Genomic DNA, 54,400 nt, shown 5'->3' on the forward strand with positions numbered 1-54,400 from the left:
GCAAGGACAGCAGCAGGATCTCGTCCAGCGGATAGATCACCTTGGTGAGTTGCCGCGGGTCCGGCAAATCCGCAAAATGATCCAGAAAAACAATACTCTCCAGTACCGCCTCGCCGGACACAGCCATTCCCGCAATCTCCCAATCGAATCAATTGGGAACCCACAGATTCAGTACTTGCACCAAATGTCACGCGCCAACTCACCCGATTGCCCTGGCGTTCGGCCAGAGCATGCTTGACCTTCCAGTAGCTGGAATCCCCACCTTTCCGCCAGTGAAGCGAAAGCGAAGGAATCGCGTGATGGAAACCACGATCGAGACCCATGGGCAGACAGTCCTGAATATTCCGGGAATGCACTGCGGCGGCTGCGCCCGGACGATCGAGAAGGCCTTGGGGCAGGTGGCCGGTGTAGCCGCCGCCAGGGCGGATGCGGGGCCAGGGATTGCAGAAGTGGTGGGGTCAGCTTGCTCGGCCGATCTTGTCGCGGCTGTCGCGGCGGCTGGCTACGAGGCCAGCGTCGCAGTGAGCGCGCCGGAAGTGGTCGACCGGCAGGCGGTAACATCGAAATGCTGCTGCAGCTGATACCGCCAATACGGAACTCACCGCGCCGAAAGCTGAAAAGGAAGCCTCCCGATGGTAACGACGCCGATCAACGCCACGACGAAGCATGCCGTCCTCTACCGGATGGTCATGGAAAAGCACGTCTGCCCCTACGGGCTGAAGTCGAAGGACCTGCTCGAGCGCGAAGGCTTCGCGGTCGACGACAATTGGTTGACGTCCCGCAAGGAGACCGACGCCTTCAAGGAGGAGCATGGCGTCGAGACGACGCCGCAGACCTTCATCGCCGGCGAGCGCGTCGGCGGCTACACGGAGCTGCGCGAACATTTCGGCAAGGCCGTCAAATCGGACGACGAGACCACCTACCAGCCGGTGATCGCCATCTTTTCGGTCGCCTTCCTCATGGCGCTGGCCGTCTCCTTCGCTGCCTATGAGACGATCTTCACCCTCCGGGCGATCGAATGGTTCTTTGCCATCTCCATGTGCCTGCTCGGCATCCAGAAGCTGCAGGACATCGAGAGCTTCTCGACCATGTTCCTGAACTACGACCTGCTCGCCAAGAGATGGGTGCGCTACGGCAAGATCTATCCGTTCGGCGAGACACTGGCCGGGCTCCTGATGATCGCAGGCGCCCTCACCTGGCTGTCGGCGCCGATCGCGCTGATCATCGGGACGATCGGCGCAGTGTCGGTCTTCAATGCCGTCTACGTTCAGAAGCGCGAGCTCAAATGCGCCTGCGTCGGTGGCGGCTCGAATGTGCCGCTCGGCTTCGTCTCGCTGACCGAGAACCTCGTCATGATCGGCATGGGTCTCTGGATGCCCCTGCGCATGATGGTGTGGGGCGGCTGAGGATCGTCGTTTCGACGCTCTGGGGGAGCGGGAGCGCGGCGCCCGAATCGTGTCGGCCTGCGACTTCCGCCCCGACCCCCAGCCATTCGTTCGGCGCTGATACCGTGGGGTATCGGACAAGCCGACCTGCAAAAGGAGAGAGCAATGATGATGGACCAACACTCCGGCTACATGGGCTGGATGCCCCTCGGCATGGGACTATGGGGTATCCTCGTCCTGGTCATCCTTGTCCTGGTGATTGCGGCACTGGTGAAATACCTGCGCCGCTGATCGTGGCGGGTTCAGAAGATACCGTTGGCCTTCTGGACCTCGCGGACATATGCGACGATGTCCGCAACCTGTCGCCGACTGACTCCCTCGACCGGCGGCATGTTTCCGAAACGCCAGTGATGGGCACGCACGCCTTGTGTCGCGGCGATCAGGAATGCCTGGTCACCGTGGTGGTTCGGCTCGTAGATCCGGTGGATCAGCGGCGGCCCCTGTTCGGCACCCCCGGCGTTGTCGCCGTGGCAGGCAGCGCAGTTCGCAGCGAACAGATCCTGTCCCCGTTCCGCCTGGAAGGAGAGCTTGGGCATGTCCACGGCGACGATGTGCTCGGTGGGAGCTGGTCCGGTGGACGTGGCGCGCCACAGAAGGAACGCGCCGATCGCGAGCACGCCGGCCGATACCGAGATGGTGGTCTTCGACAGCCTCATCGGCATCTCCTCAGGTCACTTCGAACCAGGTCATCATTCCGCCGCGGCGTGCTCCAGCATGTGGCAGTGAAGCAGCCATCTCACCGGATTGTCGGCCATGAAGACGATCTCGCTCGTCTCGTCGGGCATCATCAGGTCGGCCTCCCGGAGAAAGTCGGAACCGCGGATGGCCCCGGCTGGTCAGACGAGAGAATCACGCAAGTCATGATGACACGATCGGGCTTCGCACGCATCGCGGACGAAAATCTTGGTCAAGACAGCGATTCGGAACGTCTTCTCTTGGCCGCGACGCAAGCCGCCGAACAGCCGAAGAGCTGCAAAAAATGGGTTTTCGACCACGATGATTGGACCGGTAGCCCGCGCGGAGCGACCGAGCCCCCTTCGGAACGCGGGAACTCAGGTGAAGCGCCGGCCCCCGGTAAAACACGAGCAAAAGCATTAATTGGGGAAAATTCGCAAACTATGTGTCGCGAGACAAAATGGTACGCCCAAGGGGAATCGAACCCCTGTTTGCGCCGTGAGAGGGCGCCGTCCTAACCGCTAGACGATGGGCGCTTACCGGTGGCCGAGGATATAACTGGCCGATTTGCCCGACGCAAGGGGGGCGCCGGGCAATTTCTGCGGACTATTGCGGCAGCGCGTAACGGGCCGTGACGCTGCCGTCGGCGAGCGAAATCAGGTACAGCGACACTTGCGATCCGGTGCGCACGCGCAGCAGCGCCTGTTCGCCGTCGAGGGAGCTTTCCAGCACTTCGCTGCCCGCCGGCAGGGCGATCGTCGCCTCGATTCCGGCAAGCGGCGCGTCCGTGCCGGCGGCGCGGTAGACAACCGCGGCCAGCACCGCCATAAGCCCGATCGTCATGATCCCGATCGAGACCACCAGCAGACGCACCATCTTGCGCCGGAGCCGTTCGGTCGCCGGATCGAGCGGCTGTTCGATCTCGTCTTGGTCGTCGATGGTCATGAAACGTCCGGCAGGTCTGGCGGCCGCATCGCCCCGAAGGATGCATGAGATGACGGTACACGGCGCCGTGGTTCGAAGGATCCAGAGGCCCGCCGCCCACGGGGGCGCCGCACTCTGATGGTCACCTCCGCTCCTACAGGGCCGGAAGCGGCCGGCACAAGCCGCTTTCTGGTCGAGGCCGACCGGGCCGGAACCCGCCTCGATGCCTTCGTGGCCGCCGCCAGCGACGGCGCGCTGTCGCGCAGCCGCGCCCAGGCGCTGATTCTGGAAGGCCAGGTCACGATCGACGGTGTCGCCGCCACCATCGGCAAGCGCAAGCTGGTGGCGGGCGAGATCGTCGCCGTGGACATCCCGCCTCCCGCCGATCCCGACCCCCTGCCCGAGGCGATCCCCCTGACCATCGTCTTCGAGGACGAGCATCTCGTCGTCATCGACAAGCCGGCCGGCCTCGTCGTCCATCCCGGCCCCGGCAACTGGACCGGCACGCTGGTCAACGCGCTGATCCACCATTGCGGCGACAGCCTCTCCGGCGTCGGCGGCGTCAAGCGGCCGGGCATCGTCCACCGCCTCGACAAGGATACCAGCGGCCTGCTCGTCGTGGCCAAGTCCGACGCCGCGCATCAGGGCCTGGCCGACCAGTTCGCCGCCCATGGCCGCGACGGGCGCCTGTCGCGGGCCTATCTGGCGCTGGTCTGGGACACGCTCTTGCGCCCGCGCGGCACGATCGACGCGGCCCTCGGCCGCTCCACCACCGACCGCGTCAAGCGCGCCGTGGTGCCAGCCGACCGTGCCGATGCCCGCCACGCCGTGACCCGCTACGCCCTGATCAAGGCCTCGCCGCTGGAAGACGGCATCGCATCGCTGGTCGAATGCGTGCTGGAGACCGGCCGCACCCATCAGATCCGCGTCCATATGGCCCATATCGGCCATCCCCTCGTCGGCGACGATGTCTATGGCGCCGGCTTCCGCAGCAAGTCGCGGCGGCTGGAGGACGAGGCACGGCAGGTCGTCGAGCGCTTCGACCGACAGGCCCTCCACGCATTCCGGCTGGGCTTCGTCCACCCCGTCACCGGCAAGGATCTGGCGTTCCAGGCGGATTTGCCCGCCGACATGGTGGAACTGTGCGCCGCTTTCGGGATTTCACTGGGGTAACACCGGCAGCCGAGGCCATGGGCCAGCGATCGCGAACACATTGTTCAGCGGCCGCTGCCCATGATTTTGCCGTGCATTCGGCTCAGGGTATCCCCATATTCCGATGGTGCGGGCAGGCACAGGCGGCCCGCATACCGACCGGCTTCCACGAGAAGCGGTCGTCTGCAACGATGGAGGGCGCAATCTATGGCCCAAGCCAATTTACCGAGCATTTCCTCGGGCGAAGGCGGTCTTAGCCGCTATCTGGAAGAGATTCGGCGGTTCCCCATGCTGGAGCCGCAGGAAGAATACATGCTGGCCAAGCGCTACGCGGAGCATGACGACCGCGACGCCGCCCACCGGCTCGTCACCAGCCATCTGCGGCTCGTCGCCAAGATCGCCATGGGCTATCGCGGCTATGGCCTGCCGATCGGCGAAGTCGTGTCAGAAGGCAATGTCGGCCTGATGCAGGCGGTCAAGCGTTTCGACCCCGAGCGCGGCTTCCGCCTGGCGACCTACGCCATGTGGTGGATCAAGGCCTCGATCCAGGAATATATCCTGCGCTCGTGGAGCCTCGTGAAGATGGGCACCACGGCCAACCAGAAGCGGCTGTTCTTCAACCTTCGCAAGATGAAGAGCCGCATCCAGGCGCTGGACGAGGGTGATCTGCGTCCCGATCAGGTCTCGCAGATCGCCACGCATCTGGGCGTGTCGGACGAGGAGGTCGTGTCCATGAACCGGCGCCTGTCCGGCGACGCCTCGCTGAACGCGCCCCTGCGCGCCACCGAGGGCGAATCGGGCGAGTGGCAGGACTGGCTCGTCGACGACAGCGAGACGCAGGAAGATCTGCTGGCCCGCAATGACGAGCTCGACCAGCGGCGCGGCATGCTGCAGCAGGCCATGGCCGTGCTCAACGACCGCGAGCGCCGGATCTTCGAGGCCCGGCGCCTCGCCGAGGATCCGCTGACGCTGGAAACCCTGTCCGGCGAGTTCGAGATCAGCCGCGAGCGCGTGCGCCAGATCGAGGTGCGGGCCTTCGAGAAGGTCCAGAAGGCGGTGCGCGAATCCGCCGACGCGACCAACCGCGCCCTGCGCACGGTCGAGCAGCCGGCCGCCTGATCGGTCCCATCCGAAATGACGAAGGGCCGGTCCGCAATCCGCGGGCCGGCCCTTTTTCGTTTCGAGGTAGTTCTCTTGTCAGGCGGTCGCCAGCGCTCCCCGTCCCCGCCGGACAGTCAGGCGCGCGGACCGGCCTGCATTGCCGATCAGGTCTTGGCCTTCCACGCCTCGATCGCTTCCTTGAACACCCGGTCGCCCGGCACGCCCTTCTCGATCGACATCAGCGCGCGGCGGCCTGAGGCGTAGGCGATCGGAATGTCGATCCACTGTTCGTTCTGCAGCAGCGCCATGTTGTTCTGCATCGCCTGGTCGAGATTGTTCAGCGCGATGATGAAGAAGCCGTCGGAGATCTTGCCCGCCACGCCGATCAGCGGCTCGCCGCGGGCCTGCTCGGAGGGCTTCAGGGCCAGCCGCTGGACATTGGCGACACTGCCGCCGCTGAAATTCTCCGGCGTCGTGAACAGGAGCTCGATGACGTGGCTGGCCGGCAGCGTCGGGTCCGCATTGCGCCGGATGGTCATGGTCATCTTCAGATTCTCGTCCGGAATCTGGGCTTCCGCCCGGATTGCCGGCTCGGGCGGCTGGCCCTCGGCCGGCGATTCGTTGACCACCGACCAGACGACGTCGCCGCTCTCCTGCGTGCCCGGGACCGTCTCGGTCCGCTCCTGGTAGAAGACCGCGTCCTGGGCGACCTCGACGCCGGTCTCGGCCGGATCGACCGCGGCGCCCTCCGTCTCGCCTGCGGCGGCCTCATTGGTTGGCGCCGCCTCTTCGGGCTGCACGACCCCTGCCGGGGGCGTCTCGCCCTCTGCCGGCGCGCCGACGACTTCCGGGTTCTCGCCGATCTCGCTGGTGATCGTCGGATTGGTCGTCAAGTCCGGCGTCTCGACCGGCGAGGCGGCGGCGATGTTCGTGCCCTCGTCGAAGGCGTTGGGCGCAACCTCGGCCGGGCCCTCGTCGACTTCCGTGCCGTCCGGCAGCAGCCGCTGGGTGAACTGGCGGGTCGAGGCGGTCTCGGGCGTGGCGACGCCCGGCGGCGTCGGGCTCTCGGCCGGAGACGGCGTCTCGGCGCCCTCGTCCACGGCAGCGACCTCGGGGGCGGTCTCGGCGGCCGGTGCCGGTGTCGGCGCCGTCTCGCCCTCGTTGGTGGCGATCGTGTCGATCCCCGCCGGGTCGACCAGCATCGCCTGGATTTCCTCGCGATACATCCAGCCGGCGGTGCCCAGCCCGCCCAGGACCAGCACGGCGACGACGGCGCCCGTCACGCCGCGGCCGGCCGAACCGCCAGCCTTCCGGCGCTGGCGCGACGTGTAGCGGGGGCCCGTCAGGTCGGGCTCGGGAATCAGGTCGTCGTCGGAGCGGATGCCGGCCGGCAGCCGGTCCTCGTCGTCGACATCGTCGTCGGCGCCGGCCACGTTCGGGGTCCCGCGGCCGGCGCTTCCCGACGGCACGATGAACGGCGCACCAACGGCGGCCGGGCGGGCGCTGTTTTCCGGCTCTTCGGCCGAGACCGGGAAATAGGGCGGCGGCTCACTGGGACCGGCATCCTTGGCCAGTCCCGGCCGCACGGCAGCGCCGGCCTCCGGACCTTGCGGCTTGCGGGCGGGCGGCGCCGGGGGGGCGGGCGCCTCCTGCTCCCAGGCCGAATGCGTGTCGCCATCGCTGCGGCTGCCGTCGAGCGATGGCTCGACCCGGCTGTCGCGCGATTGCGGCGCATGCGGACGCTCGGCCGGCGGCACCGCCGGGGCCTGTCCGTGCGGCTGCGTCGCGCGCGGCTCCGGCTCGATGTCCTGCGACGGCACGACAGGCGCCGACGGCGTGACTGGCGCGTCGACCGCAGCCATGTCATTGCCGTCCGCATCGCCTTCCTGGGCGAGATAGTGCTGCTCGGTGCGCGAGATCGCGTCCTCGAGCGCCGACTGGCGTGCAGCGACCACCTCCTCGGCGAGAGGAGGATTGGCCGCCTGGATCTGCCGCTGGATCGCCGCGCGGGCTTTCTCGTAGACCTTCGCTCGCATCTGCGGCGTTGCGCGTGGCAGGCCATCGATGGTCTTGCGAAGTACGCCGCTCAAATCCGCCATGGATCGCAGTCACTCACTCGTCTTGATTTCTGGTGCGCCGGCGTCGGGACTCTAGTCCTGAAACGGATCGCGAACAAGTATTGTATCGTCTCGCTCCGGCGAGGTTGACAGAAGCGTGACGGGCGCCTCCACCAGCTCCTCTATGTGCCTGACATATTTGATCGCCTGCGCAGGAAGATCGGTCCAGCGCCGCGCGCCGGCGGTGGTGTCGCGCCAGCCTTCCAAAGTCTCGAAGATCGGCTCGACGCGTTGTTGCTCGGCAAGACTTGCCGGCAGGTAGTCTATCGTCTTGCCGTCCAGCTTGTAGGCGACGACGATCTTGATCTCGTCGAGTCCATCGAGCACGTCGAGCTTGGTCAGGGCGAGGCCATGGATGCCGTTCAGCGCGACGGCCTGGCGCACCAGCACGGCGTCGAACCAGCCGCAACGGCGCTTGCGCCCGGTCACGGTGCCGAATTCGCGGCCCTTCTCGCCGAGGAACTGGCCGATCTCGTTGTCCTGCTCGCTGGGGAACGGCCCCTCGCCCACCCGCGTCGTGTAGGCCTTGGTGATGCCCAGCACGAAGCCGAGGCTCGACGGGCCGAGGCCCGAGCCGGCCGCGGCCTGGCCGGCCACCGTGTTGGACGAGGTCACGAAGGGATAGGTGCCGTGGTCGATGTCCAGCAGCGTGCCCTGCGCGCCCTCGAACAGGATCCGGTCGCCGGCCTTGCGCCGTTCGTCGAGGAGGCGCCAGACGCGGTCGATATAGGGGGTGATCTCGTCGGCGACCGAGGTCAGCTCGGACAGGATCGCCGCCGGGTCGATCTCGCTCTGGCCGAGGCCGCGGCGCAGGGCGTTGTGATGCGCCAGCAGCCGCTCGATCCGGCCCGGCAGGCTCTCGGGATGGGCGAGATCCATCACCCGGATGGCGCGGCGGCCGACCTTGTCCTCATAGGCCGGGCCGATGCCGCGGCCGGTCGTGCCGATCTTGGTGCCGGCGCTGCTGGCGTTCTCGCGGGTGGCGTCCAGCTCGCGGTGCAGCGACAGGATCAGCGCGGCATTGTCGGCGATCCGCAGCGATTGCGGGCTGACGGTCACGCCCTGTTCCTGCAGGCGCGTCTTCTCGGCGACGAAGGCATGCGGATCGAACACCACGCCATTGCCGATCACCGACAGCTTGCCCTGGCGCACGACGCCCGATGGCAGCAGCGACAGCTTGTAGGAGACCCCGTCGACGACCAGCGTATGGCCAGCATTGTGCCCGCCCTGGAAGCGCACGACCACATCGGCGCGCTCCGACAGCCAGTCGACGATCTTGCCTTTCCCCTCGTCACCCCACTGGGAACCGACGACGACGACATTGGCCATGATGTGTCCTTCTTGCGTATGTTCGTTCGTCCGGCGCCTGCTGCCGAAGGCGCGCGGACTATAGTCAAGCGCCCGGCGCGAAGCGAGGCGGTCCGCGGGGCGGACTTCCGACAATTTGGTGCGACATGCAAGCCGCGCGGGCCCTGGAATGCCTGCCCGAAGCTCGTCAGCAAACCTTATTTTCATCCCGTCCCTCTAGGCGCGTCGCCGTCCGGGGCGTAAACGCGGGGGCATGACGTCCTATCTGCGCAACGCCTATCTCGTGCTGGGAACGGTGGCCCTGTTCTGGGCCGGCAACGCCATCGCCGGCAAGCTGGCGGTCGGCCATGTCTCGCCCATGCTGCTCACCCTGATCCGCTGGTCGCTCGCCTGCCTGTTCGTGGCGCCCTTCGCCTTGGGCGACGTGCGCCGCGAATGGCCGGAGATCGTGCGCAACCTGCCCTTCCTGTTCTGCCTCGGCGCGATCGGCTTCACCTGCTTCAATGCCATCTTCTATCTGGCGGTGAACTATACCAGCGCCATCAACGTCACCATCGAGCAGTCGGCCATGCCGTTGGTCGTCTTCGTCGCGAACTTCATCCTGTTCCGCACCGGCGTGTCGCTGTTCCAGATCATCGGCTTCAGCCTCACCCTGGTCGGCGTCGCCCTGACGGCCTCCCACGGCGACCTGTCGGCGCTGCTCGCCCTCGATCTCAATCGTGGCGACGCACTGATGATGCTCGCGGTGCTGATCTACGGCGGCTACACCGTGGCGCTGCGCTTCAAGCCGAAGCTGCACTGGCGTTCGACGATCTTCGTCCTCGCCGTCTCCGCCCTCATCGCCTCGGTACCGCTGGCCGGCATCGAATGGGCGATGGGCCACACCCGATTGCCGGATCTGCGCGGCATGACCGCGGCCCTCTACACGGCCGTCTTCCCGTCGCTGCTGGCGCAGGTTCTCTACATCCGGGGTATCGAGCTGATCGGCCCCAACCGGGCCAATCTCTTCGTCAATCTCGTCCCGATCTTCGGCGCCATCCTGGCCGTGCTGATCATCGGCGAGGAGCTCCACGCCTATCATGTCGCCGCCCTGATCTTCGTCCTGGGTGGCATCACCCTGGCCGAACGCGGCGCGGCGCGCCTCGCGAAGGCCGCGCCCGCGGAATCGTCGCCCCGCTAGAAATGCCGTGCATCCGAACGGACGCACGGCATGTCGATCAGCGGGACCTTTGCGGCGCTGATCCGCCGCTCAGGCGGCGGCTTCGGCCACGTCGAAGCGCAGCGGCTTGGCGCTGATGATCGCCTTGTGGGAGAGCACCGTCTGCAGGAGATCCTCCGGGATCGGCGAGTCCAGGTACAGAAGCGCGATCGCGTCGCCGCCCGGACGGTTCCGGCCGAGCTGGAAGTTGGCGATGTTGACCCCCGCCGCGCCGAAGGTGGTGCCCAGCAGGCCGATGATGCCCGGCGCGTCGTTGTTGGTGGTGTAGACCATGTGCTGCCCGACTTCGGCGTCCAGGTTGATGCCCTTGATCTGGATGAAGCGCGGCTTGCCGTCCGAGAAGACCGTGCCGGCGACCGAACGGGTCATCTTCTCCGTCGTGACGGTCAGCTTGATGTAGCTCTCGAACACCCCCGACTGATCGCGGCGCGATTCCGTCACGTGGATGCCGCGCTCCTTCACCATGATCGGGGCCGAGACCATGTTGACGTCCGACACCTGGCTCTTGATCAGGCCCGACAGCGCCGCGCTGGTCAGCGCATGGGTGTTCATGCCCGCGACTGTGCCGTCATACAGGATCTCGACCGAGGTGATCGGCTCCTCCGTCACCTGCCCGGCAAAGCCACCCAGAATTTCGGCCAGCTTGACGAAAGGCGTCAGGATCGGCGCCTCCTCGGCGGTGATCGACGGCATGTTGATGGCGTTGGAGACCGCGCCGCGGACCAGATAGTCCGACATCTGCTCGGCGACCTGCACGGCCACGTTTTCCTGCGCTTCCGAGGTCGAGGCGCCCAGATGCGGGGTGCACACGACGTTCTCCAGGCCGAACAGCACCGAATCCGTCGCCGGCTCGGTCTCGAACACGTCGACGCCGGCGCCGGCGACCTTCCCCGACTTGATCGCCTCGGCAAGGTCGGCCTCGACGACGAGGCCGCCGCGGGCGCAGTTGATGATGCGCACGCCGTCCTTCATCTTGGCGATGGCATCCTTGTTGATGATGCCCTTGGTCTTGTCGGTCATCGGCGTGTGCAGGCTGATGAAGTCGGCGCGCTTAAAGAGTTCGTCGAGCTCGACCTTCTCGATGCCGAGCTGGGCCGCCCGCTCGCCGGACAGGAACGGATCGAAGGCGACGACCCGCATCTTGAGGCCGACGCCGCGGGTCGCGACGATCGAGCCGATATTGCCGCAGCCGATCACGCCCAGCGTCTTGCCGGTGATCTCGACGCCCATGAAGCGGTTCTTCTCCCACTTGCCGGCCTGGGTCGAGGCGTCGGCCGCCGGAAGCTGCCGCGCCACCGCGAACATCATGGCGATGGCATGCTCCGCGGTGGTGATGGAATTGCCGAAGGGCGTGTTCATCACGATGATGCCCTTCCGGCTGGCCGCCGGGATGTCGACATTGTCGACGCCGATGCCGGCCCGGCCGATGACCTTCAGATTGGTCGCCGCCTGGATCAGCTTCTCGGTCGCCTTGGTGGCCGAGCGGATGGCGAGGCCGTCATACTGGCCGATGATCTCCAGCAGCTTGTCCTTGTCCTTGCCGAGATCGGGCATGTAGTCGACCTCGACGCCGCGGTCGGTGAAGATCTGGACGGCGGTCTTGGAGAGCTTGTCGGAAACGAGAACGCGAGGTGCCATGGGTAGGTGTCCTTGTGGCCTGGCGGCGGGACGAGAGCGTCCGGGCGCGCCTGAAACGGGATGGAGAATGCGGCGATCGCGTTCGCAACGGCCGCGACCTGTTCGTCCCCCGCGTGCGGGAGACGATGGCCCGAAGGGCCGGATGAAGGCTTCGCGGGGCGCGGGCCGGGAGACTGGAGGGTGAGGCGCGCTTTGGCCCCTCACCCGTCCGGCACGGCGCGCCGTCCATCCTCTTGCGAACAAGAGAGGATTGGCGCGCGTCCCGCGTCCGCGCCGCCTTGCGAAAGGCTAGGCCGCCTTGGCCAGATCGGCCTTCTGGGCCTCGAAGGCCCATTCGATCCAGGGCATCAGGGCGATGACGTCCGATGTCTCCACCGTCGCGCCGCACCAGATGCGCAGGCCCGCCGGCGCATCGCGATAGGCGCCGATGTCGAGGGCGACGCCCTCCTTCTCCAGCATCGACACGACCGCCTTCGAAAACGCGGCCTGCGCGTCCTCCGGCAGGTTTGCCACGGTCGGATCGGCGAAGGTCAGGCAGACCGAGGTGTTGGAGCGGGCCGCCTTGTCGGCGGCCAGGAACGCCAGGAAGGGATGCGTGTCGACGAAGGTCTCGATGACCGCCAGATTGGCGTCGGCGCGGGCCTTCAGCGCCGGCAGGCCGCCGATCGACTTCGCCCAGCCCAGCGCATCGAGATAGTCCTCGACGCACAGCATCGACGGCGTGTTGATGGTCTCGCCCTTGAAGATGCCCTCGATCAGCTTGCCGCCCTTGGTCATGCGGAAGATCTTCGGCAGCGGCCAGGCCGGCTTGTGGCTCTCCAGCCGCTCGACTGCGCGTGGGCTGAGGATCAGCATGCCGTGCGCGGCCTCGCCGCCCAGCACCTTCTGCCAGGAGAAGGTCACCACATCGAGCTTGTCGAAGGGCAGGTCCTGGGCGAAGGCGGCCGAGGTCGCGTCGCAGATCGTCAGGCCCTTGCGGTCGGCCGGGATCGCGTCGCCGTCCGGCATGCGCACGCCGGAGGTCGTGCCGTTCCAGGTGAAGACCACGTCGCGGTCGAAATCCACCTGCGCCAGGTCGACGATCTCGCCATAGGGCGCTTCGAAGACCCGGGCGTCGTCCAGCCTGAGCTGCTTGACCGTATCGGTCACCCAGCCGGCGCCGAAGGATTCCCAGGCCAGCATGTCGACGCCGCGCGCGCCGAGCAGCGACCACATCGCCATCTCGACGGCGCCGGTGTCCGACGCCGGCACGATGCCGATGCGATAATCGTCGGGCACGCCGAGGATCTCGCGGGTCTCGTCGATCGCCTGCTGAAGCTTGGATTTTCCGACCTTGGCCCGATGCGAGCGCCCGAGCGCAGCGTCGTGCAGTGCCTCGAGCGACCAGCCGGGTCGTTTCGCGCAGGGTCCGGAGGAAAAGCGGGGATTGGCCGGACGCAGGTCCGGCTTCGCGGTATGTGCCATCTGAGCTATCCTTTCAGATAGAAGCGCCTCGTTGGGGAGGCGTGTCCCGCGAATGGCGCTACTCTTCGGGCCCGAGGCGGTCAAGCCACAATTTCGCGACAGCACGAGGCCATGCCAGAAACCGCATTGGAAAAACGGCGGCGGAGCTCTCGCCCCGCCGCCGTCCGATACGAAGATTTATGGATGCGCGCGCGCCTACCAGAGCGCGTAGCGCAGACCGGCCGAGATGGAGTGGCGCTGGAAGCCGTCGTCTTCGGCCGTTGCGCCATTCGCTCCTGCCCCGTCGAAGCTGAACATCTTGCCGCCGTCGACATCGGTGAAGCGGTAGCCGACATCGATCTTCAGGTTGCGGCTGACGTCGTAGGAAACGCCCGCCATCAAGGAGTAGGCGAAGCGCCAGCTATCCTCGCCCTTGTAGCTGGCATCGAAGTCGTAATACGCGGGCGCGCAGACCGCGCCGGCGTAAGCGCAACGCGACCGGCCTGAGACGTCTTCATACGTCACTCGCACGGCGCCGGCGCCGGCGCCGGCGTAGGGCGTGAAGCCGGCAATGGTGCCGAGATCGACATAGGCGTTGGCCATCAGCTCGAGCGCGTTGCCTTCGGCCGAAAGCGAGGAATCGCATTCCAGAAGGCTCGTGTCGAAGCCCTGAGCCGCAGAAGCGTCGTAGCACGACTCGGTCTTGTCGCTGCCCTCGACGTCGAGCTTGTAGTAGCGTGCGGTCAGATCGCCGCGAAAGAAGTCGGTGAACTGATAGCCAAACCCGACACCAAACTCGAAGCTGTCCTCAAGCGTGAAGCCCTCATGCGGGGCGGAAAATGTGTCGTACTGGTAGGCGTTGTATCCGCTGAAGAAGTCGCCGGGATAGGTCGCGAAGTCCGGCCGATATTCCTGGTATTTGGCGTCGAGATCGCCGCTGAACCCGTAAGAGACGTCGCCGCGCAGATACCAGCCGCTGCCGATCTCGACGGGCTGCACCTCCGGCACATCCTGGTAGATCGGCGTCTCGTAGATCGGCGGAAGGTCGGCGGCGCGCGCGGCGGGCATGGTGAGGGCGATGAGCGCTGCGCTGGCCATCAGTTGTCTTGCAAGAGTCATGGAGCCGCTTCCCGTTGCAATCTTCGCTCGCGAGAAGCGCGGCAACGCACCCCTCGTCTGGACCGATCCTGCGGCAGAAAGCTTAACGCCCGATTAACCGTGTTTCTTAACCGTAAATCTTTACCGATTGCGGCCCGCCGCCCGCACGACTGAAGCCCTGACACGCAAAAGGCCGCTGCCCGAAGGCAGCGACCCTGCATGTCAGCCGTCTTGCGTCGGCTTACTTGTAGACGGGCTCTTCGTAGAGCGGAGCCGGCTCTTCATAGAGCGGGGTCGAGGCATAGATCGGCTCGACGGCCTTGCCCTTGCCCTTGCCGAAACCGCCGCCGCTACCGCCGAACTCGTAGCGCAGGCCCGCGCGCACGGCGTGGATGTTGAAGCCGTTGTCGCTGCCCTGGACGCCGGTGGCGCCGGCGTTGCGGTCGAGTTCGTCGTAACCGAAGGCGTCACCGCTGGCGATCCGGGTGTAGCGATAGCCGGCATCGAACTTCAGATTGTGCGTGATGTCGACGCTGGCACCGGCGCTGAGCGAGGAGGCGAAGCGCCAGCTCGATTCACCGGCATGGAAGCCGACATAGTTGGTCGCCGGGCAGTTCGGGTGCGAGCCGCAGACGATCTCGTTGCGCATGTCGTCGTATTTCACATGGGCAAAGCCCAGGCCCGCGCCGACATAGGGCGTGATGCCGCCATAGGTCCCGAGATCGACATAGGCGTTGGCGAGGGCCGTCCAGATCGCGACCTTGCTGGTGTCGTCGTATTGGCAGCCGGCATTGGCGAGGATGTTGTAGCTCTGCTGCACCTGCGTGTTGCAGTTGCTGCTGCCTTCGACGTCGGACTTGAAGTAATCCAGCGTCGCATCGAGACGCAGATGGTCGGTGAAGCGGTAGCCGACGCCCGCGCCGAAGCTCGCCGCACCCTTGGTGGTGATCGAATCGTAGTGGAAGACGTCGTCCACGAACTGCACGCCCGGATCGATGTTCCAGCCGTTGTAGTAGCCGTCGGTCTCCGACTCGAAGACATAGCCGACGTCGCCGCGCAGATACCAACCGCCGGTGGCCACTTCTTCCACGATGACCGGCGCGGGCGGCGGGAAGTAGGGCTCCTCGATGATGTCCGCCGCCTTGGCGAAATTGCAGAGGGATGACACCGCGCCGATCACTGCCACGGTCGTCAAAAGGCGAGATTTCATGTTCTCATCTCCGATTCGATCCGGCGGCCGGGATTGGCAGACGCCGTTACCTTAACGAAGACGGTAAATCGGAATGGTTAACGGTCGGTTTAAGGAGAGGCGGGCGACAAGAACTTGCCCGCCCCGGTTTACGCTGCGGCCTGACGCAACGCGCCGACGATGTCGTCCACGACCGAATTGACGAGACCGCGGTCGTCGCCTTCGGCCATCACCCGGATCAGCGGCTCCGTGCCCGATGCGCGGATGACCAGCCGCCCCCCCTCGCCCAGGCGGTCGCGTCCGGCGCTGATCGCGTCCTGCACGCGCTGGCGCTCCAGCGGCTCGCCGTCCGAATAGCGCACGTTCTTCAGGATCTGGGGAACCGGCTCGAAGCGGCGGCAGACCTCCGACACCGTCCCGCCCTTGCGCTTGACCACGGCCAGCACCTGAAGCGCCGCGACGAGGCCGTCGCCGGTGGTGCCGAAATCCGACAGGACGATATGACCCGACTGTTCCCCGCCGACATTGTAGCCGTGCTGGCGCATGTGCTCGACGACATAGCGGTCGCCCACCGCCGTGCGGGCAAGCTGCAGCTTGCGGTCGGCCAGGAAGCGCTCCAGCCCGAGATTGGACATGACTGTGGCGACGATGCCGCCGGCCGCCAGGCGCCCGTCCTCGGCCCAGCTCTCGGCGATCACCGCCATCAGCTGGTCGCCGTCGACGATCTCGCCGCGCTCGTCGACGATCAACACCCGGTCCGCGTCGCCGTCGAGTGCGATGCCGATGTCGGCCCGCACCTCCTTGACCTTCTCGACCAGCGCGCCCGGCGAGGTCGAGCCGCAATTGCGGTTGATGTTGGTGCCGTCCGGATCGACGCCGAGCTTGACGATCTCCCCGCCCAGCTCCCACAGGACTTCGGGCGCGACCCGGTACGCCGCGCCGTTGGCGCAGTCGATGGCGACGCGCACGCCCTCCAGCGACAGCTCCCGCGGCAGCGTGCGCTTGGCCGCTTCGATGTAGCGATCATGGACGCCGTCGATGCGCTTGGCCCGCCCGAGGCCGTCGCCCGTCGCCAGCCGCGGCGTCAGATCCTCCTCCAGCAGCGCCTCGATGCGCAGCTCGATGTCGTCGGACAGCTTGTACCCGTCAGGGCCGAACAGCTTGATGCCATTGTCCTCGAACGGATTGTGGGAGGCCGAGATCATCACGCCGATATCGGCGCGCAGTGACCGCGTCAGCATCGCCACGGCGGGGGTCGGCATCGGTCCGAGCAGGAACACGTCGACCCCGGCGGCCGTGAAGCCGGCTACCATCGCGTTCTCGATCATGTAGCTGGACCGCCGGGTGTCCTTGCCGATCACCGCGCGGTGCCGGTAGGAGCCACGGTTGAAGACCAGGCCCGCTGCCATGCCGACCCGCAGCGCCACCTCCGCCGTCATCGGATGCCGGTTGGCCGTGCCGCGAATACCGTCGGTACCGAAATAGCGTCTGCTCATCCCCAAACCCCGTCTGTTCCCGTCGTGCCGGACCGTTCTTCCGGATGCGGCTGCTAAGCAAGCCGCCGGGCTGCCCGATCGGAGGGCAGCGGAAGTGTCCGCGCACGCGGTCTGCGCCATGATGCCTCGTCATACAATGGCACGAAGGAATTGCAGAGACGTTTCAGCGCCCGCAGGCCGCGATCGCCCTTCCCCGCAAACGAAAAGGGAGCGGCCATGCAGCCGCTCCCTTCGGTGATTTGACGATCGCGATGGATCAGGTCGGCATCGGCTCCAGGCCGTCACCCGCCTCGCCCGGACGCGAATCCGGCGGACGGCTCGAACCGGCCTTCGGCACGGCCGAGCCGCGCGACGGCGGCGTGTCGTCGCCCATGTCGCGCGCCAGCGGCTTGCCGGCCAGGAGGTCACGCACCTCGTCGCCCGACAGGGTCTCGTATTCGAGCAGCCCCTTGGCCAGCGTATGCAGCTGGTCGATATGGGTGTTGAGGATGTTGCGCGCCTTGTTCTCGGCGGCTTCGATGATCCCGCGGACCTCGGAATCGATCAGCCGGGCCGTGTCCTCGGACATGTGCTGCTGATGCGCCACCGAATGGCCGAGGAAGACCTCGTCCTGGTTGTCCTTGTAGCGAAGCCGGCCGAGCTTGTCGCTCATGCCGTATTCCATGACCATGGCGCGCGCCATGTTGGTCGCCTGCTGGATGTCGTTGGACGCGCCCGTGGTGACGTTGTCGAGCCCGTAGATGATCTCCTCGGCGGCACGGCCACCGAAGATCATGGCGAGGCGCGCCTCCATCTCGTTCTTGCGCATGCCGTAGCGGTCCCGCTCCGGCAGGTTCATGGTCACGCCCAGCGCCCGGCCACGTGGAATGATCGTGACCTTGTGCAGCGGGTCGTTGAACGGCTCGTGGATGCCGACCAGGGCATGGCCCGCCTCGTGATAGGCGGTCAGCGTCTTCTCTTCCTCGGTCATGGCCATGGACCGGCGCTCGGCGCCCATCATGACCTTGTCCTTGGCATCCTCGAATTCCAGCATGGTGACGAGGCGCTTGGAGCGGCGGGCCGCCATCAGCGCCGCCTCGTTGACGAGGTTGGCGAGGTCCGCGCCCGAGAAGCCGGGCGTGCCGCGCGCGATCGTCCGCAGGTTCACGTTCGGCGCCAGCGGCACGTTGCGCACATGCACCTTCAGGATCTTCTCGCGGCCGCCGACATCGGGGTTCGGCACCATCACCTGCCTGTCGAAGCGGCCCGGGCGCAGCAGCGCCGGGTCGAGCACGTCGGGACGGTTCGTGGCGGCGATCAGGATGACGCCTTCGTTCGACTCGAAGCCGTCCATCTCGACCAGCAGCTGGTTCAGCGTCTGCTCGCGCTCGTCGTTGCCGCCGCCCAGGCCGGCGCCACGATGGCGGCCGACCGCGTCGATCTCGTCGATGAAGATGATGCAGGGGCTGTTCTTCTTGGCCTGCTCGAACATGTCGCGGACGCGACTTGCGCCCACGCCGACGAACATCTCGACGAAGTCGGAACCCGAGATCGTGAAGAACGGCACGTTGGCTTCGCCGGCGACGGAGCGGGCCAGCAGCGTCTTGCCGGTGCCCGGAGGACCCACGAGCAGCACGCCGCGCGGGATCTTGCCGCCCAGGCGCTGGAACTTCTGCGGCTCGCGCAGGAATTCGACGACCTCTTCCAGGTCCTGCTTGGCCTCGTCGACACCGGCGACGTCGCCGAAGGTGACGCGGCCATGTGCCTCGGTCAGGAGCTTGGCCTTGGACTTGCCGAAGCCCATCGCCTTGCCGCCGGCGCCGCCCTGCATCTGGCGCATCAGGAAGATCCAGACGGCAAGAATCAGCAGGATCGGACCGAAGGACAGGAGCATCGACCAGATCGGATTGCTGTTGTCGCCCGGCGGGCTGGCATTGATCTGGACGTTCTGCGCCTCGAGCCGCTGGACCAGCTGCGCGTCTTCGGGCGCATAGGTCTGGAACGGCGGCGAGGAGTCCGAATATTTGCCGGAGATGCGCTGTCCCTGGATCGTGACGGCCTCGACACGGCCGGAATCCACGTCCGACAGGAACTGCGAATACGGGATGTCGCGGGTGCCGGCGGTTTGCGAACCGTTCGAAAACAGCTGGAAAAGCGCGATCAGCAGGAGAGCGATGATCGCCCACAGCGCGAAGTTTCGAAAGTTCTGGTTCATCGATCTTCCTGGAATGGACGCCCGAAGTCACGAGGACGATTGGTTCGAAGATAGGTGCTGCACCCCTGCTTGCCAACAAGGCTGGGCGCTTTTGCGGCAATTTGCGCCGCTGGCGGCGCAGGGTGGTTACCGCCGCCCTCGGGCTGGCCCGGCCGTGCCCGCCGATGGCGGCGGCAGATCACGGTAGAGGCTCCAGTCCACGAACGGGTGGATGGTCAGCGGCGGCGTGCCCCCCGCGACCTTGTGGCCAAGCCGGGCGGGAACTGCCAGGAGCGTATCTCCCGCAACGAGCGCGGGCAAGGTCCGTTCGACGGCATTGCCCCGGCCCAGATCGCCGAAGGCGACGATCCGCGCGCCCGCACGCGCCAGATCCGGCTCCGGATCCACCATGAAGCGCCCGTCGAAGAGGTGCGGACCCGTACCGGTCCCGACCGGCACCGGCGCAATGCCCGCGCGGCCATATTCCCGCGCCATGGTGATCGTCGGTCCGGTCGCGACGCGGATGCCGCCAAGCGTCCGCGTCGGGGATGTCCCGCTTCGCATGGCGTCCAGCAGCCGCAGCGTCGCCGGGCCGCCGGGCCGCTGCCCCCTGCCGCCGACCGCCGCCACGGCGCGCTGCACGAGGAGGAAGGCCGGCGCGTCGGCCAGGGCGGCGAGCGCGCTGCGGCCGATCGCCACCGTTCCCGCCTCCGTCACCGCCAGGTCGCCCGCCGCCGCCATCGCCGCCATCGCCCGCGAGAGCTCGGCCTCCACCGCGTCGCGCTGCGCCTGGTGCGCGGTGATCCGCGCTCGCAGGACCGGCCGGTCGAACGTCGCCGCCGCAAGCTGCCGGCGGATCTGCACGCGGCGATAGGCCGGGTCCGCATTGGTCGGGTCGTCGACCGCAGGCAGATGATGGGCGGCGACCGTCGCCTTCAGCCGCGCGCCGGCAATGGCCAGGAAGGGCCGCGCCAGCGCCAGATCCGGCGCCAGCACCCTCACCGGGCGCATGCCGGCCAGGCCCACGACACCGGCGCCCCGCTCTGCCGCCATCAGGTGGGTCTCGAACTGGTCGTCCTCGTGATGGGCGGTCAGGATCGCCGTCGCGCCTGTTCGCCGGGCCGCAGCACCCAGGTGATCGTAGCGCGCCTGCCGTGCGGCAGCGGCGAGATTGCCGGTGCGGGCGGGATCGGCCCACCGCAGCGTCTCGTGCGACAGGCCGAAGCGGGCCGCCATCTCGGCGACGAAGCGCGCTTCCGCCGCAGATTCTGCGCGCAGGTTGTGATCGATGGTGACGATGTGGAAATTCGTGGGCGTCGGCGGCGCGCTGTCGCGGCACGCGACGGCGGCCAGCAGCAGCGCCAGCGAATCGGGTCCCCCGGACACGGCGAGGATCGCCCGGTCGCTCCGGCCCGTCAGGCGCGCCGCTTGCGCCAGCGCAGCGGCGAGAAGGTCGGCAAGTTCGCGCCGGCCGAGCGGCATGGCACGGGGCTGCGCGCGCGGAACGCGCAGGCAGGGGTCGCGGCGGTCTGCGGCGATCGTCAGCAGTTGGCCGTCGCCTCCTCGCTGGCGAGCTTGTTGCGCACGTTGCTGCTCATCTGCGGGTAGCGTTTTGCCACTTCCTTGTAGGTGATGCAGGCGGTTTCCTGGTTGTCGAGCTTGGCCAGCGACATGCCGAGCTTCAGCATCATCTCCGGTGCCTTGCCGTTGTCGGGAAAGCTCTTCTGCGCCTCCAGGAACACCTCCGCCGCCTCGGCGAATTTCTGCTGCTGGTAGAGGCTCTCGCCCAGCCAGTAGCGCGCATCCGGCACGTCCGAGGCCGTCGGATAGGTCTGGGCATATTGCCGGAACGCCTGCTCGGCGAGCTGGTAGTCGCCGGCCAGGAGGTAGTTGTACGCCAGGCCGTAGGTCTCGCCCTGGTCGCCGGGCGCGATCGCGGCGACGGTGCTGGAGTCGCCCGCCTGCCCGGTTTCGGCCAGGCCGGGCACGCCGGTCTGCAGATTCGCCGTGTCGAGCGCACCGGTGGCCATGTCGCCGCCGAGCAGACGCCCGATGTCGTCCTCGCCGGCCGCCGCCTGCTCGCTGCCGCCCGCGCCCGACTGGCCCTGCATCGCCGGGCCGGCATCGCCGTGCTGCTCGTTGACCGAGGTGCCGGCCGCGCCCGGCTGGCCGGAGCCGCCCTCCAGCTGCTGGAAGCGGAACTCGTTGTCCTCCTGCTGCTTGCGCATGTCTTCCTGCGTGCGCAGCAGCTGGAAGCTCAGCTCCTCGACCCGGCCGTTCAGCCGGCGGACCTCTTCCTCGAGCTGGTTGATCCGCACCGTCATGTCGCCGGCCTGGGCCATGCGCACCGGCGCGGTCCGCGTCTCGGCCGGAGCCTGGCGCGCGGCGCCCGTCGCGGTCTCGCCGAACAGGCCGGGCAATTCGAAGGCCGACGCCCCGCCCGTCGCGGTGCCCATCAGGGCGAGCGCGGATACGGCAAGGATCGTTTGTCGAAACATCATGAACTCAGTTCCTCGACGGCTGGAAACGGCAATGTCCGCCGCTGCGCGAACCCGGCGGGCTCGTGCTGCGGCGGCGCGTCTTCCTAGCATGGAACGAGGCAGTTCGGCCAAAGTTGGGCAGCGCCCCGCTTTCGCCGTGGCGGCCGCCGGTCCGCGGGGGACCGGACAGGCGTCAAAGGCGGCGTCAGCTTCCGGCGCCGCTCAGCACGGTGACGGCGCGGCGGTTCTGCGACCAGCAGGAAATGTCGTCGCAGACCGCGACCGGACGTTCCTTGCCGAAGGAGATGGTGCGCATGCGGTTGGCGGCGACGCCCTGCTGGGTGAGGTAGTCGCGCGTCGCCGAAGCGCGGCGGGCGCCGAGCGCCAGGTTGTATTCGCGGGTCCCGCGCTCGTCGGCATGGCCTTCGACGACGATCGAGTACTGCGGATACTGGTTCAGCCACCGGGCCTGCTGGGTCAGCGTCTGCTGGGCGTCGGCCCGCAGCGAGGTCGAGTCGGTGTCGAAGAACACCCGGTCGCCGACATTGACGGTGAAGTCCTGGGTCGAACCCGGCGTGGCGCTGCCATAGGCGCCGTTCGCGCCATTGGCGCCGCCCAGGCCGAGGCCCGCCGCGTTGTCCGGCAGGGCGTCCTTCTTGCTGGCGCAGCCGGCGATCGCCATGCTGGCGACGACGGCGAATGCGATGCGGCTCTTGACCCCGAAAATGCTCCGGCGCATGGCCAGCTCCTTTGAAAACAGTGCAATCGTGTTACGCGACATTTACCCTGACGCCACTTAACGACGCGTAAAAACTGCGCCGCGCCGGCGGCCCCTTTCGCCTCCATCCCGTTGAATTCTCGCCGGAATGTGTCGCTTCGCCGACCGCGATCGCGATTGCGCCGACTTGCGGCATCCTCGCAACAGTCCGGTGATAATCGCGCGGCAAGCTTGCGCGGGGCTCCCCTTGGGCCCGCCTATTCGAGCGACGGCGACCAGGCCGGGTCCGACGCATAGCTCGGGGTCGGGATCTTCTGCTCGTTGTAGCCGGTCAGGTCGATGGAGTGGAGCTGCGGGCCGCCGCTGCCCCTCTCGTCGCGGAAGAACATCAGGACGCGGCCGTTCGGCGCCCAGGTCGGCCCCTCATTGTGGTAGCCCGACGTCAGGATACGCTCGCCCGAGCCGTCGGGCTGCATGACGCCGATCTGGAACTGGCCGCCACTCTGCTTGGTGAAGGCGATCAGGTCGCCGCGCGGCGACCACACCGGGGTGGAATACGAACCGTCGCCGAAGGAGATGCGCTGCTGGCCCGAGCCGTCGGCGCCCATCACATAGAGCTGCTGGCGCCCGCCGCGGTCGGATTCGAACACGATCCGGCCGCCGTCCGGCGAATAGGACGGCGAGGTGTCGATGGCGGCGGTGGAGGTCAGGCGCGTCGTCGCCCGCGACCGCAGGTCCATGGCGTAGATGTTGGCATTGCCCTCCTGCTGGAGGCTCATGATCACCTTCTGCCCATCGGGTGAGAAGCGCGGCGAGAAGGTCATGCCGGGGAAGTTGCCGACGATCTCGCGCTGGCCGGTCTCCAGTTGCAGCAGATAGACCCGCGGCTCGCCATTGCCGAAGGACATGTAGGTGACCTCCTGGCGGCTCGGCGAGAAGCGCGGCGTCAGAACCAGTTCGCTGCCGTCGGTCAGGTAGCGCAGATTGGCGCCGTCCTGGTCCATGATGGCGAGGCGCTTGACCCGCTGGTCCTTGGTGCCGCTCTCGGAAACGAAGACGATGCGCGTGTCGAAATAGCCCTTCTCGCCGGTCAGCCGCTCATAGATCGCATCGGCGATGATGTGGGCGACCCGGCGCCAGTTCTCCGGGCTCGTGTAGAATTGCTGGCCGTCCAGCTGCTGGCCCGCGAAGGTGTCCCACAGGCGGAATTCGACGCGCAGCCGGCCGTCGGCCTCCGGCGACACACGGCCGACCACCAGCGCCTGGGCGTTGATCACCGTCCAGTCCTGGAAGGACGGGGTGGTGTCGGGGGTCAGCCCCGTCTGGATGAAGGCCGCCTGGGCGATCGGCGCGAACAGGCCCGAGCGCTTCAGGTCGGCCTGCACCACGTCGGAGATCTGCTTGCCGATGCCGTCCGCCGACTGGAAGTCGGTGATGGCGATCGGCAGGGGCTCGACATTGCCCTGGGTGATGTCGATCTCGACCGCCGCGGCGGCCGGCGCCATGGCCACGAAAGCGCCGGAAATCGCCATGGCGATCACGAGCGCGCCCTTGATGATCATCTTCATGTCAGACCTTCAACTGCTGCGGTCGGAGACCTGCGCCGGCCGGCTGGCCGCGCCCCTCCCGATTGAACTGGTACGAAGAATCCCCCGGCAGGCTGGCCGGGGAATCGCTGTTCCCTCGCCCGCTTCCTACCATCCAATGGGGGGATTGTATGGCGTGCTGCCGTAACGGTGCACGCGCGGACCACGGTTCGTACCGTAGATCGGCAGCGGGACCGTTGCACGTGCCGGGTCGCCGCGCCGTCACCATCAGAACATCTGGCTCGGATCGAAATTGACCACGACGTCGGCCCAGGTGTCGTATTTCTCGGCCGGCAGGTTGTAGGGCGCGCAGCGCTGCACCGCGCGCAGCGCCGCCTCGCCGGCCACACGCTCGATCATCGAGCCACCGCCGCCGCCGATGATCTCCGGCCGCGCTTCCAGGTTGCCGGTCGGATCGAGCCGCATCTGGATCGAGATGCGGAGCGATCCGGCTTCCGACACGCCCGAGGGCGGCGACCAGCAGCGCTGGATCTGCCCGCGCAGCGCGTCGAGCTCGCTCTGGGAGAGCTTGCCGCCGGTCTGGCGATCGGTGCCCAGCGACGCCTGCTGCTCGGACCGCCGGGCGCCACCGCCCGCCGACTTCTCCTTGTTCAAGAGCGCGGCGATCTGGTCGGCGTCGAACTGGCTCTCCTCCGGCGTGCTTGTCTCGGCCTGCCGGGTCGGCTCCGGCGTCCTTGGCTCGACCGGCGTCGGCTCCGCCACCCTGGGTGCCGGTGGCCTTGGCTTCATGGCCGGCACCGGCACGTTCTGCGGCGTGGGTTCGGGCTCCGGCGCGGCCTCGGCCTCGGCGATCGCCTGCTCGACGGGGTCGGGCTGGGGCGGCGCCACCTCGGCGGGCTGCTCGACCGGCGTGGGGTCTGGTTCGGGTTCGGGCTCCGGCTCCGGTGGTGCCGGCTCCGGGGCGGGCTCGGGTTCCGGCTCGGGCGCAGGTTCCGGCGCGGGCGGCTCGGCCGGGCTGGCGGCGGCCGCCTGCTCGGTCGGAACCGGCCGCTGGATCGGCGTCGGCGGGGTCGCCAGGTCGGTCTCGTTGTCGCCGACGTTCTCGGCCGGCATCGGCAGGGTTTCCGGCGTCTCGGTCGGATCGGGCGACGGCGTCTCGGTCACCGGCGCCTCCCTGGCGCCGATCATCGACTGCGAGAACTCCTCGATCGGCACCAGGTCCACCGGCAGCGACTCGACCGGCGCCATCTGCAGCGGCTCGGGCGCAGACAGCGACCAGAGGCCCCAGGTCAGGACCGCTCCGTGCAGCAGGGTGGACAGGACGACGCCGGATTTCATCGAAAGCTGGTTTCGCTCAAGCGTTTTCTTGATCGGTCACGAGACCGATATTGCGGAAGCCGGCGGCCGAGATCCGCGCCATCACGCGCATCACCGTGCCGTAATCGGCAGAGCGGTCGCCGCGCACGAAGATGCGCTCCTCGTAGCCGGCCTCGGCGACGGCCTGCAGCTTGGCGACGATCTCCTCGATCGGGATCACCGTGTCGTTCAGATAGACCTCGCCGTCCGAATTCACCGAGATGGTGATCGGCTGGCTGTCGGAATTCAGGGCCTTGGCCTGCGTCTCGGGCAGCTGGATCGGCACGCCCACCGTCAGCAGCGGCGCGGCGACCATGAAGATGATCAGCAGCACCAGCATCACGTCGACCATCGGCGTGACGTTGATCTCGCTCATCGGCTGGCGACGGCCGCGGCCACGACCGCGCCGCGACCCGTTGGAACGCCCCGTTCCGGCAGACATTCCCATCGCTCATTCCCTTCCCGGCCGAAGCGGCCGGCGTTTCGCGCGCCTCAGCGCGAGGACAGCTTCTCGTCGATCTGCCGCGACAGGATCGCGGAGAACTCGTCGGCGAAGGATTCCAGCCGCATGCCCAGCTTGCCGGCATCGGACGACAGCTTGTTGTAGGCCACCACCGCGGGGATTGCGGCGACGAGGCCGATGGCGGTCGCCAGCAGCGCCTCGGCGATGCCGGGGGCGACGACGGCCAGGCTGGTCTGCTGCGACCCTGCGATGGCCTGGAACGAGGTCATGATGCCGATGACCGTGCCGAACAGGCCGACGAAGGGGGCGGCCGAGCCGATGGTGGCGAGGAAGCCGAGCCGCGATTCCAGCTCGTCCATCTCCCGCGCCAGGGTCACGTCCATCGCCTTGTCGATGCGCGTCTGCAGGCCGAGGGGCGAGCGCGCGCCCTTCTCGAAGGATTTCTTCCACTCGCGCATCGCCGCGACGAACAGCGCGCCCATGCCGGACGTCTTGCGCTCCGACAGGTTGTGATAGAGATCCTCCAGCGACTGGCCTGACCAGAAATTGCTCTCGAACTTGTTCAGCTGGCGGCGGAACCGGGCATAGCGCATCGTCTTGTCGATGATGATCGCCCAGGTCCAGACCGACGCGACCATCAGGCCGATCATCACCAGCTTGACGATAAGGCCGGCCTGCCAGAACAGGTCCCACAGGGACACCGAACCGGCGGCGGCTAGCGTTCCGTGAACGACGTCAGCGTCCATTCGCAATCATCCTCGATATTCGGAACCGTCGGCAGCCCGCGACGGGCGCGCCCTCGGCACGACCCCGCCCCTGTCGGTCCCGACATGCAGCAAATTCGGCCATGCGGCCGCGTAAACCCCTGATGCCCTTTCACAAGCGAATCCGGTGAAAGAATGGCGTGTTTCGGCTCTAATCCGACTCGCGCCATTGATGCACCGGTAGGGTTAACGGCCCGTTACCGGTGCCCCGGCGCCGGTCCTGCCGTCACGCGCTGGCCGTCGGCTGCAGTTGGGCGTGCATGTCCTTGGGCAGGCGCATCGGCTTGCCCTCGGGCGAGAGCACGGCGACCTTGACCGTCGCCTTGACCAGCACCGCGTCGCCGCAGGCGATGCGCTGGTCGAGGATGATGCGCGCCCCGCCGAGCAGCGCCGTGCGGGTGGTCACGGTGACGACGTCGTCGATCCGCGCCGGCCGCAGGAAGTCGATGTCCATGTGCCGCACGGCAAAGATCAGCGGCGCGCCATACCGCCCGGCGAGCAGTTCGCGGTGGCCGATGCCCTTCAGCCGCAGGAAGTCCGAGCGCCCCCGCTCCAGAAAGTTCAGGTAGCGCGCATGGTAGACGACGCCGGAAAAGTCGGTGTCCTCGAAATAGATGCGCACATCCAGCGCATGGCCATCGTCCGTCAGCCGTCCGGCCAGTCCCTGGCTCATCGCCGGATCCTCTCGCATCGCGCCCCTTGCGGGCTCAATCTGTGTAACAGCGATCTGTCACGTGGCTGTAACAGGCAGTCCTCATAGACGCGGTATCTCCCTCGAGCAAAGGATCTGCCGCCGTGATATCGCCGCTCCGCCTCAGCCTCGCCGCCCTTCTCGCCACCAGCGCCCTCGCCGCGCCGGCCACAGCGATGGCCGAGCCGGTGTTCCGGCGTATCGCCGCCTTCCCGGTGGCCGCCAATCTTCCCGCCGACAAGCCCGCCGAGACCGAGACCTCCTCGGAGATCATCACGGCGAGCGGTGACGGCAACACGCTGGTCTATTCCGACAGCCCGGCCGGCGGCATCGGCATGATCGACATCACCGACCCCAAGGCCCCGAAGGCGGGCGGCTTCATCGCTCTTGACGGCGAGCCCACCTCGGTGGCGGTTGCGGGCGCCAACGTCCTCGTCGGCGTCAACACCTCGCCGAACTTCGTCGAGCCCTCCGGCCGCCTCGCGGTGATCGACCTCGCCGGCAAGTCCGAGACGGCCTCCTGCGATCTGGGTGGCCAGCCCGATTCCGTCGCGGTCTCCCCGGATGGCGCCTATGCCGCCGTGGCGATGGAGAACGAGCGCGACGAGGATCTGAACGACGGCGTCATTCCCCAGATGCCGGCCGGCTTCGTCGCAGTCTTCCAGCTCACCGACGGGACGCCCGATTGCGCCTCCATGACCAGGGTGGATCTGACCGGCCTAGCCGACACCGCGCCGGAGGATCCGGAGCCGGAATATGTCGACTTCAACGCGGCGGGCGAGATCGTCGTCTCGCTGCAGGAGAACAACCACTTCGCCATCATCGATGCGGCCAGCGGCGAGGTGACTGCCGATTTCCCGGCCGGCACCGTCGACCTCGAGGGCATCGACACCGAGGATGACGGCGCCTTCGACTTCACCGGCAGCCAGGCGGACCGCAAGCGCGAGCCCGACACCGTCCAGTGGATCGACGACAACCGCTTCGTCTCCGCCAATGAAGGCGATTACGAGGGCGGCTCGCGCTCCTTCACCGTCTGGAACAAGGACGGCACCGTCGCATACGAATCCGGCCCGTCCTTCGAGCACGAAGTCGTCCGCGCCGGCCACTATCCCGACAAGCGCTCGGACGCCAAGGGCGTCGAGCCCGAGGGCCTGGAAGTCGCCACCTTCGACGGCACGACCTACGCCTTCGTCCTGTCCGAGCGCGGCTCGCTCGTCGGCGTCTACGAGCTTGGCGACGGCGATCCCGTTCTGACCCAGCTCCTGCCGTCTGGCATCGCGCCCGAAGGCGCCATCGCCATCCCGTCGCGCAACCTTCTGGTCACCTCCAACGAGGCCGATCTGGTCGAGGATGGCGGCGCCCGCTCCCACGTCATGATCTACGAGTTCGGCGAAGGCGAGAATGCCTATCCGATGATCGTTTCCGAGGACGATGCGCAGGACAATCCGGTCGGCTGGGGCGCCCTGTCGGGCCTCGCCGCCGATCCGCAGGACGCCGCGACCCTTCACGCGGTCAGCGACAGCTTCTACGCGAACCAGCCGTCCATGTTCACCATCGACGTCTCGGCCAGGCCCGCCCGGATCACCGGCCGCACGACGATCACCCGTGACGGCGCGCCGGCCGAAGCCCTGGATCTCGAAGGCATCACCGCTGACGGCGCCGGCGGCTTCTGGCTCGCCAGCGAGGGCAATCCGGAGAAGGACGTGCCGCACCAACTCCTGCATGTGGATGCGTCCGGCGCCATCACCGAGGCGGTGCCCTTCCCCGAGGATCTTGTCGCCGGCTCCACCCGCTTCGGCGCCGAGGGCGTCACCCTGGACGGTGACACCCTCTGGGTCGCCATCCAGCGCGAATGGAAGGACGATCCCAAGGGCACGGCCAAGCTCCTCGCCTACGACACCGCCTCGAAGGAATGGAGCGCCGTGCGCTATCCGCTGGAGAGCGCCGAGAAGGGCTGGGTCGGCCTGTCGGAGATCACCGCCCAGGGCGACTGGCTCTATGTGCTGGAGCGCGACAACCAGATCGGCGACGCCGCCCGGTTGAAGAAGCTCTACCGGGTCGCGAAGGCCGATCTGGAGCCGGCACCCCTCGGCGGTGACCTGCCGCTGGTCGAGAAGGAGGAGGTCCACGACTTCCTGCCCGATCTGAAGGCCACCGGCGGCTACGTCGTCGACAAGATCGAGGGCTTTGCCATCGCCGCCGACGGCACCGCCTACGCGGTCACCGACAATGACGGCGTCGACGATTCTTCCGGCGAGACGCTGTTCTTCGACATCGGCAAGCTGTAATCCGCCGCGCGATCGCCCGGCGACGGCTTGACCGTCGCCGGTCCTCGCCAGGACCATCCAATCGAAGGGCGCGCCACGGCATCGGCGCGCCCTTTGCGCATCTGCAACGCCTATCGCGGCCGCACAGGCTGTCGGCGGAAGCGACGGCAACGATCCCTGCCCGCCCTGCGCGACAAGCTGATCCGGAGACCTCGTGCCGGCAAGCGGCGGTGACGCAAGTGTCGTTCGCGGCTTGCGGCGGGCGGGTCGGGCCATATCTGCTTCGTCCTGACCCCGAGGAGCCGCGATGCGTGCGTATGTCCAGCAATATTACCAGCGCATCGTCGCGAGCTACTGGTTCGTCCCCTCGATCATGGCCGTCGTGGCCGCGCTGCTCGCCTTCCTCCTGATCGAGATCGACGCACGCGTACCGCTCGACGCCTTCGGCGAAAGCCCGTTTTTCTATGCGACGCAGCCGGACGGCGCCCGCGCCATCCTCAGCGCCATCGGCGGATCGATGATCGGCGTGGCGGGCACGGTCTTCTCGGTGACCATGGCCGCGGTCGTCTTCGCCTCCGGCAATTATGGCCCGCGGCTCCTGACCAACTTCATGAACGACCGCGGCAACCAGATCACGCTGGGCGTGTTCGTGGCGACCTTCGTCTATTGCATGCTGGTGCTGCGCAGCGTCCGCGATGGTGGCGAGGGCGGCGATAACGATTTCTATGCCGTCATGTTCGTCCCCAACATCGCGATCTTCGGCGCCATCTTGCTGGCCATCGGCTCGATCGGCGTGCTGATCTTCTTCATCCACCACGTCCCGTCGAATATCCACATCTCCAACGTCGTCGCCGGCATCGGAACGGGGCTGTGCCGGCAGCTCGACGACACCTTCCCCGATCCCGACTCCGAGGCGACGGACCGCGAGGCGACCGGGCCCGACGAGCCGGACCACCTGCTGTGGCAGGTGCCCGCCTGCTTCGGCGACGAGGTCGACGAGACCTCGCCGACCGTGCCCTATGCCGAGGTCGTCGCCGATCGCAGCGGCTATCTCCAGATCATCGACCGCGAGACGCTGATCAAGGCGGCCCGCGCAGCCGACATCGTGGTGCGGATGAACTGCCGGACCGGCATCTTCGTGCATCCGGGCCGGGTGCTGTTCCATGCCTGGCCCAGCGAGCGCGTGACCGACGAGGTGCGCGCCGCCCTCGTCTCGTCGATCGCCTGCGGCAACCAGCGCAGTCCCCATCAGGATCCGGTCTTTCTCGTCGACGAACTGGTCGAGATCGCCGGCCGCGCCTTGTCGCCGGGCGTCAACGACCCCTACACCGCCATCACCTGCATGGACTGGCTGACCTCCGCCATGGCGCGCCTGGCCGGGCGTGAGCCGGCCGATCCGCTGCTGGTGGATGCCGACGGCCGGTTGCGGGTCATCGCGCTGCCGGACAGCTTTGCCGAATATCTGGAATTTTCCTTCGGCCATCTGCGCCAGTATGCGGCGACCGACATGATCGCCGCCGAGCATTATCTCGAATGTCTGGAGCAGATCGCCCCGGCGACCAGGCGGCCGGGCGACATCGCCGCACTGCGCCGCCAGCACGACGCCTTCATGGGCCTGGCCCGCCGCGGACTGGCCGGCGCCGCCCTCGAGGTGGTGGAGGCGCGTGCCGAGCGGCTCGTGGCCACGCTCGATCACCCGGTCCACCGCGTCCCCTATCCGGTCCCGGCCGGCGAACGCGTCGAGCGGTTGGTCGCCGCCCGTCAGCCCGCCGGCACGACGGCGTGAGGCGCCCGGCCTATGCGTCGTCGCCGCCCTCCTCGAACAGGGTCGCCTGCGCGCCCTGATAGGCGCTGGGAACCGCCAGGCCCATATGGCCGAAGGCCTTCTGGGTGAGCAGGCGCCCGCGCGGCGTGCGCTGCAGGAAGCCCTGCTGCAACAGATAGGGCTCGACAATGTCCTCGATCGCGTCGCGCGGCTCCGACAGGGCCGCCGCGATGGTCTCGATGCCCACCGGTCCGCCGCCGAAATTCAGGGCGATCAGGTCCAGGTAGCGCCGGTCGAGCTGGTCGAGGCCGAGGCTGTCGACCTCGAGCCGCGACAGCGCCTCGTCCGCCACCCGCCGGTCCACCGTGCCGGCCCCGGCCACGTCGGCGAAGTCGCGCACCCGGCGCAGCAGCCGGCCGGCGATGCGCGGCGTGCCGCGGGCCCGGCGCGCGATCTCGCGGGCGCCGTCCTCGGCCATGGGCAGGCGCATCAGCCGCGCGCCGCGGGTGACGATGTGCTCCAGTTCGGCGACCGTATAGAAGTTCAGCCGCACCGGAATGCCGAAGCGGTCGCGCAGCGGCGTCGTCAGAAGGCCCAGCCGCGTCGTCGCCGCCACCAGCGTGAATTTCGACAGGTCGATCTTCACCGATCGCGCCGCCGGCCCCTCGCCGATGATCAGGTCGAGCTGGAAATCCTCCATCGCCGGGTAGAGGATTTCCTCCACCGCCGGGCTCAGCCGGTGGATCTCGTCGATGAACAGGACGTCGCGCTCTTCCAGATTGGTGAGCAGCGCCGCCAGGTCGCCGGCCTTGGCGATCACCGGGCCAGAGGTCGAGCGGAAATTGACGCCCAGTTCCTTGGCCATGATCTGCGCCAGCGTCGTCTTGCCGAGCCCCGGGGGGCCGACGAACAGCACATGGTCCAGCGCCTCGCCGCGATTCTTCGCCGCCTCGATGAAGACCTTGAGATTGGCCCGCGCCGCGGCCTGGCCGACGAAATCGTCCAGCCGCTGCGGGCGCAGAGTCGCGTCGAAGTCCTCGCCATTCTTCTCGGGTGTGATCAGGCGGGCGTCGCTCATAAGGACCGTTCCGTCGCGATAGGACAATCTGCCTGCATAGCCACCGGCGCGGCCGGTCGCGGGCAGGTTCCGCAATGGCCGTTCCCCGCCCTCATGTCAAAACCGGCCGGGCCGCGCCGGGTGAAATGCGCCGGCGCCGCGCCGTCACCGGTGCCGCCTTGCGCCTCAGCGGCTCAGCGCCTTCAGCCCCAGGCGGATCAGCCGGGCGCTGTCGGGCGCCTCTCCGGCCTCCTTCAGCGCCTTGGCCACGGCCTCCGCCGCCTGGTCGCGCGGATAGCCCAGATTGACCAGCGCCGACACCGCGTCGGCCACCGGCGCGGCAGCCGTGCCGCCGCCGATGTCGCGCTTCAGGCCAAAACTCTCGTCGCCGCCGGCGCCGGAAAAGGCCGGGGCCTTGTCCTTCAGCTCCGCCACGATCCGGGCGGCGACCTTCGGCCCGACGCCGGGCGCGCGCGCCACCATCGCCTTGTCCTGCAGGGCCACCGCATTGGCGAGATCGCCGGCCGACAGGGTGCCGATCACCGCCAGTGCCACGCGGGCGCCGACCCCCTGCACCATCTGCAACAGGCGGAACCAGTCCTGCTCGGCGCGGGTGGAGAAGCCGTAGAGCCGCAGCATGTCCTCGCGCACATAGGTGTCGATGAACAGCACCACCGCCTCGCCCGCCGCCGGCAGCGCCGCCAGCGTGCGCGCGCCGCAGAAGGCGACATAGCCGACGCCATGCACGTCGACCACGACATGGTCCTCGCCGATCTCGTCGACGGTGCCCTTGAGCTTGCCGATCACGGATGCGTCTCCAGGCAGAAGGAATCGAAGGCGGAAATCCGGCCGAAGCGGCCACAGGCGTCGCTTACCACGATTGGGTCGCGGCCGCCGACAGTGTCACCGCCCGATGACCGGCCGCCGGCCCGGCGCGAAGCCGCCCAGGCCATCACAGGCCCGCCAGCAGCGCCCGCGACTGCGCCGACTGGCGATGATGGCTGTGGCAGATGGCGATCGCCAGCGCGTCGGCGGCGTCGTCGGTATCGAAGGTCGCCCTGGGCATCAGCACCTTCACCATCATGTGGATCTGCCGCTTCTCGCCGTGCCCGACGCCGATCACCGCCTTCTTCACGGCATTGGGGGCGTATTCGGCGACCGGCAGCCCGGCCAGCGACGGCACCACCATGGCGATGCCGCGGGCCTGCCCGAGCTTCAGCGTGGCGACGGCATCCTTGTTGACGAAGGTCTGCTCCACCGCCGCCTCGTCCGGCCGCTGGGTGTGGATCACCTCGGTCAGCCCGTCATAGAGCGTGCGCAACCGCCCGGCGAGATCCATCTTGCCGTCCGACATCACCGTGCCGCTCGCCACGAAGCGCAGCGAATTGCCCAGCGTCTCGACGATGCCCCAGCCGGTCCGGCGCAATCCGGGATCGATGCCGATGATGCGAATGGTCCGCTCCTGCAACACTTCGTTAATCCTCTCCGCCTAGCCGAATCAGAGGCCATTGAGAAGACGAAAAGTGAACAAACCAAAAACGAAACGGGCTTCGTCCCCGACAGAACCGCGCAACGACGGTTGATGGCGCCGTGTGAACGCTGGGCATCGGCCCCATGACAAAGGCCCGCCGCGGAATCCGCGACGGGCCTTTGTCATGGGGCCGGATCAGTTCCGGCTCAAGTGTCGCCGGTCAAGCGAGGTGGATTAGTTCCACCAGGCTTCGTCAACACCTTCGCGTGCCTCGAGCTCTTCCTCCGAGTAGCGCGTGATGAAGGCGTAGGACTGGTCGTCGACCGGGACGAGATCCACGTCGCCGACGCGCAGCATGACGTGCTTGTCACCGATGTCGAGGAAGCCGCCCACTTCGGCGACGATGCCGGCGAGGTTGCCCGAACGGTCGAGAACCACGTCCTCGATCTCGCCGATCTGGTTCCAGTCGGTGCCGACCGCGTCGTAGCCCGAACGGCCCCAGACGTAATCGTCCTGCTCACCCCAGGAGCCTTCGTCATAGGCTTCGTTGGTGGTGTAGACGGCGCCGCCCACGATATCGCGAGTCCGGATCAGCTGCGCCCAATCGGTCGCTGCAGTGTTTTCCGAAGCCATCGGGGTCGCGGCGGTCGTCGTGGCGGCATCCTGAGCAATAACAGGCGTCGCGGCAAAGATGATGGCGGTTGCAGTGGCTGCAATATACTTCATGAGGTAATCCTCTCTGTCGTTCAAATTCATCCAATCAACGGAGGGGTGTGGCCATTGTTCCAACATTCTCACCACAAATTCTGAAGTCATTCGTTCGCAGACGCGTCCGTTGCTCACGGAGCTCGCTCCGCCTGCGCGTTCTGTTATACGATCGCACGACCCGGGACGAACTGGAGGCCGGAGCACCCTATGCGTTCAGCCCCCGGGTCGCGATGACCGACTTGTTCAGGCCCATGACGGTCTCGAAGACGATGTCGGCGTCGGGCAGGAACTCCGCCATCTGCCGCTTGCCGATCAGGTCGTGATGACCCACCACGTCCCTCGCCTCCTCGACGTCTTCGATGCGATCGAAGAAGCCCAGCGCGAAGCGCCGCAGCAGCGCAACGCGCACCGCCTTCGGCAGATACTGGAATCCCAGCGTCCGGAAGTGCGGCTCGTAGGGAAACCAGTAATTGGGCGTCTGGCAATAATAGCGCGGGGCCAGCCGGCGCATGTTCCGGCCGAAGGCGCGCATCTTGTCGCGCGATCCCACATGCTCGATCACCGAGTTGGAATGCGCCAGGTCGAAGCGCTGCCCCTGGAACAGGTCGAGATCGCTCGCGCTCCCCCTGACCGCGCGGAACTGGCCCGGCCGCGTCACGACCTGCGGCTCGGGATTGACCAGGGTGACGAAGATGCGGCCCTGTTGCCGGTCGAGATAGTCGCCTGCGATGGACCAGTATGATTCGGTCCCGCCGAGGTCAACGATCTCGCAGCGTTGCTGATTGGCGAGAACCGAGTCGATCAGGCTGCGGATGCGCGCGAAGCGCCGGGCACGGAACTGGAACTCCAGGCTCGAGGAATCGACATAGGGGTCCGAACGGCGTCGAAGGGCCCCCAGATAGGCTGCAAGCTGCATGGCGTGGCTCCTGTATTCCACGCCGACCTAGGGCCCAATCCGAAATTGCGCGCGACAATCCTTAACAAATGGTTAACGCCGTGAAGCCGCGATCCCGGAATTCCGGAAGACAGCGACGTCGAGACACGGAGTCGTGACTGCAAACCCCGCTGTCGCTACGTCTTGAGCCCCGCCCAACGCCCTGGATCGGCGACCGGCCGCTTCCTTGCGGCAGGCCCCATCGACAGCTTGACCTCGACGACCGACCCGTCGCCTCAGGCGGCGGACAGCTTGGCCATCACCTCGTCGTCGACCTCGAAATTGGCATAGACGTTCTGCACGTCGTCGTCGTCGTCGAGATTGCCGATCAGCCGCATCACGCTTTCGGCCTTTTCCTCGTCGACCGGGGTGCCGGTCTGCGGACGCCAGGTCGCGCGCACGCTCTCGGCCTCGCCCAGCGAGGCTTCCAGCGCCGTCGACACGTCGCCGATGTCCTCGAAGGCGGTGATGATCGTGTGGCCGTTCTCGTCGGAGATCACGTCGTCCGCCCCGGCCAGGATCGCCGCCTCCATCACCGCGTCGGCGTCGCCCGCCGAGGCCGGATAGACGATCTCGCCGACATGGTCGAACATGAAGGAGACCGAGCCGGTCTCGCCCATCGACCCGCCGGCCTTGGTGAAGCAGGAGCGCACGTTCGACGCCGTGCGGTTGCGGTTGTCGGTCAGCGCCTCGACGATGACGGCGACGCCGCCCGGCCCGTAGCCTTCGTAGCGAACCTCGTCGTAGTTCTCCGAATCGCCGCCCGAGGCCTTCTTGATCGCCCGGTCGATGTTGTCCTTCGGCATCGACTGCGCCTTGGCGTTGTTGATCGCCAGCCGCAGGCGCGCATTCATCGACGGGTCGGGCAGGCCGGACTTGGCCGCCACCACGATCTCGCGCGCGAGCTTGGAAAACATCTTGGATCGGACCGCGTCCTGGCGGCCCTTGCGATGCATGATGTTCTTGAACTGTGAATGGCCGGCCATGGCGAACCTGTCTGTCGATGCGGAAAGAATTGCGCGACATATAAAAAATCGGACGGCAAACGTCCAGAACGAGGATTGCCATGACCGACGCTCCCCACGCATCGCCCGTCGCCACGGCCACCCTGCCGGCCCTGCCGCTGACGGGCGGCTGCCAGTGCGGCGCGGTCCGCTACGAGATCCGCGCCGCGCCGCAGGTCTTCTATCTGTGCCATTGCACCGAGTGCCAGCGGCAGACCTCCAGCGCCTTCGGCGAAAGCCTGCGCGTCGATCCCGCCACCCTTGCGATCACCGGCGAGATGGCGACGACACGGCGCGTTTCGGACGGCGGCGCGGTGCGGCTCGGCGATTTCTGCGCCGATTGCGGCGTGCGCATCCGGCACCGCTCCGAAGGCGACCCGGCCCGCGTCAACATCAAGGCCGGCACGCTCGACGACACCCGCTGCCTGGTACCGGCCGGCCATATCTGGACGGACTCCCGGCAGTCCTTCGTCGCCATCGGCGCGAACGAACTGGCCTATCCCCGGATGCCGGACGACGGCTTTGCCGCGCTGATCGCGCGCTGATCGCGCGCTGGCGGGCGATGCTGGCGGCGGGCGCCGCGGCCGGATCGACGCCAGAGACCTGATCCCCTCGTCCGGCGGCGGGCGTGCACCGCGATGACGCCATGGTGATTTTGCTTCTTCTGCCGGAGCGGTAGCCTGTACGTGCCGGCATGCCCTGCGTGCCGGGCCGACGGTCAGGAGAACGCGACCATGCGATATCGCGCTGCGCTGTTCCGCTCCGCCTCCTGCGCGGCCTGCCTCCTCGCCGCCGCCGTCCCGGCCCTGGCCGACACGACCGCTTTGCCCGGCGCCCGCGCCGATGAGCCGGCAATCTCCGGGCCTGCCGAGAGCGCCACCGAAACCCGCCTCTTCGCTGCGCTGAAGCATGCCGCCACCGAGGCAGAGGCCCGCGCCGTCGAATCCGCCATCTGGCGCCACTGGATAGGTGCCGCCCCGGATCTTGCAACCCGCCAGCTCGTCGAGCGCGCCATGGAGCGGCGCGGCAGCTACGATCTGGCCGGCGCCCGCAGCCTTCTCGACGAGGCCATCATCGCTGCGTCCGGCTATGCCGAAGCCTGGAACCAGCGCGGTTTCGTGCGTTTCCTGCAGGATGATTTCGACGGCGCGCTGGGTGATGTCGACCAGGCCATCGCGCTGGAGCCCCGGCATTTCGCCGCCATGTCCGGCCGCGCCCTGATCCTGATGCGCCAGGGCCGCTTCGGCCTCGCGCAGACCCAGCTTCGCGCTGCGGTCGCGATCCATCCCTTCCTGAAGGAGCGCGCCCTGATCGCGCCCGCCCCGGCCGATGATCCTGCCCCGACCGGCGGCGTCGACCTGTGACCTGCCTGTCCATCCCCCGAACTTCCCGAGGAGCCTGCCCATGAGACGTCTGGCCGCCTGCGCCGCGCTGTTTGCCGCCTTCGCCGCCACGCCGGCGGCCGCCCAGATGGTGCCCAGCACCTGCATCGCGATCGCCGAAAGCCTGCCGCGCGCGAGCTATGTCGCCATGGACGGCCCCGCGGCGCAGCGTTACGCGGCGATCGACGGCGACGTGACGATCACCTACGTCACCCATGCGACCTACCGGATCGAGAGCCCGAACGGCGTCGTCGCGGCCACCGACTTCGCCGGCTTCGCCGGCGAGACGACGCCGGACATCGTGACGATGAACAAGGCGCATTCCTCCCACAACACGCCCTACCCGGATCCGGCGATCCCGCATGTCCTGCTCGGCTGGAACCCCGAGGGCGGCCCGGCCGAACACGCCCTCACCGTCGACGACATGTATGTGCGCAACGTGCCTACCGACATCCGCTCCTATGGCGGCATGGAGGCCGACGGCAATTCCATCTTCATCTTCGAGGTGGCGGGGCTGTGCATCGGCCATCTCGGCCATCTGCACCACACGCTGACCAACGAGGATTACGCCCGCATCGGCCGGCTCGACATCCTGATGGTGCCGGTCGACGGCGGCATGACCATGAGCCAGGAGGGCATGGGCGAGATCGCCGACCGGCTGCGCTCCTCCATCGTCCTGCCGATGCACCGCTTCGCCGGCCCGATCGAGCGCTTCCTCGACCGCATGCCCGGCTTCGCCGTCGAGCGGCGCGACACGCCGAGCCTGACGATCTCGGTCCGGACCCTGCCGCGCACCCCGACGGTAATCGTGCTGAAAGGCGTGTAGCCCGGACGGGCCGACGTGCCAGGACGTCGCTCCGCTCCCGCGGAGGATAGCCGCCCTGGCAATGGAGGGGCCGCCCCTCCGCGACCCGCTCAGCCCGCGGGGATCAGGCGATCGGCGCGCAGGCGTGCGAAGAGGTCGAAGAACGCGTCGTCGGTCGGCTGGTATCCGGCAAAGCCCATGCGCCGGCTCTTCGACATGTCGGTCACCACCTCGATCGGCCGTCCCAGATCGGCGTCCGTGTGCCAGGGTGAGGCCAGCCGGGAGAGATCGGGCTCGGCCAGTCCCTCGCGCTCGGCGATCTGGCGCCATACCGGCGCATCGTCGCGCATCTGCGCTTCCAGCGGCATCTCGGTGCCGTCGAAGGGTGCCGCTTCCAGGCCGAACCATTCGGCGATGCGCGACCACATCCAGTTCCAGCGGAAGACGTCGCCATTGACGACGTTGAAATCCTCGTTGGCGGCGGCCGGCGTCGCCTCCGCCCACACGAGATGGGCGGCGAGCTGGCGGGCATCCGTCATGTCGGTCAGGCCGTCCCACTGGACCTGCGATCCGGGAAAGCGGAAGGGCCGCCCGGTCTCCCGGCAGATCGCGGCGTACACGGCGAGGGTCGTTCCCATGTTCATGGCGTTGCCGACGGCCTTGCCGATCACCGTATGCGGCCGGTGGATGCTCCATGTGAACCCGTCGCGCGCGGCCGCCGCGACGACCTCGTCCTCCTGCGCATAATAGAAATTCGCCTCGTCGAGCCGGCCCTGCTCCTCGCGGAACGGCGTCTTCGGCAGGCTGCCCTTCCCATAGGCCTCGAAGGGCCCGAGATAGTGCTTCAGGCCCGTAACCAGCCCGACATGTCGCACCGAGCGCGCCGGCCGGAGCGCCTCGAAGAGGTTGCGCAGCATGGCGGCGTTGACGCGGATGTTCTCGGCTTCGCTGGCCTGCCGCAACCAGGTGGTCAGGAAGACGGCGTCCGGGCGAAGGCCGTCGAGGGCCTGCGCCAGCGTGTCCGGCTGCAGGAGGTCGGCGGCGACGAGCGTGACGCCGTCCTGGGGCTGCGGCTTGCGGGCAAGGCCATGGACCGTCCAGCCCTCGGCAACGAGCCGCTCGGCCGTGGCGCTGCCCTGGATGCCGGTGACCCCGACCACGAGTGCCGTCTTCGTCATCTGTGTCTCCATTGCTGTTCGGCCCCTGACCTAGGCAGCGCGGGCAGGACGGACTAGACGGCACCAATCCGGGACATAGGCACCAGAAGGTCACCACCATGGAACCAGGCAGTGACGAAGCCGCGTGCCGCGAGGATGCGCTCCCCGCCGGGTGCTCGAACTGTTCGCCGCCAAATGGACGAGCATGATCCTGCATACGCTCCACGCCCGCCATGACGGGCGCGCGCGCAACGGTGTCCTGCATCGCAGCCTGCCGGGCATCTCCAAGAAGATGCTTACCCAGACCCTGCGCGAGATGGAGGCGAGCGGCCTCGTCACCCGGCATGTCGCGGGCACGGTCCCGCCCGCGGTCGAGTACCGGCTCACGGATCTCGGCCGGCGCTTCGTCGAGCCGGTCGAACTGCTCTATGCCTGGGGGCGCGACAATGCCGACGCCCTCGACCGGCTCGGGCCGCGCCCGACCTCGCGCCGCAATCTGGAAGGCTGAGCGGATCGCCTCACCAGAAATCCGGCATCGCCTCCGCCAGCCGCGGGCCGATGCGCACCGGCGCGACCTTTTCGGCCAGCCCGGTGCGGTCGGAGATCTCCACCGCCAGCCCGGCGATGGTCGCCGGCCCCTGCGCCGCGTCGAAGCGGCCGCGCGGCACCTTGGTGACGAAGCGGTTCAGCGGTTCCTCCTTCTCCATGCCGAGCGAGGAATCGTAGTCGCCGCACATGCCGGCATCGGACTGGTAGCCCGTCCCGCCGACGAGGATCTGGTGGTCGGCGGTCGGCACATGGGTATGGGTGCCCACCACGACGCTGACGCGCCCGTCGAGGAAATGCCCGAAGCACTGCTTCTCGCTGGTCGCCTCGGCGTGGAAGTCGATGATGACGGCATCCGCCTGCTCGCCCATCGGGCAGGCCGAGACGAGCGTGTCGGCGCAGGCGAAGGGATCGTCGAGATCGGGATGCATGAACACCCGGCCCATGATGTTGGCGACCAGCACCCGGGCGCCGTTCCTGGCCTCGAACAGGCCGGAGCCGTGTCCGGGCGTGCCGGGCGGATAGTTCGCCGGCCGGATGAAGCGGTCCTGCCGCCCGGCGAAGGCCAGCGCCTCGCGCTGGTCCCAGACGTGGTTGCCGGTGGTCACCGCGTCGGCTCCCGCCTCCAGCGTGCGCTCGAAGATCTCCTCGGTGATGCCGAAGCCGCCGGCCGAATTCTCGCCATTGACGACCACGAAATCGAGCTTCCAGTCGGAAATCAGCCCGGGCAGCCTGTCGAAGACGGCGGTCCGGCCGGATCGGCCGACCATGTCGCCGAGAAAGAGAAATCGCATCGCGCTCGCCTGTTGCTGGGCTTCTCGCGGCATCCTGCCGCGCCGGCACGCCCCGACGGCAGACCGGCAGCGATCCGCTTGACCCATGCCGCCGGCCCCGTCAACTCGCACGGCCATGCCGCCGCGGGCGCCGCAAAAGCGTCCCAGCCACCATCACCCCGCTGTCCCTGCCAACGACGCGTCACCACGTCCCCGGCGCAATCGCGTCGAAAATCGGCCGGATTGCCCTGTCAGGGACGCCGCAACGGCCCCGCATCATGAGCCGGTACCGGTACCGGCGACACGATTCATGGTCCGGTGAGCATTCCCCGACATCATGATCGGCAAGGCAGACGGGTCGGTTCGCACGCGCCGACACAAGGCCGCGGCGCGCCGCCGAACGCCGATCCAGCATGCCGCCGGCCGGGCGGCGCAAACGACAGGACACCGCACGCCATGATCCTTTCCCGCCTCGCACGCCGCGTGCCCGTCCTGCGCCTCCTCGCGCTGCTGCCCATCGCGCTTCTGGCCGCCTGCGTCGGGTCCACCGGCTCGGTCGACATCGGATCGACCCGCGTGATCAGCGTCGACCGCAACGTGGCGCTCGCCTCGATCAACGCCTTCCGGGCCGAGAACGGCCTCGGCGCGGTGCGCTTCGACGCCGTGCTCGGCGAGGCGGCCGAGCGGCAGGCCCGCGCCATGGCCGCGCGGGGCAATCTCAGCCATTCGCTGGACGGCGCCCTGCCCAGCCGCGTCGCCTCCTTCGGTTACGACTGGGCGGCCGTGTCGGAAAATCTCGGCTGGAACTACCGCTCGACGCCGGCCGTCATCACCGGCTGGAAGGGCTCGCCCGGCCATCGCCGCAATCTCCTCAACGCCAACGTCACCGAGATCGGCTTCGCCGCCGCCACCGGTCCGAAGGGCGAGCCCTACTGGGCGCTGATCCTCGGCCGCGAGAAGAACAGGCGCTGATCAATCGGCTGGCGGGCGGATCGTCTCGCGCTCGGTAACGATCATCGGCAGGCGGACGTCGTGGGGCTCCATCGGCACGAAGTCCGTTTCCTGCACGGCAAAGGCGACGGCGGCCAGGATCGGCGGCGCGCCCTTGTCCCTCAGTGCGGCGATGGCGCTGTCGTAATAGCCGCGGCCATAGCCGATCCGGCCGCCCGTCCGGTCGAAGACCGCCAGCGGCACCAGCATCAGTTCGGGGTCCAGCACCGCCGCCTCCGCCCCCGGCGCATAGGTGCCGAAGCCCTGCGGCTCCAGCGGCGCGCCGCGCACCAGGTGCCGGAACTGCAGCCGTCCGTCGACGATCGCCGGCACGCAGAGCCGGGCGCCGCGGTCGGCGAGCTGCATCATCAGCGGTCGGATGTCGATTTCCGAGCGAATCGGCAGGAAGCCGGAGACGACCATGCCGGGCGTGACCGGCAGGAGGTCGGCGCAGCGGTCGGCGACGATCAGCGAGGCTTCGATGCGGGCGTCCGCCGGCATGGCGTCGCGCCGGGCCAGCGCCGCTGTCCGCAGGCGCGCCTTGGCGTCTTTCGCTTCGTCCATGGTCACTCCCCCTTGCCGGGCAGAGGTGGACGATTTCGCGGCGGAAGGAAAGTGGCCTGCCCGAAGGCGGGGCCGGAAAGATGGCCGGGAAAAGTGGATGGTGACGAGCCACCCGGCCGATGGAGATGTCGATCCCGGGAACCTACAGAGTAGGTGGGCGCCGTGTGCCCCAGGCCCACGGGCCAAGGCAGGGACAGCTCCCTAGGAATGACTAAGGCCCCGAGAATATGTTACTCCTGGCGCACCGCGCAGCCCGTCGAACACCAATATAGGCGAGGCCGGGCGTTCCAGCCATAGCTGCAAGGGCCAAGGCCCAAGTTTCTTCTCACAGACCGGCGGATGCCCCGATGCGGCCCGGCGGACGATCGCCCGGGAGATCACCCCTGGAATATTGGGACATCCACTTCATCGCCGGCCAGGCCACCGGTTTTGCCGCGCTGGTCATCTGCGTCATGGCCTTTGCCAGCAAGCGCGACGACCGCCTGCTGCTGCTCCTGGTCTTCGCCAATGTGGCCTTCGCGGCGCAGTTCTTCCTGTTCGGCGCCAGGGTCGCCGGCGCGATCAGCGCGCTGATCATCCTGCGCATCCTCCTGGCGCGCCGCTACAAGGGAAGCTGGCCGATCATGGCCACCATGCTTGCGGCGACCGGGCTGGTGAGCTGGATCGGCTGGGAGCAGCCGCTCGACGTCATTCCGCTGACGGCGGGCCTCCTCGGCACCATCGCCATGTTCATGCTCGACGGCATTCCCATGCGCCTGCTGCTGGCGGCGGCCGCCACCTGCTGGGTCGCCAGCAACGTCCTCGTCGGCTCCGTCGGGGCGGCGCTGGCCGAGCTTCTGGTTCTGACCACCAATGCCGTCACCATCCTGCGACTGTCCCGCGACCGCCGCGAAGCGATCGCCTGACGGGGGCCGCCGGCGCAATGTCCGCGCTCAGACGAAGTGCTTGGACAGCTTCAGCCCCTGCGCCTGGTAGTTCGACTTCAGGTCGCTGCCATAGAGCTTGTCGGGCAGCGCCTGCATGCGCTCATAGACCAGCCGCCCGACGATCTGCCCGTCCTCCAGGATGAAGGGCACGTCGTGGCTGCGCACTTCCAGCACGGCGCGGCTCCCCGCCCCGCCGGCGGCGGAATGGCCGAAGCCGGGATCGAAGAAGCCGGCATAATGGACGCGGAATTCGCCGACCAGCGGGTCGAAGGGCGTCATTTCGGCGGCGAAGGCCGGCGGCACATGCACCGCCTCCTTGGAGACGAGGATGTAGAATTCGTCCGGGTCGAGCACCAGCTCGCCGGTCTTGGAGCGCATCACCGGCTCCCAGAAATCGGCCAGCGCATAGGCGCCGCGCCTGTCGACGTCGACGACGCCGGTGTGCCGCTTGCCGCGATAGCCGACCAGGCCCGCCTCGTTGCCGACGAGATCGATCGACAGGGCGATGCCGCCGCCGGAGATGTTCGCCTCGGCCGCCGTGGTCAGCACCTGCGTCTCGTGCAGCGCCGACAATTCGCCCTCGTTCAGGAGCGGCTCGCCGCCGCGGAAGCGTATCTGCGACAGCCGCGAGCCCTGCCGCACCAGGATCGGGAAGGTCCGCGGCGAGATCTCCAGATACAGCGGCCCCTCGTAGCCCGCCGGCAGCTTGTCGAATTCCTGGGCGCCGTCGGCCAGCACCCGCGTGAAGATGTCGAGCCGCCCGGTGGAGGATTTGGGATTGGCCGTCGCGCGGATGTCGGCCGGCAGCCGGAAGTGCTCCAGCAGCGGCACCACGTAGACGCAGCCGGTCTCCAGCACCGCCCCTTCGGCGAGGCTGAATTCGTGCAGCGAGAACCGCGCCAGCTTGTCGACCACCGACCGCCCCTGCCCCGGCAGGAAGCTCGCGCGCACCCGGTAGGCCTTCGGCCCGAGCCGCAGGTCAAGGCTCGCCGGCTGGATCTGGTCGTCGTCGCGCGCTACCGGCGCCGTGACCGCGCCGGCCGTAAACAGCCCTGCAATCTGAGCGTCGGGCAGGATTCCGCCCGGCATCTGGGTATGCGACATCGCCTGTCCCGTCATGATCGTCCCTGCGTGCGCGTCGCCGGCCATGGCGCCGCGCTCCCGGATTGACGCCTAGCGGGAACGGGTCTATTTGCAAAGCCGAAGTGGTGATTTGGCCGGCCGGCTTGCAGCCACGTTAAAGAAGTCGCTAAAGGGCCGTTCTGACGTATTGGCGATCGTGCCTCCCGACGAACCGGCTTTGCGGCGACGCGACAGCCGGTTTTTGTTGTTCGGAGACGATCCATGCTGAAGAAGAGCGAGACGGGGCGAAAATTGCGGCCGGCCACGGCCATGGTCCATGGCGGCACCACGCGGTCGGGCTTCGGGGAGACCTCCGAGGCGCTGTTCCTGACGCAGGGCTTCGTCTATCCCACCGCCGAAGCCGCCGAGGCCCGCTTCCGCGGCGAAGAGCCCGGCTTCATCTATTCGCGCTACGGCAATCCCACCACCCGCATGTTCGAGGAGCGCATGATGGCGCTCGAGGGCGCCGAGGATGCCCGCGCCACCGCTTCCGGCATGGCCGCGGTCGCCGCCGCCATGCAGTGCCAGGTCAAGGCCGGCGACCATGTCGTGGCCGCCCGCGCCCTGTTCGGCTCCTGTCGCTACGTGGTCGAGACCGTGCTGGCGCGCTGCGGCGTGTCCTGCACCCTCGTCGACGGCCGCGACCTCGACGCCTGGCGCGCCGCCGTGCGGCCCGAGACCAGGGTCTTCTTCATGGAGACGCCGACCAATCCGACGCTGGAGGTGATCGACATCGCCGCAGTCGCCGAGATCGCCCACGGCGCCGGCGCCACCCTGGTGGTCGACAACGTCTTCGCCACGCCCATGCTGCAGCGTCCGCTCGAGCTCGGCGCCGACGTCGTCATCTATTCGGCCACCAAGCACATTGACGGCCAGGGCCGGTGCCTGGGCGGCGTGATCCTGTCCTCGAAGGAGTGGATAGACGAGAACCTGCACGACTATTTCCGCCACACCGGCCCCTCGCTCTCGCCCTTCAATGCCTGGACGCTGCTCAAGGGCCTGGAGACGCTGCCCCTGCGCGTCGCCCAGCAGACCCGTTCGGCCGCCCGCATCGCCGACACGCTGGCCGAGAGCGGCAAGGTCGTGGAGGTGATCTATCCGGGCCGCGCCGACCATCCGGATGCGGCCATCATCGCCCGCCAGATGACCGGCGGCTCGACCCTCCTCGCCTTCGAGGTGGCAGGCGGCAAGGCGGCGGCCTTCCGCTTCTCGAATGCGCTGGAGATCGTCCTGATCTCCAACAATCTCGGCGACGCCAAGAGCCTGATCACCCACCCGGCGACCACGACCCACAAGAACCTGACGCCCGAGGCGCGGGGCGAACTGGGCATCGGCGACGGTCTCCTGCGCCTGTCGATCGGTCTGGAAGACGTCGACGACCTCCTCGAGGACATCGCCGGCGCCCTCGCGGCGGTCTGACCCGGAATCCGGTGGCATTAGCCACCGGCGCAACACGATCGGCCGGGACATTCCGGGTGCGGAATGTTCCGCCGCATCGAAAGCGGGCGTCCTGGATCCGCTGCCTCGTCGGCACGCCTCCTGCTCCCGACGAGAGATCCCGCCTTGTCGGGGACCGGGTCGCCGGACATAGTGGGCAACCGGCCGTTGCCCCAGGAGCGTGCGCATGGAACTGATCTACGGGTTCTTCCGACTGATCGAGGACCTCACCTGGGGATGGGCGCTCATCCCGATCCTGGTGATCTTCGGCCTCTTCATCACGGCCATGACGGGCTTCGTCCAGTTCGAGTTCTTCGGACGGATGTTCCGGGTGCTGTCGTCGAAGAACCAGACCGGGGATCCCAACGCGATCAGTGCGCGCGAGGCGCTGCTCATCTCGGTCGGCGGCCGGGTCGGCGGCGGCAACATCGCGGGGGTCGCGGTGGCGATCACGCTCGGCGGACCCGGGGCGGTGTTCTGGATGTGGGCGATCGCCCTCGTCGGCATGGCGACGAGCCTCGTCGAATCCACGCTCGCGCAGCTCTACAAGCGGCCAGCCGATGACGGCACCTACAAGGGCGGCCCGGCGGGCTACATCCTCTACGGGCTCGGGCACCAGTACCGCTGGCTGGCGGTGCTCTACGCCGTCTGCCTGCTCCTGTCCTTCGCGTTCGGCTTCAACGCCTTCCAGGGCAACACCTTCGCCGGGGCGGCCAACGACAGCCTCGGCATCGCCCGCATCTGGAGCGCGCTGCTGCTCGCCGTGATCACCGGCTTCATCGTCTATGGCGGCATCAAGCGCATCGCCAAGGTGGCCGACGTCGTCATTCCGATCATGGCGGTTAGCTACATCGCCATGGCGCTCGTCATCATCCTCCTCAACATCACCGCACTGCCGGGCGTGCTCTGGATGATCGTCTCCAACGCCTTCGGGTTCGAGGAGGCGGTCGGCGGCGGCATGGGGGCTGCCATCGCGCAAGGGCTGCGGCGCGGCCTCTTCTCCAACGAGGCGGGGCTGGGGTCGGCGCCGAACGTCGCCGCGACGGCGCAGGTACGCCACCCGATCAGCCAGGGGATCACGCAGTCCTTCTCGGTCTTCATCGACACGATCATCATCTGCTCGTGCACCGCCTTCGTCATCCTCCTGAGCCCGGTCTATTCGCCGGGCGCCGAGATCGACGGCGTCGTGCTGACGCAGCAGTCGCTGGTGAGCCATCTGGGGGACTGGTCGCAGTACTACCTGACCTTCGCCATCCTGCTCTTCGCGTTCAGTTCCATCATCTACAACTACTATCTCGGGGAGGTGGCGCTCGGGGTGATGACGAACCACCCGGCCTCGCTGCATATCCTCAGAATTGCCATCGTCGGGATCGTGTTCCTCGGCGCCACCGCGCCCGGTGCGACGGCCGTGTTCTTCTTCTCGGATCCGCTGATGGGCGTCCTCGCGCTCGTCAACCTCATCGCGATCATGATGCTGTTCCCGGTGCTCATGCGGGTCCTGAACGACTTCAGGGCGCAGCTGAAGGCCGGCGTGCTGCGGCCGGTCTTCGACCCTGCCAGGTTTCCCGACCTCGACCTCGACCATACGGCATGGCCCGATGCGCATCTGGCCGAACCGGTCGCGGACAGCTCGGCCGTGGCGCGGACCGCCCGGTAGCTGTCACCCAAACGTCCGGAAGCTGAGCCACACGCGCCAGCCACAGGTCCAGGCCGTCATCGCCGCGAAGATGCAGGCGATCACCGCGAAATGCTGCGGCAGCAGGCAGAACAGCACGAAGACGGCAATCGTCTCGCTGGCCTCGGCCAGCCCCGTGGTGAAGTAGAGCGACTTGGAGCCACGCTGCTCCGTCGCGATGCCGCGCTTTTCGGCCATCACCGCATAGGCGAGGAAGCTCGCGCCATTGGCGTAGAAGCTCATCAGGAGGATCGCCGCGGCGAGCGCATTGGCCTGCGGATCGAGCACCGCGAAGGCGAGCGGGATCGCGCCGTAGAACAGAAAGTCGAAGACGATGTCCAGATAGCCGCCGAAATCGGTCGGCCGGGTCAGCCGGGCCACCGCGCCGTCCAGCCCGTCGGCCAGGCGCGACAAGAGGATCAGCACCAGTCCGGCCATCAGCGCGCCGGATGCGATTGCCACTGCCGCGGCAAGCCCCAGCGCCAGCCCGGCGATCGTCACCGTGTTGGCGCCGATGTTCAGCCGAGTCAGGCCCGCGGCCAGCCAGTCGATCGGCGGGTCGATCTGCCGTTTCAGGACACCGTCGAGCACTCGTATTCTCCGTCCACGCTGCAATCGCGCCGTTGACCCGAACGGGGCGCGCCGCGATAAGTATACGCCGACGCGACACGTCAATCAGGTAAGGCCATGTACAGGGCGACGACGCACGGCATCACGGTCACCGTGACCCCGACCTATCTGGAAGACCAGTCGATGCCGGACGACGGACGCTGGGTCTGGGCATACACGGTCGAGATCGAGAACGGCAGCCGGCAAACGGCTTGCCTGCGATCACGATATTGGCACATCACCGATGCCAACGGCCATGTCGAGGAGGTCCGCGGTCCCGGCGTCGTCGGCGAGGAACCGGTGCTCTCGCCGGGCGACAGCTTCACCTACACCTCCGGCTGCCCGCTGGGCACGCCGTCCGGTTTCATGCACGGCCACTACCGCATGGAGCAGGAAGACGGCACGATCGTCGATGTCGAGATCCCGGCCTTCTCCCTCGACCTGCCGGCCCGCCAGCGGGTGCTGAACTGACCTTAGACGCGCCGGTCCTGCGCAGGGATCTCGACGGGCTATCGAGGTGCGGAACGGGATGGATCCGACGGTCTCGCACTGCGACGCTTTGCGCGCCAAGTCTTGGACAACGCGATTGCCGTAACTGAAGCGCGAGCGGGTGGCACGCGTCGCTACGCTTAGCGGTGGCTAGGCGCGGCAGGCGCTGGCAACGTCGTCGAGATCAGCAATGCGATCGCATCGCCGCAGCATCGAAAGCCGCACATGATCGTTGCCGACACGAACGTCATTCTGCGAGGCCTGCGTTCGAACAAGGGCGCGTCGGGTTACATCCTGAAAGCCATGCTCACCGAAGACGTGGCCTTAGCTGCAACACCTGCGGTCATGCTGGAATACGATGACGTTCTGAAACGCCCCTCGTCATTCGAGGGATTTGGGATCGGAGCGCGAGAAGTCAACACCATCCTGGATGCATTGGCTATGATGGCCCGCGAAACGTACCCGCGGTTCCGGTTCCGACCTTTCCTGGATGACCCGAAAGACGACCTGTTCATCGAATGCGCGCTTGCGGCAGGAGCACGTGTTATCGTCACTGACGACAGACACTTCATGCATCCGGACGTCGCCGCATTCGGGATAACCCCCAGAACCGCGTCAGACTTCGTTCGGGAGCTTCGCATGGGAAGGACATCGACATGAACCAGCGTGCCGTGCACCTGCCGGACGACGTCCTCGACGAAGCCCGGCAGGTTGCTCTTCAGGAGGGAACGTCCCTCGACACCTTGATTGGCGTGATCGTTTCCGATGCCTTGCGTCACCGCAAGGAACTCGAACTCATGCGACAGCGCGCGACCCGTGGAAACCCGGATGCCGCGCTTGCGGTCCTCGACAACCTGCCGAGCCTTCCGACGGAAGAGTGGGACATGCCGGATGTGCGCCCGGGTTCACCCTCGGACATGGGCCGCGGTTAGGCCGCTTTCCTTGCGGCTTTTCAGACGACATCCGGCGACGGTTCCGCCGCCGGTAGCCGCATGGGCCACGGTTCGAGCCGGCGCGCGCCGGCCGCGCCCCCGCCTCAGCCCTCGCCCGGCGTATCCTCGCCCGACACCCCCGCGCCAGCGGTGAATTCCGACGGATCGAAGCGGTAGGATTCGCCGCAGAACTCGCAGGTGACCGCGATCGCGCCGTCCTCGACGCTGTCGGTGATCTCCTCGGCCGAAAAATTCGACAGGACGTCCTTGATGCGCTCGCGGTTGCATGAGCAGTCGTCGGCGACCGGATTGGCAGGAAACACGCGCACGCCGCGTTCGTGGAACAGGCGGAACAGCAGCCGCTCGACGCCGACATCCGGATCGGCCAGTTCCGACGCCTCGATCGTGTCGACCAGCGCCCGCACCTCGACCCAGGAATCGTCCGGCTCGAACTCGGCCATGGCATCCTCGACGCCTTCCGGCGCATCGCCGCCCGGCAGGTCCGGCATGCGCATCCGGTCCGGCGATTCCGGCAGGAACTGCGCCACCAGGCCGCCGGCGCGCCAGCTTTCCACGAAGCCGCTCTCGCCCCGCTTGGCGATCCGCGCAACGGCCAGCTTGACCGCGGTGGGGATCTGCTCGGACTGGCGGAAATACGCCTCGGCGACCTCCTCCATGGACGAGCCGGCCAGTTCCACGATGCCCTGGTAGCGCTGGGTGTATTCGCCCTGGTCGACGGTCAGCGCCATGATGCCGTTGCCCAGCAGCGCCTGCGACGACGTCGCGCCGACGCTGACGGCTGCCGCCAGCTTGTCGGCGTCGAAGCGAGCATAGCCGCGCACGCTGGACGGCGTGGTGAAGTCCACGACCAAAAGGTCGACGGGCCCGTCGGTCTGGGTCTGTGCGATGAACTTGCCGTCGAATTTCAGGGACGTGCCGAGCAGCACGGTCAGGACGACCATTTCCGCCAGAAGCCGCGCCACCGGCTCGGGATAATCGTGCCGGCCGAGGATCTGGTCGAGCATCGGTCCGAGCTGCACCGCCCGGCCGCGCGCATCGAGGCCTTCGACAGCGAACGGCACGACGGCGTCGTCGCCGGCGAAGTTGAACTCGCCGAGCGCCTTCTGCGGATCAGCCACGGCGCTGCCCCGCGGACAGTTCGGTCCCCAGCGCGTCGAAGCACCAGGCCAGGATGGATTTCTGCGCGTGGAGACGGTTCTCGGCCTCGTCGAAGACCACCGATTGCGGGCCGTCCATGACCGCGTCGGTCACTTCCTCGCCGCGATGGGCAGGGAGACAATGCATGAAGAGTGCCTCGGGATTGGCGTGCGCCATCAGGCGTTCGTTGACCTGATAAGGCATGAAGACATTGTGGCCGCGCGCCTGTTCCTCGCGGCCCATGGACACCCAGGTATCGGTAACGACGCAGTCGGCGCCGGTCACCGCTTCCACCGGGTCTTGCGTAATTAGGATCGAGGCCCCCTCATTGCGAGCCCGCTCGACGAAGCGCATGTCCGGTCCCGACCCGGCCGGCGTGGCGATCTTCAGCGCGAAGTCGAACCGCGCCGAGGCCTCGACGAAGGAGGACAGCACGTTGTTGCCGTCGCCGGTCCAGGCGAAGGTCTTGCCGCGTACCGGACCGCGCTTTTCCTCGAAGGTCAGAAGATCGGTCATGATCTGGCAGGGATGGGTGTCGTCGGTCAGGCCGTTGATCACCGGGACGGTGGCGAATTCCGCCATTTCCATCAGCCGGTCGTGGGTGGTGGTGCGGATCATGATCGCGTCGACATAGCGCGACAGCACCCGGGCCGTGTCGGCGATGGTCTCCGAGCGGCCGAGCTGCATCTCGGTGCCGGACAGGAACAGGGTCTCGCCCCCGAGCTGGCGCATGCCGACGTCGAAGGAGACCCGCGTGCGCGTCGAGGGCTTGTCGAAGATCATCGCCAGCACCTTGCCGGCCAGCGGCTGCGGGCCGTCGCGGCCGAGCGCCTTGCGCCTGGCCGCGTCGTCGATGATGGCGTGCAGGTCGCGGCTCGGGACGGCGGCGATGTCGAGGAAGTGCTTCGGGCCGTTTGCCATCGTCATTGTTGCCTCACGCGCTCTTGCGCCGGTTGCCGAGCGACAATGCCGACACCGCCGTCTCGATCCGATCCATCGCCTGCCGGACCTCGTCCGCGGTGACGTTGAGCGGCGGCAGCAGGCGCACGACATTGTCGCCCGCCGGCACCGCCAGAAGTCCGTTCTCGCGCATCTGCGCGACGAGCTCGACATTCGGCACCTTGGCCTTGAGCCCGATCAGCAGCCCCTCGCCGCGCACCGCCTCGATCACGTCGGGATAGCGGTCGGACAGTGACGCCAGCGACTGCTTCATCTGCAGCGACATGTCCCGCACATGGTCCAGGAACCCCTCCTCCAGCACCACGTCGAGCACCGCGTTGCCGACGGCCATCGCCAGCGGGCTGCCGCCATAGGTCGTGCCGTGCGAGCCCGGTGTCATGCCGCTGGCCGCCGCTTCCGTCGCCAGGCACACGCCGAGCGGAAAGCCGCCGCCGATGCCCTTGGCCGAGGCGAGGATGTCGGGCGCGGCGCCCGAATGCTGGTAGGCGAAGAACTTGCCGGTGCGCCCGACGCCGGTCTGTACCTCGTCGTAGATCAACAGGATGCCCAGCGTGTCGCAGAGTTCGCGCAGGCCCGTCAGGCACATCGGCGGGACGCTGCGGATGCCGCCCTCGCCCTGGATCGGCTCGATCAGGATCGCCGCGACCTCCGGACCCGCCGCCGCTTCGCGCAGCGCGTCATGGTCGCCGAAGGGCAGCTGGTCGAAGCCGTCGACCTTCGGGCCGTAGCCCTCGAGATATTTCTTCTGGCCGCCGGCCGCGATCGTGGCCAGCGTACGCCCGTGAAACGCCCCCTCGAAGGTGAGGATGCGATAGCGCTCGGGCGCGCCGTTCACGTAATGATAGCGCCGCGCCGTCTTGATGGCGCATTCCACCGCCTCGGCACCGGAATTGGCGAAGAAGGCGCGGTCGGCGAAAGTCGCCGCCGTCAGCCGCTCGGCCATCCGCCGCTGGTCCGGGATCTCGTAGAGATTGGAGACGTGCCACAGCTTCTCGGCCTGCGCCTTCAGCGTCTCGACCAGATGCGGATGGGCATGGCCCAGGCAGTTCACTGCGATGCCGCCGCCAAAGTCCATGTAGCGTCGGCCGTCGCGCGTCTCCAGCCAGACGCCGCTGCCGCGCTCGAAGGCGAGGTCGGCGCGCGCATAGGTCTCGAAGAGCGGCGAGGAATGGTCCGTCGTGTCAGCCATGGCCTTTGACTTTGCTGGATCGTGGATGTCCGATCCGGTTGTGGTTGCGAAAACCGGTTCGCAGGGCGAACCGCTGGGGCGGGATGCTTGAAACACCAAAGCCTGCCGATGGGGCAGGCTTTCGGGTGTTTTCCGAGGTTTCGGAACCTTCGCTATACCATGGGGAGCCGACGCAGTGTCAATCGAACCGCATTTTCGCCCCGCTTGTGGTCCATACGCTCGCGTGACGTCACCGGCGGCCACAAAGGCTGGGGAAAACACTCAAACGATTCCCCTGCGTCCCGGGCGAGCCTTGTCAGCGAGTCCGCGGCTGGGCTATCTTGGCGTCAACATACTAGATTTCGTGCGGCGGACCTAGTTCCTCAATATATCTTGTGCGTTCTGGCGCGGTCAGCCGTCGCGCTCGTGGAGGGATTCCAGCCGCAGCGACCATGCCGAAAGGAGCTTGCCATGGGCTGGACTGACGAACGCGTGGAGCTGTTGAAGCAGCTCTGGACCGAAGGCCTGAGTGCCAGCCAGATCGCCGATCGCCTCGGCGGCGTCAGCCGCAATGCCGTGATCGGCAAGGTGCACCGCCTGAAACTCGAATCGCGGGCCCGCCAGCCCAATGTGGCGCAGCCGGTGGCGGTCGAACGCCCTGCCCCGCGCCGTGCCGCCGAGGTCGAGACCGTCGAGATGGTCGTGCCCGCACGCCTCGTCGCCGCCTCCGCGCAGGCCCCCGGCCGCGCCATGCCCCGCACCATGGGCGCCACCGCGCTCAAGATGGAGCCGGAGGAAGAGCTGGAGGTGGTCGCCGAGCCGCACACGCGCGAAAGCGCCGAAGTGGTGCCGATCGCCCGCAAGCTCAGCCTCGTTGAACTCAGCGAGACCACCTGCAAATGGCCGGTCGGCGACCCGATGAAGCCGGACTTCCATTTCTGCGGCAACAGCGCGCGCGATTCCTCGCCCTATTGCGCCTATCACGCCAAGCTCGCCTTCCAGCCCTTCTCGGATCGTCGCCGCTCGCGCTGACGCCTCCCTTTCGGTCGAAACGACAGACACCCCGCGAGGCCAGGCCGCGCGGGGTGTCTTCTATGCCGTGATGTCTGCCGGGTGCGGGCGGCCCGGTGTCAGGCGCCCGCACCGACCCGCGTGCGCGCCGGCGCCGCGACGGGCTTGGATGCGCTGAACTGTTCGTCGAGGGCGTAGCCGGCGCCACGCACGGTGCGGATCGGGTCCCGCTGCCGGCCGCGATTGATCGCCTTGCGCAGGCGCCCGACATGCACGTCCACGGTGCGCTCGTCGACATAGATGTCCCGGCCCCAGACGCCGTCCAGCAGCTGCTCGCGGGAGAACACCCGGCCCGGCGACTGCATGAAGAATTCCATCAGCTTGAACTCCGTCGGCCCGAGCTTGATCTCGCGGCCGCCGCGCCTCACCCGGTGCGTCTCGCGGTCGAGGTCGATGTCGCCGGCGACGAGCTGGCTGGAAATCTTCTCCGGCT

54 protein-coding genes, 1 tRNA gene, 1 other RNA gene and 1 riboswitch (1 of these 57 cut by a window edge) are annotated in these 54,400 nt (G+C 67.6%); of the genes, 20 read left to right on the top strand and 36 right to left on the bottom strand.

Annotated elements, in window-relative coordinates; translation table 11 throughout:
• The first annotated feature begins 299 nt into the window (after positions 1 to 299).
• The 3 genes from VQ042_RS07130 (at position 300) to VQ042_RS07140 (ending at position 1,676) form a co-directional block, all read left to right on the top strand.
• Complete coding sequence (locus VQ042_RS07130) at positions 300 to 581, top strand: heavy-metal-associated domain-containing protein (RefSeq protein WP_331817005.1); 282 nt, start codon at positions 300 to 302, stop codon at positions 579 to 581.
• A 51-nt stretch (positions 582 to 632) separates the two neighbouring features.
• On the top strand, positions 633 to 1,406 hold the full coding sequence (locus VQ042_RS07135; protein ID WP_331817007.1) for a glutaredoxin: 774 nt from the start codon (positions 633 to 635) through the stop codon (positions 1,404 to 1,406).
• A gap of 144 nt (positions 1,407 to 1,550) precedes the next feature.
• On the top strand, positions 1,551 to 1,676 hold the full coding sequence (locus VQ042_RS07140; protein ID WP_331817009.1) for a hypothetical protein: 126 nt from the start codon (positions 1,551 to 1,553) through the stop codon (positions 1,674 to 1,676).
• An 11-nt stretch (positions 1,677 to 1,687) separates the two neighbouring features.
• On the opposite strand, the gene VQ042_RS07145 is transcribed toward VQ042_RS07140, so the two are convergent.
• From VQ042_RS07145 to VQ042_RS25955, 4 genes are all read right to left on the bottom strand, one after another.
• Entirely contained in the window at positions 1,688 to 2,101 is a 414-nt protein-coding gene (locus VQ042_RS07145; protein ID WP_331817011.1) for a cytochrome c, read from the bottom strand.
• 33 nt (positions 2,102 to 2,134) lie between these two features.
• Entirely contained in the window at positions 2,135 to 2,233 is a 99-nt protein-coding gene (locus VQ042_RS07150; protein WP_331817013.1) for a multicopper oxidase domain-containing protein, read from the bottom strand.
• A 348-nt stretch (positions 2,234 to 2,581) separates the two neighbouring features.
• Positions 2,582 to 2,656: transfer RNA gene (locus tag VQ042_RS07155), tRNA-Glu, on the bottom strand.
• Between the two features lie 70 nt (positions 2,657 to 2,726).
• Positions 2,727 to 3,065, bottom strand: a complete 339-nt coding sequence (locus tag VQ042_RS25955) for a hypothetical protein (protein ID WP_442880054.1) — start codon at positions 3,063 to 3,065, stop codon at positions 2,727 to 2,729.
• A 117-nt stretch (positions 3,066 to 3,182) separates the two neighbouring features.
• On the opposite strand from VQ042_RS25955, the gene VQ042_RS07165 reads away from it, so the two are divergent.
• Together VQ042_RS07165 and rpoH are read left to right on the top strand one after the other, a co-directional pair.
• Entirely contained in the window at positions 3,183 to 4,217 is a 1,035-nt protein-coding gene (locus VQ042_RS07165; RefSeq protein WP_331817015.1) for an RluA family pseudouridine synthase, read from the top strand.
• A 186-nt stretch (positions 4,218 to 4,403) separates the two neighbouring features.
• Positions 4,404 to 5,315, top strand: a complete 912-nt coding sequence (gene rpoH / locus VQ042_RS07170; protein WP_331817017.1) for an RNA polymerase sigma factor RpoH — start codon at positions 4,404 to 4,406, stop codon at positions 5,313 to 5,315.
• 146 nt (positions 5,316 to 5,461) lie between these two features.
• On the opposite strand, the gene VQ042_RS07175 is transcribed toward rpoH, so the two are convergent.
• Complete coding sequence (locus tag VQ042_RS07175; protein WP_331817019.1) at positions 5,462 to 7,396, bottom strand: hypothetical protein; 1,935 nt, start codon at positions 7,394 to 7,396, stop codon at positions 5,462 to 5,464.
• Positions 7,397 to 7,447: 51 nt separating this feature from the next.
• Positions 7,448 to 8,743 (bottom strand): adenylosuccinate synthase, encoded by a 1,296-nt coding sequence (locus VQ042_RS07180; protein WP_331817021.1) that lies wholly within the window; start codon positions 8,741 to 8,743, stop codon positions 7,448 to 7,450.
• Positions 8,744 to 8,975: 232 nt separating this feature from the next.
• On the opposite strand from VQ042_RS07180, the gene VQ042_RS07185 reads away from it, so the two are divergent.
• Positions 8,976 to 9,902 (top strand): DMT family transporter, encoded by a 927-nt coding sequence (locus tag VQ042_RS07185; RefSeq protein WP_331817023.1) that lies wholly within the window; start codon positions 8,976 to 8,978, stop codon positions 9,900 to 9,902.
• 69 nt (positions 9,903 to 9,971) lie between these two features.
• On the opposite strand, the gene serA is transcribed toward VQ042_RS07185, so the two are convergent.
• From serA to ybgC, 14 genes are all read right to left on the bottom strand, one after another.
• The gene (gene serA, locus VQ042_RS07190) at positions 9,972 to 11,579 is read right to left on the bottom strand and encodes a phosphoglycerate dehydrogenase (protein WP_331817025.1); all 1,608 of its coding nucleotides are present in this window, start codon (positions 11,577 to 11,579) and stop codon (positions 9,972 to 9,974) included.
• Positions 11,580 to 11,867: 288 nt separating this feature from the next.
• Positions 11,868 to 13,043 (bottom strand): phosphoserine transaminase, encoded by a 1,176-nt coding sequence (locus tag VQ042_RS07195; protein WP_331817027.1) that lies wholly within the window; start codon positions 13,041 to 13,043, stop codon positions 11,868 to 11,870.
• Positions 13,044 to 13,238: 195 nt separating this feature from the next.
• Positions 13,239 to 14,141: an outer membrane protein gene (locus VQ042_RS07200; protein WP_331817029.1), complete on the bottom strand. Its 903-nt coding sequence runs from the start codon at positions 14,139 to 14,141 to the stop codon at positions 13,239 to 13,241.
• Between the two features lie 220 nt (positions 14,142 to 14,361).
• On the bottom strand, positions 14,362 to 15,330 hold the full coding sequence (locus tag VQ042_RS07205) for an outer membrane protein (RefSeq protein WP_331817031.1): 969 nt from the start codon (positions 15,328 to 15,330) through the stop codon (positions 14,362 to 14,364).
• Positions 15,331 to 15,458: 128 nt separating this feature from the next.
• Positions 15,459 to 16,805, bottom strand: a complete 1,347-nt coding sequence (gene glmM / locus VQ042_RS07210; RefSeq protein WP_331817033.1) for a phosphoglucosamine mutase — start codon at positions 16,803 to 16,805, stop codon at positions 15,459 to 15,461.
• A gap of 256 nt (positions 16,806 to 17,061) precedes the next feature.
• Positions 17,062 to 18,999, bottom strand: coding sequence for an ATP-dependent zinc metalloprotease FtsH (ftsH, locus tag VQ042_RS07215; protein ID WP_331817035.1), 1,938 nt, complete (start codon positions 18,997 to 18,999; stop codon positions 17,062 to 17,064).
• A 126-nt stretch (positions 19,000 to 19,125) separates the two neighbouring features.
• Positions 19,126 to 20,460 carry a tRNA lysidine(34) synthetase TilS gene (tilS, locus tag VQ042_RS07220; RefSeq protein WP_331817037.1) on the bottom strand — a complete coding sequence of 445 codons (1,335 nt, stop codon included), beginning with the start codon at positions 20,458 to 20,460 and terminating at the stop codon, positions 19,126 to 19,128.
• Positions 20,461 to 20,519: 59 nt separating this feature from the next.
• On the bottom strand, positions 20,520 to 21,479 hold the full coding sequence (ybgF, locus tag VQ042_RS07225) for a tol-pal system protein YbgF (RefSeq protein ID WP_331817039.1): 960 nt from the start codon (positions 21,477 to 21,479) through the stop codon (positions 20,520 to 20,522).
• Positions 21,480 to 21,663: 184 nt separating this feature from the next.
• Positions 21,664 to 22,197: a peptidoglycan-associated lipoprotein Pal gene (pal, locus tag VQ042_RS07230; RefSeq protein ID WP_331817041.1), complete on the bottom strand. Its 534-nt coding sequence runs from the start codon at positions 22,195 to 22,197 to the stop codon at positions 21,664 to 21,666.
• 236 nt (positions 22,198 to 22,433) lie between these two features.
• Positions 22,434 to 23,708 carry a Tol-Pal system beta propeller repeat protein TolB gene (tolB, locus tag VQ042_RS07235; RefSeq protein ID WP_442880055.1) on the bottom strand — a complete coding sequence of 425 codons (1,275 nt, stop codon included), beginning with the start codon at positions 23,706 to 23,708 and terminating at the stop codon, positions 22,434 to 22,436.
• A gap of 282 nt (positions 23,709 to 23,990) precedes the next feature.
• The gene (locus VQ042_RS07240) at positions 23,991 to 25,061 is read right to left on the bottom strand and encodes a hypothetical protein (protein ID WP_331817045.1); all 1,071 of its coding nucleotides are present in this window, start codon (positions 25,059 to 25,061) and stop codon (positions 23,991 to 23,993) included.
• A 16-nt stretch (positions 25,062 to 25,077) separates the two neighbouring features.
• Positions 25,078 to 25,527, bottom strand: a complete 450-nt coding sequence (gene tolR / locus VQ042_RS07245; RefSeq protein ID WP_331817047.1) for a protein TolR — start codon at positions 25,525 to 25,527, stop codon at positions 25,078 to 25,080.
• Between the two features lie 44 nt (positions 25,528 to 25,571).
• Positions 25,572 to 26,288: a protein TolQ gene (gene tolQ / locus VQ042_RS07250; protein ID WP_331817049.1), complete on the bottom strand. Its 717-nt coding sequence runs from the start codon at positions 26,286 to 26,288 to the stop codon at positions 25,572 to 25,574.
• Positions 26,289 to 26,532: 244 nt separating this feature from the next.
• Positions 26,533 to 26,979 carry a tol-pal system-associated acyl-CoA thioesterase gene (gene ybgC / locus VQ042_RS07255; protein WP_331817051.1) on the bottom strand — a complete coding sequence of 149 codons (447 nt, stop codon included), beginning with the start codon at positions 26,977 to 26,979 and terminating at the stop codon, positions 26,533 to 26,535.
• A gap of 194 nt (positions 26,980 to 27,173) precedes the next feature.
• On the opposite strand from ybgC, the gene VQ042_RS07260 reads away from it, so the two are divergent.
• Together VQ042_RS07260 and VQ042_RS07265 are read left to right on the top strand one after the other, a co-directional pair.
• Complete coding sequence (locus VQ042_RS07260; protein WP_331817182.1) at positions 27,174 to 29,285, top strand: esterase-like activity of phytase family protein; 2,112 nt, start codon at positions 27,174 to 27,176, stop codon at positions 29,283 to 29,285.
• Between the two features lie 286 nt (positions 29,286 to 29,571).
• A complete protein-coding gene (locus tag VQ042_RS07265) occupies positions 29,572 to 31,050 on the top strand; it encodes a DUF2254 domain-containing protein (RefSeq protein WP_331817053.1) in 1,479 nt (492 codons plus the stop codon).
• A 10-nt stretch (positions 31,051 to 31,060) separates the two neighbouring features.
• On the opposite strand, the gene ruvB is transcribed toward VQ042_RS07265, so the two are convergent.
• The 6 genes from ruvB to VQ042_RS07295 form a co-directional block, all read right to left on the bottom strand.
• Entirely contained in the window at positions 31,061 to 32,107 is a 1,047-nt protein-coding gene (gene ruvB, locus VQ042_RS07270; protein WP_331817055.1) for a Holliday junction branch migration DNA helicase RuvB, read from the bottom strand.
• A gap of 165 nt (positions 32,108 to 32,272) precedes the next feature.
• Positions 32,273 to 32,893, bottom strand: a complete 621-nt coding sequence (ruvA, locus tag VQ042_RS07275; RefSeq protein WP_331817057.1) for a Holliday junction branch migration protein RuvA — start codon at positions 32,891 to 32,893, stop codon at positions 32,273 to 32,275.
• 145 nt (positions 32,894 to 33,038) lie between these two features.
• Entirely contained in the window at positions 33,039 to 33,557 is a 519-nt protein-coding gene (gene ruvC, locus VQ042_RS07280; protein ID WP_331817059.1) for a crossover junction endodeoxyribonuclease RuvC, read from the bottom strand.
• Between the two features lie 234 nt (positions 33,558 to 33,791).
• On the bottom strand, positions 33,792 to 34,283 hold the full coding sequence (locus VQ042_RS07285) for a PRC-barrel domain-containing protein (RefSeq protein WP_331817061.1): 492 nt from the start codon (positions 34,281 to 34,283) through the stop codon (positions 33,792 to 33,794).
• Between the two features lie 187 nt (positions 34,284 to 34,470).
• The gene (locus tag VQ042_RS07290; protein ID WP_331817063.1) at positions 34,471 to 35,181 is read right to left on the bottom strand and encodes a class I SAM-dependent methyltransferase; all 711 of its coding nucleotides are present in this window, start codon (positions 35,179 to 35,181) and stop codon (positions 34,471 to 34,473) included.
• A 254-nt stretch (positions 35,182 to 35,435) separates the two neighbouring features.
• The gene (locus VQ042_RS07295; protein ID WP_331817065.1) at positions 35,436 to 36,185 is read right to left on the bottom strand and encodes a YebC/PmpR family DNA-binding transcriptional regulator; all 750 of its coding nucleotides are present in this window, start codon (positions 36,183 to 36,185) and stop codon (positions 35,436 to 35,438) included.
• An 80-nt stretch (positions 36,186 to 36,265) separates the two neighbouring features.
• Between VQ042_RS07295 and VQ042_RS07300 the strand changes: the two genes are divergently transcribed.
• From VQ042_RS07300 to VQ042_RS07310, 3 genes are all read left to right on the top strand, one after another.
• Complete coding sequence (locus VQ042_RS07300) at positions 36,266 to 36,748, top strand: GFA family protein (RefSeq protein WP_331817067.1); 483 nt, start codon at positions 36,266 to 36,268, stop codon at positions 36,746 to 36,748.
• 189 nt (positions 36,749 to 36,937) lie between these two features.
• Positions 36,938 to 37,567, top strand: coding sequence for a tetratricopeptide repeat protein (locus tag VQ042_RS07305; RefSeq protein ID WP_331817069.1), 630 nt, complete (start codon positions 36,938 to 36,940; stop codon positions 37,565 to 37,567).
• A 40-nt stretch (positions 37,568 to 37,607) separates the two neighbouring features.
• On the top strand, positions 37,608 to 38,411 hold the full coding sequence (locus VQ042_RS07310) for an MBL fold metallo-hydrolase (protein ID WP_331817071.1): 804 nt from the start codon (positions 37,608 to 37,610) through the stop codon (positions 38,409 to 38,411).
• Positions 38,412 to 38,500: 89 nt separating this feature from the next.
• Here VQ042_RS07310 and VQ042_RS07315 read toward each other — a convergent pair whose 3' ends face one another.
• Positions 38,501 to 39,568 (bottom strand): SDR family oxidoreductase, encoded by a 1,068-nt coding sequence (locus tag VQ042_RS07315; protein ID WP_331817073.1) that lies wholly within the window; start codon positions 39,566 to 39,568, stop codon positions 38,501 to 38,503.
• A gap of 151 nt (positions 39,569 to 39,719) precedes the next feature.
• Here VQ042_RS07315 and VQ042_RS07320 point away from each other — a divergent pair, with 151 nt between their 5' ends.
• Positions 39,720 to 40,055, top strand: coding sequence for a winged helix-turn-helix transcriptional regulator (locus VQ042_RS07320; protein WP_331817075.1), 336 nt, complete (start codon positions 39,720 to 39,722; stop codon positions 40,053 to 40,055).
• A gap of 10 nt (positions 40,056 to 40,065) precedes the next feature.
• On the opposite strand, the gene VQ042_RS07325 is transcribed toward VQ042_RS07320, so the two are convergent.
• On the bottom strand, positions 40,066 to 40,887 hold the full coding sequence (locus tag VQ042_RS07325; protein ID WP_331817077.1) for a TIGR00282 family metallophosphoesterase: 822 nt from the start codon (positions 40,885 to 40,887) through the stop codon (positions 40,066 to 40,068).
• A 435-nt stretch (positions 40,888 to 41,322) separates the two neighbouring features.
• On the opposite strand from VQ042_RS07325, the gene VQ042_RS07330 reads away from it, so the two are divergent.
• Entirely contained in the window at positions 41,323 to 41,838 is a 516-nt protein-coding gene (locus tag VQ042_RS07330) for a CAP domain-containing protein (RefSeq protein ID WP_331817079.1), read from the top strand.
• On the opposite strand, the gene VQ042_RS07335 is transcribed toward VQ042_RS07330, so the two are convergent.
• Together VQ042_RS07335 and ssrS are read right to left on the bottom strand one after the other, a co-directional pair.
• Positions 41,839 to 42,420, bottom strand: coding sequence for a 5-formyltetrahydrofolate cyclo-ligase (locus tag VQ042_RS07335; protein WP_331817081.1), 582 nt, complete (start codon positions 42,418 to 42,420; stop codon positions 41,839 to 41,841). It lies immediately after the preceding gene.
• Positions 42,421 to 42,521: 101 nt separating this feature from the next.
• Positions 42,522 to 42,678, bottom strand: a non-coding RNA gene (ssrS, locus tag VQ042_RS07340) — 6S RNA.
• Between the two features lie 89 nt (positions 42,679 to 42,767).
• Here ssrS and VQ042_RS07345 point away from each other — a divergent pair.
• On the top strand, positions 42,768 to 43,325 hold the full coding sequence (locus tag VQ042_RS07345; RefSeq protein WP_331817083.1) for a YgjV family protein: 558 nt from the start codon (positions 42,768 to 42,770) through the stop codon (positions 43,323 to 43,325).
• A gap of 27 nt (positions 43,326 to 43,352) precedes the next feature.
• Here the strand turns inward: VQ042_RS07345 and VQ042_RS07350 are convergent, their stop codons facing one another.
• Positions 43,353 to 44,450 (bottom strand): 2'-deoxycytidine 5'-triphosphate deaminase, encoded by a 1,098-nt coding sequence (locus VQ042_RS07350; RefSeq protein ID WP_442880056.1) that lies wholly within the window; start codon positions 44,448 to 44,450, stop codon positions 43,353 to 43,355.
• A 91-nt stretch (positions 44,451 to 44,541) separates the two neighbouring features.
• A riboswitch (SAM riboswitch) is annotated at positions 44,542 to 44,619 on the top strand.
• Between the two features lie 71 nt (positions 44,620 to 44,690).
• On the opposite strand from VQ042_RS07350, the gene VQ042_RS07355 reads away from it, so the two are divergent.
• Positions 44,691 to 45,887 (top strand): O-succinylhomoserine sulfhydrylase, encoded by a 1,197-nt coding sequence (locus tag VQ042_RS07355; RefSeq protein ID WP_331817085.1) that lies wholly within the window; start codon positions 44,691 to 44,693, stop codon positions 45,885 to 45,887.
• Between the two features lie 205 nt (positions 45,888 to 46,092).
• A complete protein-coding gene (locus tag VQ042_RS07360) occupies positions 46,093 to 47,562 on the top strand; it encodes an alanine/glycine:cation symporter family protein (RefSeq protein ID WP_331817087.1) in 1,470 nt (489 codons plus the stop codon).
• 3 nt (positions 47,563 to 47,565) lie between these two features.
• On the opposite strand, the gene VQ042_RS07365 is transcribed toward VQ042_RS07360, so the two are convergent.
• The gene (locus VQ042_RS07365; protein ID WP_331817089.1) at positions 47,566 to 48,171 is read right to left on the bottom strand and encodes a CDP-alcohol phosphatidyltransferase family protein; all 606 of its coding nucleotides are present in this window, start codon (positions 48,169 to 48,171) and stop codon (positions 47,566 to 47,568) included.
• A gap of 96 nt (positions 48,172 to 48,267) precedes the next feature.
• Between VQ042_RS07365 and apaG the strand changes: the two genes are divergently transcribed.
• The 3 genes from apaG (at position 48,268) to VQ042_RS07380 (ending at position 49,610) form a co-directional block, all read left to right on the top strand.
• Positions 48,268 to 48,660, top strand: a complete 393-nt coding sequence (gene apaG / locus VQ042_RS07370) for a Co2+/Mg2+ efflux protein ApaG (protein WP_331817090.1) — start codon at positions 48,268 to 48,270, stop codon at positions 48,658 to 48,660.
• Between the two features lie 243 nt (positions 48,661 to 48,903).
• Entirely contained in the window at positions 48,904 to 49,338 is a 435-nt protein-coding gene (locus VQ042_RS07375) for a putative toxin-antitoxin system toxin component, PIN family (RefSeq protein WP_331817091.1), read from the top strand.
• Positions 49,335 to 49,610, top strand: coding sequence for a hypothetical protein (locus VQ042_RS07380; RefSeq protein WP_331817092.1), 276 nt, complete (start codon positions 49,335 to 49,337; stop codon positions 49,608 to 49,610). The genes VQ042_RS07375 and VQ042_RS07380 overlap by 4 nt, the downstream gene beginning before the upstream one ends.
• Before the next feature lie 104 nt (positions 49,611 to 49,714).
• Here VQ042_RS07380 and VQ042_RS07385 read toward each other — a convergent pair whose 3' ends face one another.
• From VQ042_RS07385 to VQ042_RS07395, 3 genes are read right to left on the bottom strand one after another with little or no spacing between them, the layout of a single operon-like run.
• A complete protein-coding gene (locus tag VQ042_RS07385; protein ID WP_331817094.1) occupies positions 49,715 to 50,749 on the bottom strand; it encodes an Hsp33 family molecular chaperone in 1,035 nt (344 codons plus the stop codon).
• Positions 50,742 to 51,695, bottom strand: coding sequence for an ornithine carbamoyltransferase (gene argF, locus VQ042_RS07390; RefSeq protein ID WP_331817096.1), 954 nt, complete (start codon positions 51,693 to 51,695; stop codon positions 50,742 to 50,744). The genes VQ042_RS07385 and argF overlap by 8 nt, the downstream gene beginning before the upstream one ends.
• A 7-nt stretch (positions 51,696 to 51,702) precedes the next feature.
• Positions 51,703 to 52,917 carry an aspartate aminotransferase family protein gene (locus VQ042_RS07395; protein ID WP_331817098.1) on the bottom strand — a complete coding sequence of 405 codons (1,215 nt, stop codon included), beginning with the start codon at positions 52,915 to 52,917 and terminating at the stop codon, positions 51,703 to 51,705.
• Between the two features lie 450 nt (positions 52,918 to 53,367).
• Here VQ042_RS07395 and VQ042_RS07400 point away from each other — a divergent pair, with 450 nt between their 5' ends.
• On the top strand, positions 53,368 to 53,928 hold the full coding sequence (locus VQ042_RS07400) for a GcrA family cell cycle regulator (protein WP_331817100.1): 561 nt from the start codon (positions 53,368 to 53,370) through the stop codon (positions 53,926 to 53,928).
• A 98-nt stretch (positions 53,929 to 54,026) separates the two neighbouring features.
• On the opposite strand, the gene phoB is transcribed toward VQ042_RS07400, so the two are convergent.
• Positions 54,027 to 54,400, bottom strand: partial view of a phosphate regulon transcriptional regulator PhoB gene (phoB, locus tag VQ042_RS07405; RefSeq protein ID WP_331817102.1) — the 3' portion only. The gene runs 370 nt beyond the window's last position; the window shows 374 of its 744 coding nt (coding positions 371-744); its start codon lies beyond the right edge, outside the window; it ends in the stop codon at positions 54,027 to 54,029.

The sequence above is a fragment of the Aurantimonas sp. A2-1-M11 genome (genome assembly GCF_036549475.1).
In the GTDB taxonomy this organism is placed as follows: Bacteria; Pseudomonadota; Alphaproteobacteria; order Rhizobiales; family Rhizobiaceae; genus Aurantimonas.

What these genes read in the sequence shown, in the direction of transcription:
- VQ042_RS07130 (WP_331817005.1), top strand. Translation starts at nt 300, where the DNA reads ATGGAAACCACGATCGAGACCCATGGGCAGACAGTCCTGAATATTCCG.
- VQ042_RS07135 (WP_331817007.1), top strand. Translation starts at nt 633, where the DNA reads ATGGTAACGACGCCGATCAACGCCACGACGAAGCATGCCGTCCTCTAC.
- VQ042_RS07140 (WP_331817009.1), top strand. Translation starts at nt 1,551, where the DNA reads ATGATGATGGACCAACACTCCGGCTACATGGGCTGGATGCCCCTCGGC.
- VQ042_RS07145 (WP_331817011.1), bottom strand. Translation starts at nt 2,101, where the DNA reads ATGAGGCTGTCGAAGACCACCATCTCGGTATCGGCCGGCGTGCTCGCG.
- VQ042_RS07150 (WP_331817013.1), bottom strand. Translation starts at nt 2,233, where the DNA reads ATGATGCCCGACGAGACGAGCGAGATCGTCTTCATGGCCGACAATCCG.
- VQ042_RS25955 (WP_442880054.1), bottom strand. Translation starts at nt 3,065, where the DNA reads ATGACCATCGACGACCAAGACGAGATCGAACAGCCGCTCGATCCGGCG.
- VQ042_RS07165 (WP_331817015.1), top strand. Translation starts at nt 3,183, where the DNA reads ATGGTCACCTCCGCTCCTACAGGGCCGGAAGCGGCCGGCACAAGCCGC.
- rpoH (WP_331817017.1), top strand. Translation starts at nt 4,404, where the DNA reads ATGGCCCAAGCCAATTTACCGAGCATTTCCTCGGGCGAAGGCGGTCTT.
- VQ042_RS07175 (WP_331817019.1), bottom strand. Translation starts at nt 7,396, where the DNA reads ATGGCGGATTTGAGCGGCGTACTTCGCAAGACCATCGATGGCCTGCCA.
- VQ042_RS07180 (WP_331817021.1), bottom strand. Translation starts at nt 8,743, where the DNA reads ATGGCCAATGTCGTCGTCGTCGGTTCCCAGTGGGGTGACGAGGGGAAA.
- VQ042_RS07185 (WP_331817023.1), top strand. Translation starts at nt 8,976, where the DNA reads ATGACGTCCTATCTGCGCAACGCCTATCTCGTGCTGGGAACGGTGGCC.
- serA (WP_331817025.1), bottom strand. Translation starts at nt 11,579, where the DNA reads ATGGCACCTCGCGTTCTCGTTTCCGACAAGCTCTCCAAGACCGCCGTC.
- VQ042_RS07195 (WP_331817027.1), bottom strand. Translation starts at nt 13,043, where the DNA reads ATGGCACATACCGCGAAGCCGGACCTGCGTCCGGCCAATCCCCGCTTT.
- VQ042_RS07200 (WP_331817029.1), bottom strand. Translation starts at nt 14,141, where the DNA reads ATGACTCTTGCAAGACAACTGATGGCCAGCGCAGCGCTCATCGCCCTC.
- VQ042_RS07205 (WP_331817031.1), bottom strand. Translation starts at nt 15,330, where the DNA reads ATGAAATCTCGCCTTTTGACGACCGTGGCAGTGATCGGCGCGGTGTCA.
- glmM (WP_331817033.1), bottom strand. Translation starts at nt 16,805, where the DNA reads ATGAGCAGACGCTATTTCGGTACCGACGGTATTCGCGGCACGGCCAAC.
- ftsH (WP_331817035.1), bottom strand. Translation starts at nt 18,999, where the DNA reads ATGAACCAGAACTTTCGAAACTTCGCGCTGTGGGCGATCATCGCTCTC.
- tilS (WP_331817037.1), bottom strand. Translation starts at nt 20,460, where the DNA reads ATGCCGCTCGGCCGGCGCGAACTTGCCGACCTTCTCGCCGCTGCGCTG.
- ybgF (WP_331817039.1), bottom strand. Translation starts at nt 21,479, where the DNA reads ATGATGTTTCGACAAACGATCCTTGCCGTATCCGCGCTCGCCCTGATG.
- pal (WP_331817041.1), bottom strand. Translation starts at nt 22,197, where the DNA reads ATGCGCCGGAGCATTTTCGGGGTCAAGAGCCGCATCGCATTCGCCGTC.
- tolB (WP_442880055.1), bottom strand. Translation starts at nt 23,708, where the DNA reads ATGGCGATTTCCGGCGCTTTCGTGGCCATGGCGCCGGCCGCCGCGGCG.
- VQ042_RS07240 (WP_331817045.1), bottom strand. Translation starts at nt 25,061, where the DNA reads ATGAAATCCGGCGTCGTCCTGTCCACCCTGCTGCACGGAGCGGTCCTG.
- tolR (WP_331817047.1), bottom strand. Translation starts at nt 25,527, where the DNA reads ATGGGAATGTCTGCCGGAACGGGGCGTTCCAACGGGTCGCGGCGCGGT.
- tolQ (WP_331817049.1), bottom strand. Translation starts at nt 26,288, where the DNA reads ATGGACGCTGACGTCGTTCACGGAACGCTAGCCGCCGCCGGTTCGGTG.
- ybgC (WP_331817051.1), bottom strand. Translation starts at nt 26,979, where the DNA reads ATGAGCCAGGGACTGGCCGGACGGCTGACGGACGATGGCCATGCGCTG.
- VQ042_RS07260 (WP_331817182.1), top strand. Translation starts at nt 27,174, where the DNA reads ATGGCCGAGCCGGTGTTCCGGCGTATCGCCGCCTTCCCGGTGGCCGCC.
- VQ042_RS07265 (WP_331817053.1), top strand. Translation starts at nt 29,572, where the DNA reads ATGCGTGCGTATGTCCAGCAATATTACCAGCGCATCGTCGCGAGCTAC.
- ruvB (WP_331817055.1), bottom strand. Translation starts at nt 32,107, where the DNA reads ATGAGCGACGCCCGCCTGATCACACCCGAGAAGAATGGCGAGGACTTC.
- VQ042_RS07285 (WP_331817061.1), bottom strand. Translation starts at nt 34,283, where the DNA reads ATGAAGTATATTGCAGCCACTGCAACCGCCATCATCTTTGCCGCGACG.
- VQ042_RS07290 (WP_331817063.1), bottom strand. Translation starts at nt 35,181, where the DNA reads ATGCAGCTTGCAGCCTATCTGGGGGCCCTTCGACGCCGTTCGGACCCC.
- VQ042_RS07295 (WP_331817065.1), bottom strand. Translation starts at nt 36,185, where the DNA reads ATGGCCGGCCATTCACAGTTCAAGAACATCATGCATCGCAAGGGCCGC.
- VQ042_RS07300 (WP_331817067.1), top strand. Translation starts at nt 36,266, where the DNA reads ATGACCGACGCTCCCCACGCATCGCCCGTCGCCACGGCCACCCTGCCG.
- VQ042_RS07305 (WP_331817069.1), top strand. Translation starts at nt 36,938, where the DNA reads ATGCGATATCGCGCTGCGCTGTTCCGCTCCGCCTCCTGCGCGGCCTGC.
- VQ042_RS07310 (WP_331817071.1), top strand. Translation starts at nt 37,608, where the DNA reads ATGAGACGTCTGGCCGCCTGCGCCGCGCTGTTTGCCGCCTTCGCCGCC.
- VQ042_RS07315 (WP_331817073.1), bottom strand. Translation starts at nt 39,568, where the DNA reads ATGACGAAGACGGCACTCGTGGTCGGGGTCACCGGCATCCAGGGCAGC.
- VQ042_RS07325 (WP_331817077.1), bottom strand. Translation starts at nt 40,887, where the DNA reads ATGCGATTTCTCTTTCTCGGCGACATGGTCGGCCGATCCGGCCGGACC.
- VQ042_RS07330 (WP_331817079.1), top strand. Translation starts at nt 41,323, where the DNA reads ATGATCCTTTCCCGCCTCGCACGCCGCGTGCCCGTCCTGCGCCTCCTC.
- VQ042_RS07335 (WP_331817081.1), bottom strand. Translation starts at nt 42,420, where the DNA reads ATGGACGAAGCGAAAGACGCCAAGGCGCGCCTGCGGACAGCGGCGCTG.
- VQ042_RS07345 (WP_331817083.1), top strand. Translation starts at nt 42,768, where the DNA reads ATGCGGCCCGGCGGACGATCGCCCGGGAGATCACCCCTGGAATATTGG.
- VQ042_RS07350 (WP_442880056.1), bottom strand. Translation starts at nt 44,450, where the DNA reads ATGTCGCATACCCAGATGCCGGGCGGAATCCTGCCCGACGCTCAGATT.
- VQ042_RS07355 (WP_331817085.1), top strand. Translation starts at nt 44,691, where the DNA reads ATGCTGAAGAAGAGCGAGACGGGGCGAAAATTGCGGCCGGCCACGGCC.
- VQ042_RS07360 (WP_331817087.1), top strand. Translation starts at nt 46,093, where the DNA reads ATGGAACTGATCTACGGGTTCTTCCGACTGATCGAGGACCTCACCTGG.
- apaG (WP_331817090.1), top strand. Translation starts at nt 48,268, where the DNA reads ATGTACAGGGCGACGACGCACGGCATCACGGTCACCGTGACCCCGACC.
- VQ042_RS07375 (WP_331817091.1), top strand. Translation starts at nt 48,904, where the DNA reads ATGATCGTTGCCGACACGAACGTCATTCTGCGAGGCCTGCGTTCGAAC.
- VQ042_RS07380 (WP_331817092.1), top strand. Translation starts at nt 49,335, where the DNA reads ATGAACCAGCGTGCCGTGCACCTGCCGGACGACGTCCTCGACGAAGCC.
- argF (WP_331817096.1), bottom strand. Translation starts at nt 51,695, where the DNA reads ATGACGATGGCAAACGGCCCGAAGCACTTCCTCGACATCGCCGCCGTC.
- VQ042_RS07395 (WP_331817098.1), bottom strand. Translation starts at nt 52,917, where the DNA reads ATGGCTGACACGACGGACCATTCCTCGCCGCTCTTCGAGACCTATGCG.
- VQ042_RS07400 (WP_331817100.1), top strand. Translation starts at nt 53,368, where the DNA reads ATGGGCTGGACTGACGAACGCGTGGAGCTGTTGAAGCAGCTCTGGACC.